A 46,332-nucleotide genomic window follows, 5' to 3' on the forward strand; every position below is an offset into this window, starting at 1 on the left:
CCGCCCGCCGGCGACACGGCGGCCACGGGAGCGGCCGAGGCCGAGGACTCCGACGACGCCGCGTCGGACGGCGGCGCGGACCCCGGGGACGACGGCGACGCCGAAGCCGGAGCCGACGGGGAGGGGGAGGGGGAGACGGAGGGCGACGCCGAGGCCGAGGGCGCGCCCGGCGCACACGTGTCCTCCTGCACGACGACCAGGGGCTGGACGTCGTCGTCCACCAGGTCGCCCGCCTTCACATGGATCCGGAACGTCTCCCCGGCGTACCAGGACTCGGGAACGAAGTCGACGGTGACGCCTCGGGCGGTCGGACGGGCGAGCGTCTTGGTCTCGATGAGCCGCTGGTTGTTGATCGGCTGATTCAGCTGGAGGTACAGGTCGATCCGGGCCGGCGTGCCCGAGGCGTCGTGGTCGGTGACGCGGATGACGCCGTGGCCGTCGGCGTCGCAGACGGCCACGGCGGAGAAGTCACCGATGCTGCACGCGAGCGCCGCGTGCGCGCCGCCGACGGCGAGAGCGGCCGCGGCCGCGAGAGTGCCTATGCCGCGGGCTGCCACGGCGGCGTGGGATGAACGAGACACGCGTGTCCTTCACGATCGATCACGATGCGACGAAGCGGCTCCCTCGGAGCCCCTCTCAAAGGAACATCGCCCCGGTCAAGGCAGCGCGAACAAGTGGTCATGATCAGTCGCTCACCCGGTCAAGAATCAGCAGCGAAAGGTTCGTCGACCCGACCGGCCGGGAGAACACCCTGCCCCGACGGGCCCTCACGAAAGCTCACGGAGACGCGGAACCCTTCAGCCGACCGTCCACAGCGAACTCGAGGGACCGAGGCTCAGGCCCTTGCCCAGATGCTGCGGATCGGGAGGTCGTTCGCACCTTGGCGCGCTCCATCCGGACGCCAGGAACCACGCCCGCTCCACGGCGGGCGGGCCGACGGCGGGCGGGCCGACGGCGGGCGGGGTGGCGGGTGGGGCGAGTGGTGGCAAAGGAAGCGCAGGCTCGGCGTCCGGGCTCCTAGGAGCAGGACCAAGAGAACACCCACTTCGCTGGCCGAGCCCTTCGACAAGGGCTTGCTGCTCCAGGGGGAACCCTCGGACCCCGGCCAAGACGAAGGCCCCCGACCGATTCACCTGGTCAGGGGCCGTTCACGTGCGGTGGGTGTGGGATTTGAACCCACGGTGACATCGCTGCCACGACGGTTTTCAAGACCGTTCCCTTAGGCCGCTCGGGCAACCCACCTGCGCCCCTGCCCACCTGGGGCGGAGCGGGTACAGAGTACCCGGCGCGGGCCCTGCTCGGGGGGCGCGGCCCACACGGGGGCCACTGGCCCCGCTTCCGGATGCCAGTGACGCCGTCCGCGCTCGGCTTCTCCCCTTGCCGTCCCCTTGGATTTGCGTGCTGTGGCTCACATGTTGTTCGAACAGTCGAGCGGGAACCCAGGCAGCCGCCTCCCCATCCTTCTGGTCGCGAGTCCCGCAGCCGCACCGATTCGCGACATGCGGCCAGGACTCATCACAGGGGGAAGGAACCGGATTCTTGCGCAACAAGCTCAGCCGTACGATCACCGGCGCAGCAGTGCTCGCCCTCACCGCCGGCGGCGTCATCACGACAGGGACGGCGAACGCCGTCACGGACGTCCCCGGCGCTTCGGGCGCCGTCGCGGAGACAGCGAGCATCACCACGGAAGCAGCGGAAGCTGCGGAAGCTGCGGAAGCTGCGGAAGCTGCCGACAGCGCTTCCATCGATCTTCCCGACAGCTTTTCCGCGGCTGTTCCCGACGCGGTGTGGACGTCGGGCGGTTGGCCCGCGCCGTCGGCCGATCCGCATCTGCCCGACGCGAACGGCGACATCGCCGCCGACCAGAACGAGGACCCGCAGCCGCTCATCGACGAGAGCGTCTACGGCCCCGACGCCAACCCGGCGTCCGCGGCGGCGGATTCGGCGACCGCGGCCGCAGCCGCCGCGCCGATCAACGGCCATGGAACGGCCAACTGGGCCTACAACAACCTGGACACCAGGTGGGAGTACCGGACCGACTGCGCGAACTTCGTCTCCAAGGCCCTGTACAACGGGGGCGGGATGAAGATGCGCCCCGGCGGTCGCAAGGCGGACAACGCCTGGTGGCAGGGCAGGTACGGGTTCGGCAAGAGCTGGAGTTGGACCAGTGCCGACTACCTCCGTCGGCATGTGTCCAAGTGGCGGAACGCGAAGACGATTCCGCACCAGTACGACGCCAAGGTGGGGGACCTCGTCTTCTTCAAGTGGAAGCGGGAGAGGATCTACAACCACGTGGCGATCGTCTCGGCCATGGTGCAGGGGCGGGCGAGGATCGTGCAGCACGGGCTGAAGAACGAGACCACGCTCAACGAGGTGATCAATCGATACGCTCACACCTCGAACCCGATCGAGAAGGTCACGATCGTCAGGCCCAAGACCCGCGGTTAGCAGGGATGTGAGATGCCCCGGTTGAAGCAGCGCCACAGGGCGGCCGGCTGGTTGGCGGCGGCAGGGCTGCTGACGTCCGGATGTGCTGTCCTCGACAGCGGCACTGCCGACGCCAGAGGGCCGGGGGCGTCCTACGAGCAGGCGTACGCCGACCACGAGCCGTTGCGCGTGGTCGGCTACCCCTCCACCGGCTCTCTGCTGGTGGTGCAACAGCTCGTGTGGGACATCGCCGACGGCAGGACGGACGACCTTCGCGAGCTGGCGACCGGCGACAGCAGCGGGGCGGAGGCCCGCAAGACCGCCGAGAACTGGGCCAAGGCCTTCGGCGCCGGCGCCCGTGGTCGTGTGACAGGCGATTTCTATGACGCCGGCTCGGAGCGCCAAGTCGTGGTCGTGTACTTCCATGACAGCCGTCAGGTCAAGGAGTTCACCGTTCGGCTCGACGGTGACGCGGGCGACGACGGCTGGCGGGTTCTGATGAGGTCGGCCGATTTCAAGGACGCGACCCGTGCTCCCGCGTGGGCGCCGAAGGAGCCGGGCGGAACCGGCTCCACGATGAAGAACGTCGGCTGACCTCAGGTCCCGGGGGCAGCGGTAACGATCACGAGCCGCACGCGCGCGTGAGGGGCGGCGTCGGAGCCGGGTGTCACGCGCGCGTGCGGCCGGCGGCCTGGCCGCGAACGATCAGTTGTCGCCCTTGCGGGAACCGAGGGTCAGGTCGACGGTGTGGGACTTGCCGTCCCGCTCGTAGGTGATCGTGACCTTGTCGCCGGGCTGGTGGGTCCAGATCTCGCCGATGAGCGTCGGACCGCTGTCGATCACCATGTCGTCGAGCTTGGTGATGACGTCGCCGGGCTTCAGTCCGGCCTTGGCCGCCGGACCGCCCGCCTCGACCGCGGACGCGCCGCCCGCGGCCGTGTCCGTGATCTTCGCGCCGCCCGAGGAGTCCTGCAGGGAGACCGACGCCCCGATCTTGGCGTAGACGGGCTCGCCGGTCTTGATCAGCTGCTGGGCGACATACCTGGCCTGGTTGATCGGGATGGCGAAGCCGAGGCCGATCGAGCCGGACTGGGTGGTGCCGCCGAGGCCGCCGCCGCCGGTGGACTGGATCGCGGAGTTGATGCCGATGACGTTGCCCGAGGCGTCCAGCAGCGGGCCGCCCGAGTTGCCCGGGTTGATGGAGGCGTCCGTCTGCAGGGCGCTCATGTAGGAGGCCGAGCTGCCGGTGCTGTCGCTGGAGGCCACGGGGCGGTTCTTCGCGCTGATGATGCCGGTGGTGACCGTGTTGGACAGGCCGAAGGGCGCGCCGATCGCGATCGTCGAGTCGCCGACCGCCACCTTGTCGGAGTTGCCGAGAGTGAGCGGCTTCAGGTCCGAGGGGGCGTTCTTGAGCTTGATGACGGCGACGTCGTAGCCCTGGGCGTGCCCCACGACCTCGGCGTTGTACTTCTTCCCGTTCGGGAAGGTGGCCGTCACCTTGCCGCCGTCGACCGCTTCGGCGACCACGTGGTTGTTGGTGACGATGTGGCCCTGGGTGTCGAACACGAAGCCGGTGCCGGTGCCGCCCTCGCCGCTGCTGGACTCGGCCTGGATGGTCACCGTGCTGGGCAGGGCCTTCGCGGCGACGCCGGCGACGGTGCCGGGGTCGCGCTTGACCTCGCCGCCGTTGGTGGAGGAGGAGACGGTGGTCGAGCCGGTGTCGTCGTCGTTCTTGGCGAGCGTGTAGCCGAGGCCGCCGCCGAGGCCGCCCGCCACCAGCGCGGCGACCAGGATCGCGGCGACGAGCCCGCCGCGTCCCCGGCCCGACTTCGGCGCGGGCTGCTGGTAGGACGCGCCCCAGACGGTCCCACTCCCACCGGCGTCACCGGCGCCGCCGATCCCGCCGGCGGCCGCGGAGGCGCCGTCCCCGTACGCGTGCGTGCCCGTGCCGCCGTCGCCGTACGCGTGCGTGCCCGCGTCGGCGTACACCGGCGCGGCCGGGGCGTGGGCCGGCCAGTCGCCTTCGGAGGCGGCCGGAGAGCCGTGCGGGGCGGCGGCCGGGTGCGCCGACGACGGGGCCGGCGGCGGCCAGTCGCCGTCCGTCGGGGCGGGTGCGCCCTGCGGTGCGGCGGGCGGCGGCCAGTCGGCCTCGGGAGCGCTCGCCGCGTGGGCCGGCGCCTCCGGCGCCTGTACGGACGTCGCCGGGAGCTCGGTGGTGGTCGCGCCCGCGTCCGGCCCGGGCTGCTGCGCGGAGGCCGAGGGAGAATCCACCGGCACGGGGGGTGCGGACGGGGCCGGGGGTACCTGGGTGCCCTCGTTCTTGCCCTCGTTCTCGGTGCTCACAGCTCTTCTCCTCGATCCACGGCTGTTGTCGTCGGTCGTACTCAGGTCACGCTCGTCGCGCGCTGAAGCGGTACAGGTGTTCCTGTGTACGTCTCAGCTTTTCCCACGGGCCGTCAGAGCACCATAAGCGGTGGCTGTGGGTCCTTGGCCATTCTTTATAAGGGGTATTACGCACAATAAGCGCGCATCATCGAAACATCTCAGAGGGTTCTCAGACGGCTGCGTCCCGGTGGCACGATGACGCGGTGACTCACGCACGGCAGCACCACATTCAAGTCGTCGCTCACCGAGGCGCTTCCGAGGAGGCCCCCGAGCACACCCTGGCCGCGTACAGGAAGGCGATCGAGGACGGCGCGGACGCCCTCGAGTGCGACGTACGGTTGACCGCGGACGGTCATCTCGTCTGCGTGCACGACCGTCGCGTCAACCGTACGTCCAACGGCCGCGGCGCGGTCTCCGCCCTGGAGCTCGCCGATCTCGCGGCGCTGGACTTCGGCTCCTGGAAGACGAAGGAGGCCCGTGACGCCTGGCAGGCGCGCGAGGAGGACCCGGACTGGGAGGTGCGGCCCGAGGACCGCGAGGAGACCTCCGTCCTGACCCTCGAACGGCTGCTGGAGCTCGTCTCCGACGCGGGACGCCGGGTGGAACTGGCCATCGAGACCAAGCATCCGACACGGTGGGCCGGACAGGTGGAGGAGCGGCTGCTGACGCTCCTCAAGACGTTCGGCCTGGACGCCCCGTCGTCGGCGGTCGAGTCCCCGGTGCGGATCATGAGCTTCTCGGCCCGCTCGCTGCACCGGGTGCGCGCCGCCGCTCCCACGATGCCGACCGTGTACCTGATGCAGTTCGTCTCGCCCCGGCTGCGCGACGGACGACTGCCCGCGGGCGTCGGGATCGCCGGCCCGTCGATGCGGATCGTGCGCAGCCACCCCGCCTACGTCCAGCGGCTGAAGCGGGCCGGGCACCAGGTGCACGTGTGGACGGTGAACGAGCCCGACGACGTCGACCTCTGCGTCGAACTGGGCGTCGACGCCATCATCACCAACCGCCCGCGCGCGGTGCTCGGACGACTGGGCCGCTGATCCCGAGCCCGGGGCCGCGGGCCCCGCCCCTCAGCTCGCACACCCCGGCTCCGGGGTGAGAACGGGCCGATGTCCATTCGGAGAAAGTCACAGAAGTCCCACAAGCCCCATCCACACCTCTTGACCACACAGCACGCCTACAGCATTCTCCGTTCCAGCCATACCGTCCAAATTCAGCCACGCACTGAACAGGCGCTCACAGGGAGTGCTCCGGCGCGTTCGCTGCGTGTTCGGCCGTTCCGAATGCGTCGCCGGACCTGCATTGGCCGGTTTCCGGTACAGGCCAATGGGGCATCCACTCCGTGGCGTGGGGCGAAGGAGGTCTCGGGGGTGGCGTTGGTGGTGGCACAGGAGGTGCCCGCGTCGTCGAGCATGGCCGTATCCCATGGCCCTGCGGGCGTGGGAAACGCGAGACACCGCATGCGCGATCAGCTGCGCAGGGGCGGGGTGTCGGAATCGGTCATCGACGACGCCGTACTGATCCTTTCCGAGCTCCTGAGCAATGCCTGCAAGCACGGCAGACCGCTGGGCGACGACCTGGCCGGGGACGGCGACGTCCGGGCCGCGTGGCGGGTCGATCCGGGCGGCCGGCTGGTCGTCGAGGTGACCGACGGCGGCGGCCCGACCCGGCCCGCGCCGGCCACCCCGTCCGTCACCGCCCACGGCGGCCGCGGGCTCAACATCATCACGGCGCTGTCCGACGACTGGGGCGTCCGCGACGACGCCCGCGGCGAGGTGACGGTGTGGGCCGTCGTCCACGCGGACGTGTACGACCCGGACGCCGGCTGCCGGCGCGACGACTTCGCGAGCCGGATCGCCGCCCCGCCGGTGGCCTCGATCCCCGGCCTCGACTTCGCGGACGCCTTCGACGACCTGGACTGACGACCCGCTCCGGGTCGCCGTGCGGTCCCGGACCGCGGCGCGGGGCGTCGCGCACGACTGCCGCGTCGCCCACAGGTTCCCGTGACGGAGCGTACGAACGGCTAGGCTCCCGCCGTACCAGACGAGCCGTAACCGGGAGACACCCAGATGGCCAAGAAGCGACCCCAGACGACGGCCAAGCGGCCGCAGCCCACCGACGCGGACATCCCGGTCGTCGGCGCGCGGGAGCCCTGCCCGTGCGGCAGCGGCCGCCGCTACAAGGCCTGCCACGGCCGGGCCGCCGCGCACGCGGTGACCGAGCTGGTACAGCGTCCGTTCGAGGGCCTGCCGGGCGAGTGCGACTGGGTGGCGCTGCGCGAGCTGGTGCCGGCCGCCACGGTGGAGCTGACGCTGAAGGGCGGCCTGCCCGAGGGCGTCCCGTCCGTCACGCTCGCCACCGTCCTGCCGATGGCCTGGCCCGCGCTGCGCCGCGACGACGGATCGGTGCTGCTCGGCCTGCAGAACGACACGTCGTCGGGCGACCTCAGCCGTGACTTGGCGGACACCCTGCAGCGGGCGCTCGAGGCGGACCCCGGCACTCCCGTGCAGGCGCGCCGCGCCCCGGCGGACGGCCCGCGGATGCAGGATCTCCTCGATGCCGAAGGCGCGTTCGAGCCAGTTGTGCACAGCGGCTTCGAGTTCTGGGTCCCGGACCCGGAGAACGCCGTGCCGGACGTGGCCGCCTCCCTGGAGCGCGCCAACGCCGCGGCGATCCCGACCGTGAAGCTGACCGGCGTCGACGCCGCGTACTGGTGCGAGACGCCGGACAAGAACCACCTGCGCTGGGTCATGCCGCACCCGGAGGAGCAGCTTTTGGACGCCCTTGCGCGGCTGCACGCGGCGGGCGGCTCCGGCCTCGGCGAGGGCACGCGGCTGGTGGGCTCGTTCCGGGCGCACGGCGTGCTGGTGCCGGTCTGGGACCTGCCGAGCTCGGTCACCGCGGACGACGTGGAGAAGCCGGCCGCCGAGTTCGCCGAGCGCCTCGCCGGGGCGCTGGCCGCGGACGCGCCGCTCACCGCCGACGAGCGCCGCGCCCGCGGCGGGCTGACCAACCGACAGGTGACGCTCAGCTGACGCACAGGCGCGAAAGACGGCCGCGCTGACCGGCCGGTCAGCGGCCGGGACATCGGGGGCCGGCGTGAGCCCGCTCACAACTGCCCCCGAAAAAAGGCGAGTCGAGGCCTCGGACGGGGATTCGCCGGTGTCCGGAAAGCCGATGAAAACAAGAGATCGAATTTGCGTAGCGCCGTTCTCTTGTTACCGTTCGAGTAGCCCGGTTGCTGGTGCATCCCCCGTCGCCAGCAACCGGGTTCTTCTGTTTCCGGTTTCGCTCACGCACCGACGCCGCACGTCAACTGCCTGTATCCGTACGGAAGTTGCTCCCGGAGCGCAGCAGCAGCGGACCGTCCCCGATCGCTTCGGCGAATTCCGTGACCGCCGTGTACGCGGCCGGCTTTCCACGGCTCGGCTCGTGGGGCGTCTCACAGGACTCCGGCTCGTCCTCGGCGGCCACCGCGCACCTCGTCTGCACGGTGCGGCCCGCGGGGCCCATGAGGCTCAGGAAGGCCTCCAGAGCTCGCCCTGTGGCGTTGCGGTAGTACGTGCGCGCCCAGGTGTCCTCGCCCTGGGAGAGCACACAGGTCTGCGCCTCCACGCCCTCGGGGGAGGTCAGCTCGGGGCCGCAGCGGGCGGCGGTGGCCAGGCCGAGCCCCAGCGTCAGCGGCGACCCGGAGGGCGCGGCGGACGGCGTCTCGGGGGCCTCGCCGATCGCGCGCAGATGGCCGGCCGCACCGGTGCCGACGGCGCCGACGACGGAGCCCGTGCGCCGGTCCGCCTCGCCTTCGGCCCGCCCGCCGGCCGCGTCGGACAGGGGCCTGCCGTCCGCGTGCACGCCGGCCCGGTGGTCCGCGCGTCCGCCTTCGCCGGCCGGCCCCGCGGACGCCATGGCCAGGGGCAGGGCGATCGCGCAGGCCACGGCGCCCCCGAGGGCGAGCAGACGAAGGTTCATGTAGCGGAAGATAGAGGGCGAACGCGGACGTCCCGGTCGGCGCGCGCCCGACACCCCTACAACTCGGGGGCGCTCACACCCGTACGAGTGAGGGCGTCCACGACGGCGTCCACCACGGCTTCGACGTCGGGCACCCAGGGCGAGGCCGAGCCGGGCAGCGGAGCCCGCTCCCAGCGGATGTCCCCGCCGCCCGTCACCGACGGGGGCAGGGCCAGGTAGCCGCCCTCGCCGTGGAAGCGCAGGGAGCCCGGCACGAAGTCCTTGGCGTAGAGCAGCTCGCCCAGCTGCTCCATCGAGTACGGCCGGACGAGGACGGACCAGCGCGTGGGCGAGGCGACGACCGGCCCGAGGCGCATGCCCTGCTGGTCGAGCGCCACGAGCGCGCGCGACGCCGCGAGGGCGGGGAGGCTGACCGCGCAGGGGGCGGCGCCCCCGGTGGCCAGGATGATCGGCGCCGCCGGCCGGTTGCCCCACCACCAGCGCACCATGCGCGCGTCGCAGGTGGCCGCGAGGAGGCCGGGGTCGAAGGGGTGAGCACCGGGGACCGTGCACTCCGGGTCGGGGCAGGTGCAGCGGGAGGTGCTCCGCTGGTCGGCCGCCGCTCCCGGGAGGACGGGCCACTGCCAGTCCGTCGCGAACGTCAGGGCCGAGTCGATCAACTCAGGTCCCGCGTCGCCGGACTGGGACAGGAGCCTGCGTCGCTTTCCGAGGATCTCGCGCATGAGCGCTCGTTCCTTTCCGTTGCACCGCTGGCAACACCGTGGGCCACATCACACCATGTGTCGATCACTTCACTGTGCGTACCTGTTGGCGCATCACACCCCTGTGCGGAACAAGGGGAACCCCTCGGGGTCGAGCGGTGGCTGCTCGCGCGGCCACTCGGTCCGACTCGCGTCCATCTAAATGCCTGGGCGTGGCGTGGGGTGGCGAAGTCTGGCGTTTAACGTCGCGCGTATTTCTCTCCGCCTCCGCCGCGGGAGGATGGGGCACGGTCGTCGATGGCTATGACGCCCGGCGCGGTCACCAGGTTCCGGAGGCTCCCCACGAGCTCCCGACGACCCCTGGCCCTTACCGAGTACGTACCCATCACGACCGCTGTGACGCTCCGTGGAACAAGGCCAGTCGACCGCAATCAACCGTTACCCGAGGCAGTTTTAAGCCAATCTTGCAATTTCGCAAGGGAGCCGGAAGAACCGTGCGCGATTCTCCCAAAGACCCCGTGGACACCAGCGAGCCCGGCAGGACAATGCTGGACATCCCCTCACGAGTGCGTGTACATGTGGAGACACCGCTAGCGGCGCAGAATGACATGGGGGTTTGCGATGCTTTTGAGCAATACGCTCCGGTCCGAGAGCCGGACGCCATGAACGCCCCTCACCCTCCGAAAGTGGCCGGAATCGATCCAACGGTTCCCTCGCCCGCACACACTGTCCCGCCCGCGCCCGCCGTCCCGGGCGGTTCAGCCGTCCCGGCCGCCGCCTCCGTCTCCGCGGACCCGTCGTCCGGCCCGCCCGGCATGTCGGGCCCCGGGGCGCTGCTGACGGACCGGCTGGCCGGCTGGGTCTCGGACCTCACCACCCTGCACGAGCTCACCGAACGCCTGGCCCGCACGGTCGTGCTGCAGGACGCCCTCCGGGAACTGCTGCACGCCGGAGCCGCCCTCGTGGGCGCCCGCCGCGGCCTCGTCGTCCTCGAACCGGCCGACGGACTGGGCCCCGACACCACCATCGGACTGGGCCTCGGCCGCGCCGACCTCGGCCACATCGAGACCGTCCCGCGCAGCGCCCTGTCCTACGGCCGCATCCTCGACGGGCTGCCCGGCGGCGAAGGGGAGATCACCGAGCCCGACCTCCTCTCCGGCGACGGCCTGGACCCCCGCCACCGCGAGGTGGCCGCCCGCCTCGGCTACGCCGCCAGCTACGCGCTGCCGCTGGAGCCGGACGGCGCGTCGGGCCGGCTGGGCGCGGCCGTGTGGCTGTACGACGAGCCCGCCGAGCCGGGCGAGCGCCAGCGCCACCTGATCGGCCTGTACGTCCGCTACGCCGCCGAGCACCTGGCGCGGCTCGTGGAGCTCGAGCGCACCCGCACGTGCATGAGGACGATGTCCGAGGAGCTGCTGCCGTCCCGGCTGCCGCGCGTGCCCGGCGTCCAGCTCGCCGCGCGGCACCGCACCGGCCCCCGCGGCGGCGGTGACTGGTACGACGCGCTGCCGCTGCCGGACGCCGCCCTGGGTCTGGCCGTCGGGGCCGTCACCGGGTCCGGGCCGAGCGCCGTCGCCGCGATGGGCCGGCTGCGCGCCTCCCTGCGGGCGTACGCGGTGATGGAGGGCGAGGACCCCGTCGCCGTCCTGTCCGACCTGGAGCTGCTGCTGCGGCTGACCGAGCCCGCGCGGTCCGCCACCGCGCTGTTCGCGTACTGCGAACCGGCCCTGCGCAAGATCACCCTGGCCGGCGCGGGACACTGCCCGCCGCTGCTCGTCGGGGAGCGGCGCACGGAGTTCGTGGAGACCTCCGTCTCCGCGCCCCTGGGCATGCTGGCCTGCTGGGAGGCGCCCAGCGTCGAGCTGGAGGCCGAGCCCGGCGAGACGGTGCTGCTCTACACCGACGGACTGCTGCACCGCACCGGCGACCCCGCCGACCGCGCCTTCGCCCGGCTGCACGCGGCGGCCGCCGGGGTGCCGAAGGCGCTGCGTCAGGATCCCGGGGCGGTCGCCGATCACGTACTGCGCACGATGCTGCCGGACGGCCTGTACGAGCAGGACAGCGACGAGGACGTGGTGCTGCTGGCGGCCCGTTTCGAGGAGGGCGGCGGCCACCGCGGGTAAGAGGTCATTCGGGCCTGGGCCCCCTTCCGTACGACCGTACGATGGAGGGGGTCCAGTGCCGTATCTAGGAGGATGACCATGGCCGACGAGCCCACCCCGGCTGTGCCGGATGACGCTGCCACCGCAGCGGGCCCGGAGACTGAGCCCGAGGAGCCCGTCAAGCAGCGGAAGAACGGCCTGTACCCGGGCGTCTCCGACGAGCTGGCCGAGAACATGAAGGCCGGCTGGGCGGACACCGAGCTGCGCGACCTGGAGCCGATCGCCCAGGCCGGCGAGACCGCCGCCCGCCGGGCCGCGCTCTCCGCGCGTTTCCCGGGCGAGCGGCTGGTGATCCCGGCGGGCAACCTGAAGACCCGCTCCAACGACACCGAGTACGCCTTCCGCGCCTCCGTCGAGTACGCGTACCTCACCGGCAACCAGACCGAGGACGGCGTCCTGGTGCTGGAGCCCGTCGACGACGGTCACCAGGCCACGATCTACCTGCTGCCGCGCTCCGACCGCGAGAACGGCGAGTTCTGGCTGTCCGGCCACGGCGAGCTGTGGGTCGGCCGCCGGCACTCGCTCGCCGAGGCGGCGAAGCTGTACGGCATCCCGGCCTCCGACGTGCGCGAGCTGGCCGACCGGCTGCGCGAGGCGACCGGTCCGGTGCGCGTCGTGCGCGGTCACGACGCGAGCGTCGAGGCGGCCCTGACCGACAAGGTCACCGCCGAACGCGACGAGGAGCTGCGCGTCTTCCTCTCCGAGGCCCGGCTGGTCAAGGACGACTTCGAGATCGGCGAACTGCAGAAGGCCGTCGACTCCACGGTCCGCGGCTTCGAGGACGTCGTGAAGGTCCTCGACTCCGCCCGGGCCACGAGCGAGCGCTACATCGAGGGCACGTTCTTCCTCCGCGCGCGCGTGGAGGGCAACGACGTCGGTTACGGCACCATCGCCGCGGCCGGCCCGCACGCCTGCACCCTGCACTGGGTGCGCAACGACGGACCCGTGCGCTCCGGCGACCTGCTGCTGCTCGACGCGGGCGTCGAGACGCACACGTACTACACCGCCGACGTCACGCGCACGCTGCCCGTCGACGGCCGGTTCACCGAGATCCAGAAGCAGGTCTACGACGCGGTGTACGAGGCCCAGGAGGCCGGCATCGAGGCCGTCCGGCCGGGTGCCAAGTACCGCGACTTCCACGACGCCGCGCAGCGCGTGCTCACCGCGAAGCTCGTCGAGTGGGGCCTCGTCGAGGGCCCGGTGGAGCGCGTCCTCGAGCTCGGCCTGCAGCGGCGCTGGACGCTGCACGGCACCGGTCACATGCTCGGCATGGACGTCCACGACTGCGCCGCCGCGCGCGTGGAGTCGTACGTCGACGGCACGCTGGAGCCCGGCATGGTGCTCACGGTCGAGCCCGGCCTGTACTTCCAGGCCGACGACCTGACGGTGCCCGAGGAGTACCGGGGAATCGGCGTCCGCATCGAGGACGACATCCTCGTCACGCACGACGGCAACCGGAACCTGTCGGACGGTCTGCCGCGCCGCTCCGACGAGGTCGAGGTCTGGATGGCTTCGCTGAAGGGCTGACGGTCCGCACGACGGCCGGGTACGGGGCCGGGTACTGGTGAGTGCCCGGCCCTTCCCGTGCCCGGCTCCACCCGGGTCCGGCCTTTCCCGGGTCCGGCTCTACCCGGGTCGGGGCGACCGCGCCGTCCGGGGGTTTTCATGTCCAGGGGGGACTTGGTGAACGATTTCTGGTCCGGGGTGGGCGTCGATCTGCATCTCGAGCCCGACAGCGGCGAGGGGCGGCGGGCGGGGCTGGAACGGGCGCTGCGGGACGCCGTGCGGGAGGGGCGGCTGGCGCCGGGAAGCCGGCTGCCCGCCACCCGGCGGCTCGCCGCCGAGACCGGCATCTCCCGCAACACCGTGAAGGCCGCCTACGACCAGCTGGTCGCCGAGGGCTACCTGACGGCACGGCAGGGCTCGGGCACCCGGGTCGCCGTCCTGCCGCCCGCCGCGGCCGATCCGCTGGGCGCCGCCACGCGCGCGCGTGAGCCGCGTTTCGACCTGCGTCCCGGCAGCCCCGACGTCGGGACGTTCCCCGCGGCGGCCTGGCTGCGCGCGCTGCGCCGCGCCATCGCGACGGCGCCCTCGCTCGCGTACGACTACGGCGACCCGCGCGGCCGCGTCGAGCTGCGCACCGCGCTGTCGGAGTACCTGGGGCGGGCGCGGGGCGTCATCGCACCGCCCGAGCGGATCGTGGTCACCTCCGGGTACGTGCAGGGCCTCGCGCTCCTCACGCGCGTGCTGGACGGCGGCCGGGTCGCGATGGAGGACCCGGGGCTGCCCTTCCACCGCGAGGTCGTACGGCGCAACGGCGGGACCGTGACGCCGGCGCCGGTCGACGAGCAGGGGGTGCGCGTCGCCGACCTGGGCGACGCGCGCGCCGTGGTCGTCACGCCCGCCCACCAGTACCCCACGGGCGTGACGCTGGCGCCGGGCCGGCGGCGCGCCCTGACCGAGTGGGCACGCGCGCGTGACGCGCTGATCGTCGAGGACGACTACGACGGGGAGTTCCGCTACGACCGGCAGCCGGTGGGCGCGCTCCAGGGCATGGCGCCCGGGCAGGTCGCCTACCTGGGCACCGCCTCCAAGACCCTCGGTCCCGCGCTGCGGCTCGGCTGGATGGTGCTGCCGCCGCAGCTGGTCGACGCGGTCGCGGACGCCAAGCTGCACAGCGACCACCACACCGAGTCGATCGGCCAGCTGGCGCTCACCGAGCTGATCGACAGCCACGCCTACGACCGGCACGTCCGCGCGTCCCGGCTGCGCTACCGGCGCCGCCGGGACCTGCTGCTGGAACGGCTGGGAAGGCGCCGGGACGTACGCGGGATCGCGGCCGGACTGCACGCGCTGGTGGACGTCCGCGACGAGGAGGCGACGATCGCACGGGCGGAGGCCGAAGGGCTGGCGGTGGGCCGGCTCGGCGACCACTGGCACACACCGGGCGCCGCAACCGCGCAAGGCCTGGTCGTCGGGTACGGCACCCCCAGGGAACGGCTGTATCCGCAGGCGCTGGACGTGCTGGCGAAGGTGCTGGACGGAGAGTGATTGGACCAGTTCCACGGGCCCGGATTGGTGCTGTCGACAGGCCCACCCGGGTTCTAGCGTCGGGGGTATGCCGAAGACTCTCGACCAGCGGACCCGCCCTCAGCGCCTCCTCGCACTCGCCCAGCTGAGCAACTCGGTCGGGGACGGGGCGTACTACACCACGTCGGCCCTGTACTTCACGCAGGTGATCGGTCTCGCCCCCGCGCGCGTGGGGCTCGGCCTCACCCTCGGGTGGGCGGTCGGCTCGCTGGCCGGGGTGCCCCTGGGCCGACTCGCCGACCGGCACGGGGCCCGTGGGACGGCGGTGCTGCTGGCGGTGGCGACGGGGCTCGCGGTGGCGTCCTTCACCCTCGTGCGCGGGTTCGTGCCGTTCGTCCTCGTGGCGTGCGGCTACGCGGCCGCGCAGTCGGGGCTGGCGGCGGCCCGGCAGGCCCTTCTGGCCGGACTGACGCCGGCCGACGAGCGGACGGGGCTGCTGGCGCGCCTGCAGGCGACGCTGAACGCGGGGCTGGCCGTGGGCGCCGGGCTCGGCGGGCTCGCGCTGCACGCCGGCACCCGGGCGGCCTACCTCGGCGTGTTCGCCGTCGACGCGGCGAGCTTCCTGGTGTGCGCGCTGCTGCTCGCCGCGCTGCCCCGGGTCGCGCCGCGGGCGCTCCACCCGGGCGGAAGCGGCCTCGGGGTGCTCCGGGACCGTCCCTATGCGCTGGTGGCGCTCCTCAACACCGTGCTGCTGCTGCGGATGCCGTTGCTGAGCCTCGTGCTGCCGCTGTGGATCACCGAGCGGACGGGGGCGCCGGCCTGGCTGGTGTCCGCGCTGTTCGTCCTCAACACGGCCGCGGTGACGGTGTTCCAGGTGCGGGCGGCGCGCGGGGTGACCGGGCCGGCGAGCGCCATGCGCGCGGTGCGCCGCGCGGGCTGGGTGATGTGCGCCGCCTGCGCGGTGTTCGCCCTGTCCGCGGGGGCGTCCCCGTGGGTGGCGGCGGGCGTCCTGGTGCTGGGGTCGGTGCTGCAGGCGGCCGCCGAGATGGGGCAGTCCGCGGGTTCCTGGCAGCTCTCCTTCGACCTGGCCCCGGCCGACCGCGTCGGCGAGTACCAGGGCCTGTTCGGCACCGGCGTCACCGTGGCCCGCACCCTCGGCCCGCTGGTCCTGACGTGGCTGCTGGTCGAGTGGGGCACGCCGGGCTGGCTGCTGCTGGGCGCGGCGATGGTGGCGGCGTCCTACGCCATGGGCCCGGCGGCCCGGTGGGCGGCGGGGGGACGGGACGCGGAGAAGGCCGGGGCGTCGGCGGCAGCGGGGGCGGGGGCGCCGACGGCGACTGCCCCGGCGACGGGTGCGGTACCGGCACCTTCGACGGCACCGGCACCGGCTACCGGGTGAGGCGGTGGCCGGGTGACGGGGTGAGGCGGTGGCCGGGTGGGGCGGTGGCGGGGTGGCCGGGTGGGGCGGTGGCGGGGTGGCCGCGTGGCGGGACCTGCTGTGGCCGTGTCGCCCGGCTGCCGTCCATGCAACTCCCGTCCATGCAACTCCCGTCCATGCAACTCCCGTCCATGCAACTCCCGTCCATGCAACTCCCGTCCGCACGCATCCCGTCCGCACGCATCCCGTCCGCACGCATCCCGTCCGGGCGCATCCCGTCCGGGCGCATCGCGTCCGCGCACATCCCGCTCGGGCGCATCACGTCCGGGCGCGTGTCGTGGGTGCAGCGGTGGGGAGGGAGTCGACGAAGAGGGCGCCCGCCAGGAGGCCCGCGCTGCCGCGGGGGCTCCACGCGCGCGTGTGGAGGTCCGCGTCGAAGGCGTCCAGGGCCTTCGCGCCGGGTTCCGTCGACGTGCCGCCTGCTTCGAGGACCGCGCGGGCGCCCGCCTGCACGTGACGCAGCCCCAAGGGCCCGGCCGTGTGCAGGAGTTCGGTGTCCTGGAGGGTCGACATCACGGTGAGCAGGCCGTCGAGGCGGGCCTCCGCCTCCCCGGCGCCCGCCGTGCGCGCCCGCGCCAGGGCGTCCAACGCCCTGCGCACATGCGGGAATCCGGCGCGGGCCTCACCGCGGGCGCCGGCCGCGCCGTACTTCGCCGAGACCGTCGCGCCCCGCGAGGGGCGGCGCGGGGCCGCCCGGTCGGGGTGGGCGGCGATCCGCTTGGCGGTCGCGGTGACCTCGACGCCCCGCGCACAGGGGTCGAGGGCGGCCGCCGCCACCAGCAGGCCGAGCGTCCACAGGGCGCCCCGGTGCCCGCCGCCGGCGAGGCCCACCGAGTGCTCGGCGCACCGTCCGATCGCGCCCAGCTCCGCGCGGAGCCCGGGCGTGGGCTCGCCGGTGCGGCGGGCGGCTGCGGCCATCGCCGCGAGTCCGGGCGCGAGCGCCCTGGCCGACCAGCGCAGCGCGCAGTGGTCCCTGCGGGTGACCCGGGCGGCCCGGTCGCGGGGATCGGGCAGGCCGGGTTTGGGGGCCAGCGCCAGCTGGCCCGTCAGCGCGGCCACCGCGGCCTGCGCGAGCTCCTCGTCCTCACGACCGGGCATGAGCTGCCTCAGGAGGACGCGGACGCCGTCGGGGCGTCGCTCGGCGGGGCGCCCGTCGGGGCGTCGCCCGGGGGCGTGCCGCCCGTGCCGCCGCCTCCGCCGCCACCGCCCGCGCCGGTGTTCTCGGCGTCGGGGTCGACGCCGAGGACGAGGGACCCCTTGTAGCCCTTGGACGGGTCGGCCCTGTGGACCGCCTTCAGCGTCAGCAGCCCGCTCGACGCGCCGCCGCCGTCGTAGACCATGTCGTCGGCGAGCACGGTGTAGCTGCCGGTGTGCCGGGCGTAGGGCTCCAGGGCGAAGATCTCCTCGGCGACGTCGTCGGGGAGGAACAACTGGCCGGTGTGGTTGACCTTGCCGCCCTCGTAGGAGCCGTCCTCCTTCTGGCCGCCGGTGTGCACCTTGAGGTGGATGTGGCAGGTGCGGGGCGTGTACCAGCCCGGGAAGATCGTCTCGAACTTGACCACGCCGTTGGCGTTGGCGATCTGGTAGCCGCGCAGGTAGGCGCCGTCGTTCGCGGTGGAGCCGTCCTCGCTCTCGGCCGGGGCGGAACCGCCGGGGTTGGCGGTGGTGTAGCCGGAGTAGTAGCCCCAGGCGTCGCAGTGCCAGATCTCCACGGCGGCGCCCGCGACCGGGGTGCAGCCGTCCGTGGCGTCGACGACGGTGAGCCGCAGGGTCAGCGGCACTCCGCTCTTGCCCTCGGTGATGTCCTTGCGCACCAGGGCGCCGTCGAGGTAGTAGGGCCCCTCCGTGACGCTGGTCATCAGGGTCATGCACGCGCCGGCGGTGGAATCGGCGGAGGCCGACGCGCCGGCCGCGGTCCCGCTGTCGGTCCCGCTCTCGGTGCTGCTGTCGGCGCCGCTCTCGGCGTCGGCGAACGCCGTCTGGTACCCGGCGAGGGCGAGTCCGCCGGCGGCGACCGTGCCGCCCGCGACCAGGAGGGCGCGGCGCCGGGGGAGGGAGGTGTCCTTGTGGTGTCCCGTCATGGACAGCAAGGTAGGAACACCGCCCATCAGCGGGCTGGACGGCCGCTGAGACCTGCCTGTGAGTGCGGGTGAGGAGGAACTCCCCCTCCCCGAGCGAGGACTGACGGCCCGGCAGGTCCGACGGGCGTCACACGGCCATCAGCGGGGCGTCCTCGCGCCACTTGAGGATCTTGTCGAAGCTCACGACCGCCCCGCCGCGTCCCGGCGTGTTGCCGATGTGGACGTGGTCGGCGAGCTCCTGGATGAGGAACAGGCCCCGGCCCTGCTCGGCGTCGGCGTCGGCGTTGGTGCGCACCGGCGCGGGGGCGGGGCGCTCGCCGGCGAATCCCGGGCCGGAGTCGGCGACCTCGATGCGGCACGTCCGACCGTCGAGGTAGGCCGTCACCCGGTACGCCTCGGAACCGCCGCCGATCCCCGCGTCCCCGCCGTGCTCGACGGCGTTGGCGCAGGCCTCGCTCAGGGCGACGGAGAGGTCGTAGCTGACGTCGGGATCGACGCCCGCCGTCTCCATCGTGCCGAGCAGCAGGCGGCGGGCGAGCGGCACGCTCGCGGCTTCGCGCCGCAGATGGAGTGACCACCAGATGCTCATGCTCCAGCCTCCTGGCTGCGGCTCGACATACCGATACGTATTGCCGCCCGCAGCCGTATGTAAGCGTGAAATCCGCGTGATGCCGCCCATATGGGGGATGCCCGCAGGCAGGAAATCGGTGTATGTGGGACGCAGGAGTATCAGTCACACCGCTGACCACAGAAGACGATCTTCCGGATCGTGCGGACCATGCGGATGCCGTGCGGGCGGCGCGGACCTGCCGTGCGGGCCGCGCGGACCTGCCGTAGGGCGGCGGCGGGGCCAGTGCGATGATGAGCCCGCCATGACTGCCCCCTCCAGCGAGCGCTCCGGTCGCGATCTCCGGCTGCTGCGGGCCGCGGTGTTCGCCGCGGTCTGCGTCGTGCTGGCCGCGGTCGGGCACACGGCCGCCTCCTGCACGGCCGTTCCGCTGTGGACCCTGGGCGTCGGCTTCCTCTCGGTGGTCGCGGTGGCGGCGCCGCTCGCGGGACGCGCGCGTTCCGCGCCGGGCATCGCCGCGCTTCTCGCGGTCGGACAGACCGTGCTGCACACCCTGTTCGGACTCGGGCAGCACACCGCGTCCGTCTCGGCCGCCGCGTCGACGTCCGTTTCGCATTCGGTTTCCTCTGCTTCCGCCTCCGCCGCGCTGTCGGCGTCCGACGCCTCGCTCGTCGAACGGGCGGCCCGGCTGGTGTGCGGGGCCGCGGCGGCGCCGATCAGTCCTGCCCAGGCCCGGAAGATACTCGTCGACGCGCGGCTGTACTCCCCCGGCGACGGGGCGAGCGGCGGCATGGGCGGCAGCGGCGCCGACATGAGCGGCATGACCGGGATGAGTGCGATGCAGCATCCCGCGGACGCCGTCGGCGGCGCAGGCGACGGCATCGGCTCGACGATGTCGCTGCTGCCGTCCCTGCCCATGCTGCTCGGTCACGTCCTCGCTGCCGTCGCCGCCGGGTGGCTGCTGCGGCGCGGCGACACGGCTCTGCTGCGTCTGCTGGCTCTGTCCGCCCAGGGTGTCGCCGAGGGGGCGCTCGTACGGTCCCTGCGCGGAGCGCTCGCGCTGGTGCGCGCCCTGCTCGCGGGGCTGCCCACCGCGCCGGGCACGGGGGTGCGCGTCCCGCGCACGGCACTTCTCACGCTGGAGTCGCCCGGCGCCACCGCGCTCCAGCACTCGGTGATCAGACGAGGTCCGCCGGTCGCATCGGTTCTCGTCCTCGCTGCCTGACGCGACACGACCTGCACTCCCTCCGGGGGCGGCCGCCGTCGCGCGGCTGCTGCGCGTGCGCACCGACGTGCCCGCGTCTCACCCTCACCCTCGGAATTCACTCAGAGTGGAGTGCTCGCTTTCATGAAGGCCTCACGTATCGCTTCCCGCACCGCCTGCCGGGTCGCCGCCGCTGCCGCTGCCGCCGGCTGCGCCGTGCTCGTCCTGTCCTCGCCCGCCTTCGCTCACGTCAGCGTCGCCGCCGAGGGCTCGGCCGCGAAGGGCGGCTACGCGGTCGTCGACTTCAAGGTCCCCAACGAGCGGGACAACGCCTCGACCACCAAGCTCGAGGTCGCCTTCCCGACCGACCACCCGCTGGCCTCCGCGATGCCGGAGCCGATCAACGGCTGGACGATCGAGGTCACGAAGGCCAAGCTCGCCAAGCCCATCGAGCTGCACGGCAAGCAGATCTCCGAGGCGGTCTCCAAGATCACCTGGACCGCCTCGGGCGACGGTGTGAAGCCGGGCTTCTTCCAGAAGTTCCCGGTCTCCGTGGGCGCGCTGCCCGAGGACGCCGACGAACTGGTCTTCAAGGCGATCCAGACGTACTCCAACAAGGAGGTCGTGCGCTGGATCGAGGTCCAGGCCGACGGCGCGGAGGAGCCCGAGAACCCGGCCCCGGTGCTCGCCCTGACCGCCGCCTCCGAGAAGGGCCACCACGGCGCGGCCGCCGCGAACGCCGCTGAGAAGTCGGACGACGCCGAGGCCGCCGCCAAGACGACCGAGGCCGCCGCCGACGTGGACGGCAGCGACACCACCGCCCGCGTCCTCGGCGTGGTCGGCATCGTCGTCGGCGTCGCCGGTGTGGCCTACGGCGTGCTCGCCGGCCGCCGCCGGACCACGACCGAGGCCTGAGCCCCTGGCCGGCGCGGGCGGCCGCCATCGCCCGCGCCGGCTCCTCGACGGCGTGCAACCGGGGTGCTCGGCTCATCGCGCTCCCGCCCGGCCCACTCGCCACGCGCCCCGGAGCCCGCCCGAATTCACATATCTGGGACATTTCTCTATGCGCAAGAAGACGTTCGCCCTGGCCGCGCTGTTCGCCGCCGCCTCTCTCACCCTCTCCGCCTGCAGCAGCGACGACGGCACGAGCCCCGTGGCCGTGGTGTCCGAAGAGGGCAAGCAGCAGGCCGCGACCGTGCTCGACCAGCCCTTCACCAAGCCCGCCCTGGTCCTCACCGACACCCGGGGCGCCTCGTACGACCTCCGCAAGGAGACGGACGGCCACCCGACGCTGGTCTACTTCGGCTACACCAACTGCCCCGACGTCTGCCCGCTGACGATGAGCAACATCGCCGTCGCCAAGAAGCAGCTGCCCAAGGCGGAGCAGGACGAGCTGCGCGTCGTCTTCGTCACCACGGACCCAGGCCGCGACACCCCGGCCGCCCTCGGGGCCTGGCTCAAGGGCATCGACCCCCAGGTCGTCGGCCTGACCGGGAAGTTCGCGACGATCCAGGCCGCCGCCCGCTCGCTCGGCATCTCCGTCGAGGCGCCGCACAAGGACAAGAACGGCAAGATCGTCTCCACCCACGGCACCCAGGTCGTCGCCTTCTCCCCGAAGACGAACGGCGGATACCTCCTGTACGGCGAGAACGCCAAGGTCGACGACTACATCAAGGACCTGCCCAAGATCATCGAGGGTGAGAATCCGTGAGCGCGGCACGCCCGGGCGCGGCACTGCCGGGCAGGAAGAGGTCCGGCCGGACGGGGCGAGGGCGGTTGCCGGCCGCGTCCTGCGCCCTCGTCACGGGGGCGCTGCTGCTGGCGGCGTGCGGATCCGACGCAGACGGCCGGGCGGAGCTGTCCGTCCGTGACGCCTACATCCCGCAGCCCGTCTCCGACACCATGGCCGCCGGATTCCTGACCGTCGTCAACAAGGGCGGCGCACAGGACGAGCTGACCTCCGTCACCAGCGCCGCGGCGGGCAGCGTCACACTCCACAGGACCGTCGGGTCGTCGATGGAGGAGGTCACCGCCCTCGACGTCCCCGCCCACGGTCAACTCGTGTTCAAGAGCGGCGGAAACCACCTGATGTTCGAGAAGCTGAAGAGCAAGCCGGTACAGGGCGGGACGGTGACCGTCGAACTCCACTTCGCCTCGTCCGACCCGCTCCAGGTCGAGATACCGGTGAAGTCCGCCACGTACGACCCGACGACCGGCCACTGAGGGAGGGACCACCTTGATGCAGACCACCATCGCCCCGCGCGTCCGGATGCTCGTGCTGCTGTTCCTGGCAGTCGCCGGCGTGCTCCTCGCCGGCGCCGGGCCCGCCTCCGCGCACGCCGCGCTGACCGGCAGCGACCCCGCTCAGGGGGTGGTGGTCGACAAGGCTCCCACGCAGGTGACGCTGACCTTCTCCGAGACCGTCTCGATGAACGACGACTCGCTGCGCGTCCTCGACCCCAAGGGCGCCCGCGTCGACGACGGCAAGCCTTCCGAGGTCAGCGGCACCAGCTACGCCGTCCAGCTGCACGCTGGGCTGCCCGACGGCACGTACACCGTGACGTACCAGGTGGTGTCCGCCGACAGCCATCCCGTCGCCGGCGCCTACACCTTCTCGATCGGCTCCCCGTCCGAGACCAGCGTCTCGGTGTCCGACCAGGACGCCGGCGGCGGGGTCGTCGGCTGGCTGTACGGCTTCGGCCGGTACGTGTCGTACGCCGGGTTCATCGTGATGGTCGGCGGGGGCGCCTTCGTGCTGGCCTGCTGGCAGCGCGGCACCGGAGTGCGGTCCCTGCAGCGGCTCGTCGTCTCCGGCTGGCTCGCGATGACCGCGGCCACCCTGTTCCTGCTGCTCCTGCGCGGCTCCTACAGCCGCTCCGGCACGCTCGGCGACGTCTTCGACCTGAACCTCCTGGGCGAGGCCCTGCAGACCAAGACCGGCGCGGCCCTGGTCTCCCGGCTGCTGCTGCTCGCCGCGGCCGCCCTGTTCATCGCCGTGCTGTTCGGCGCCTACGACAAGCGCGACGACGACGAGAAGCGGGACCTGACCTTCGGGCTCGCCATCGGCGGAACCGTCGTGGCAGCGGGGCTCGCGGCGAGCTGGGCCATGGCCGAGCACGCCTCGACCGGACTGCAGCCGGGCATCGCGATGCCGGTCGACGTGCTGCACCTGCTGGCGGTCGCGACCTGGCTCGGCGGGCTCGCCGCACTGCTCGTCGCGCTGTACCGCGCGCCCGCCGACCGTCCCGTCGACGCCCCCGCCGTCCGGCGTTTCTCGCAGGTCGCCTTCGGCAGCGTCCTCGTCGTGGTCGCCACCGGCGTCTACCAGTCCTGGCGTCAGCTCGGCTCCTGGTCCGCGTTCACCGACACCCGCTACGGGCAGCTGCTGCTCGTCAAGATCGGGCTCGTGGCGCTGCTCGTCGGCATCGCCTGGATCTCCCGTCGGTGGACGGCACGGCTGGCGGTTCCGACGGCCGTCGGGACGGCGGTTCAGGCGTCCGCCTCCACGGCGGCGGCCGCGGGGAAGTCCGCCGTCGGGAAGTCGGCGAGCGGACAGTCGGCCAGCGGGAAGTCGGCGTCCGGGAAGCAGCGTGTTCCGGCGACGGCTGCCGGGAGCGTCGACACGGCCGAGGCGGAGGCCCCCGACGACACCGGGAGCGTCGAGAGCCCCAAGCCCGTCGGCCCCAAGCCCGCCAAGAACGCTCAGGGCGCCAAGCGCACCACCCAGAACTCCGAGGGCGAAGACAAGGACGGCTCCGGGGGCGCCCGGACCGCCGCGTCCGAAGGCGGCGAGCGGGCCGCACAGCTCGCCCGGCAGCAGGCGGCCGTGGACGCCGCACGGCAGAAGCGGCTGCGGAACGCGGACGGCGAGCGCTTCGGCCTGCGCCGCTCGGTGCTCGCCGAGACCGGGGTCGCCGTCGTCCTGCTCGCCGTCACCACCGTCCTGACCTCGACCGAGCCGGGACGCACGGAGCAGGACGCCGCCCGGGCCAGCCGGTCCTCCTCGGCTGCCGCGGCGGACTCCCCCTCGGGCGCCCTGACCCTGGACATGCCGTTCGACACCGGCGGCGCCGACGGCAAGGGCGTGGTGAGCGTGGACCTCGATCCCGCACGCGCCGGCGCCAACGAGATGCACGTCTACGTGACGCGGCCCAACGGCCGCGCCTTCGACGTGCCCGAGGTGAAGGTCGCCTTCACCCTCGAGGCCAAGAGCATCGGGCCGCTGCCCGTCGCCCCCGACCACCTCACCACCGGCCACTGGTCGGCGAACGGCGTGCAGATTCCCATGGCCGGCGAATGGAAGATCGCCGTGACCGTGCGGACCTCCGACATCGACCAGGTGACCGTCTCCAAGAACGCGCAGATCGGCTGACACCTCACATGCCCGACCAGTCCCTCCCCGAGGCCCCCACTCCCGAGGCCGGAACTCCCGACGCCGCCACTGCCGTGACGCGCTCCACCAAGGCCCGCGCCCCGAAGACGCCAGCCCCGAAGACCCCTGCCCCGGCCGGCGAGAGCTCCCGGCAGCCCGCCTCGGCGGACTCCCCCGCCAAGGACCTGACACGACGCCGGCTGCTCGGCGCCTCCGGCCTAGTCCTCGGCACGGCAGGCGCGGCCGCGGGATATGCGGCGGCGCCCGCCCAGGCGACGCCGTTGTCGTCGGTCGGGGCGGGACAGGCGATGTTCCACGTGAAACATCAGCCCGGCATCACCCAGGGCCTCCAGGCCCGCGGTCATCTGGTCGCCTTCGACCTCGCGGCCGGCGCAGGGCGCAAGGAGGCCGCCGCACTGCTGCGCCGCTGGTCGGAGACGGCCCGGCGGCTGATGGCGGGTGAGGCTGCCGCACACGACGACACGGATGTGGCCCGGGACGCGGGGCCGTCCTCGCTGACGGTCACCTTCGGTTTCGGCAGCAGCTTCTTCACCCGCACCGGACTGGAGAAGCAGCGCCCGGTCGCGCTGGATCCGCTTCCCGCCTTCTCCTCCGACCACCTCGACGCGACCCGCAGCAACGGCGACCTCTGGGTGCAGATCGGTGCGGACGACGCCCTGGTCGCCTTCCACGCCCTCCGGGCGATCCAGAAGGACGCGGGCAGCGCGGCGAAGGTCCGCTGGCAGATGAACGGCTTCAACCGGACGCCAGGCGCGACGGCCCACCCGATGACGGCCCGCAACCTGATGGGTCAGATGGACGGGACCCGCAACCCCAAGCCGGACGAGTCCGACTTCGACCAGCGCATCTTCGTTCCGGCGGACAGCGGGAAGGACCCGGCGTGGATGGCGAACGGCTCCTACGCCGTCGTCCGCCGGATCAGGATGCTCCTCGACGACTGGGAGAAGCTGTCGCTCAAAGCGCAGGAGCAGGTCATCGGGCGCCGGAAGGCAGACGGAGCGGCCCTTTCGGGGGGCACGGAGACGACGGAGATGGACCTGGAGAAGACCGACGCCAACGGCGATCTGGTCGTCCCGATCAACGCGCACGCCCGTATCACCCGCCCCGACCAGAACGGCGGCGCGGCGATGCTGCGACGTCCCTTCTCGTACCACGACGGCATCGACCCGGACGGCACTCCGGACGCGGGCCTGCTGTTCGTCTGCTGGCAGGCGGACCCGCTGCGCGGCTTCGTCACCGTGCAGCGCAAGCTGGACCGCGGGGACGCCCTGTCGCAGTACATCCGCCACGAGTCGAGCGGACTGTTCGCGGTGCCGGGCGGGGCGGCCGAGGGCGAGTACGTGGGGCAGCGACTGCTGGAGGCGTGACACAGCCCAGCCCGACCCCGACCCTGACACCGGCCCCGACACCGGCCCGATCCCGACTCGGCACGGCACGGCTGGACGCGGGCGGCGCGGGCGGCGCGGGCGGCGCGGGCGGCGCGGGCGGCGCGGGCGGCGGGAGGTTACGCCTTTGGCTGCGGATTCATTCCTGCGAGGGGGAGTCGTGAGACGCGTGCGCCCCGGTACGCAAGGGCCATTAGGGTGAGGTCATGCCAGCGAGCTATGCGTATCTCGGCCCCGAGGGCACCTTCACGGAGGTCGCTCTGCGCACGCTTCCGGAGGCGGCCACCCGGCAGCTGATCCCTTATGTGTCGGTGCAGTCCGCGCTCGACGCGGTGCGCACCGGCGAGGCCGAGGCCGCGTTCGTGCCCATCGAGAACTCCGTCGAGGGCGGGATCACCACCACGCTGGACGCGCTGGTCGCGGGCACGCCGCTGATGATCTACCGCGAGGTGCTGCTGTCGATCACCTTCGCGCTGCTCGCCAGGCCCGGCACGGAACTGTCGGACATCAAGACGGTCTCCGCCCACCCGGCGGCGCAGCCGCAGGTGCGGAACTGGCTGAAGGCGAACCTGCCGGACGTCGTCTGGGAGTCGGCCGCCTCGAACGCGGACGCCGCCCGACTGGTGCAGGAGGGCCGTTACGACGCCGCCTTCGCCGGAGAGTTCGCTGCGGCCCGGTACGGGCTCACCGCCCTGGAGACGGGGATCCACGACGCCGAGAACGCGCAGACCCGGTTCGTGCTGGTGGGCCGGCCCGCCCGGCCCGCCGCGCCGACGGGTGCGGACAAGACGTCCGTGGTGCTGTGGCAGCGTGACGACCATCCCGGCGGTCTGCGCGACCTGCTGGGCGAGTTCGCCACCCGGGGCGTCAACCTCATGGTGCTGCAGTCCCGGCCGACGGGCGCAGGCATCGGCAACTACTGCTTCTGCATCGACGCCGAGGGCCACATCGCCGACCGCAGGATGGCCGAGGCCCTCATGGGGCTGAAGCGGATCTGCCGCGAGGTGCGCTTCCTCGGCTCGTACCCGCGTGCGGAGGTGAGCGCGGCGGACGTCCCGTCGCCGCTGCCGGGGACCTCGGACGGGGAGTTCGTCGCGGCCTCGGACTGGGTGGCACGCTGCCAGGACGGGCGTTTCTAGCCAGTCCTACCTGCATATCTTCGTTATCCACAGAAGTTATCCACAGGCCCGCTTCTCGACCTGGGGACAAGTCGACAACGAAGTGCCACGCAGTCGACAAATCGGCCTGTGTCGCCTCAAGGCGACTCGCAACCCGCACGTCACCCTTCGTCCACCTGTTTCCTTCGATCAATCCCTTGGGGCGACGCAATTCCACCCGAAAGTGGCTGCGGACGGCCTTCGACCCAGGAATTCGACCCAGGGCGGACAGGGTTCGGAATGATCAATTCCGATGTCCACAGAGCTTTCGCACACCCTGTGGATAACTTGCACGAGGCGCGGATTCCTGTGGACAACTCGGCACCCAAATCCCGTGCGCCGCAAGGAAATCGAGTCAATGAGACGCCCGTCACATAGTCCGTCCCAGGGAGTGAGACGCCCTTTATTGACACGCTGGGCAATTCCCCCATAACGCAACGTAAGTCGCGATTCGGAAGGGCGGGGCGGCGGTTCGGAATGGGAGTCGTGAGCGCCGACCCCGCACGGGTAGCCTTGGCCGCGTGATTGACCTTCGCCTGCTCCGTGAGGACCCCGACCGTGCGCGCGCCTCCCAGCGCGCCCGTGGAGAGGACGTCGCGCTCGTCGACTCCCTCCTGTCTGCCGACGAGCGGCGCAGGTCGTCCGGCGTCCGCTTCGACGAGCTGCGCGCCGAGCAGCGATCGCTCGGCAAGCTCATTCCCAAGGCCTCCGCGGACGAGAAGGCCGAGCTGCTGAAGAAGGCGAGTCAGCTCGCCGCCGACGTCAAGGCCGCCGACGCCGAGCGCGATGCGGCAGTCGCCGAGACCCAGGAGTTGCTCCAGCGGCTCGGCAACCTCGTGCACCCCGACGTGCCCGTGGGCGGCGAGGAGGACTTCGTCACCCTCGAGACGCACGGCACGATCCGCGACTTCGGCGCCGAGGGCTTCGAGCCCAAGGACCACCTGGAGCTCGGCCAGATCCTCGGCGCGATCGACGTCGAACGCGGCGCCAAGGTCTCCGGCTCCCGCTTCTACTTCCTCACCGGCGTCGGCGCCCTGCTGGAGCTGGCCCTGGTGAACGCGGCGATCGCGCAGGCCACGGCGGCCGGCTTCACGCCGATGCTCACCCCCGCGCTGGTGCGCCCGCAGTCGATGGCCGGTACCGGCTTCCTCGGCCAGGCGGCCCAGGACGTCTACCACCTCGACAAGGACGACCTCTACCTGGTCGGCACCTCCGAGGTCCCGCTCGCCGCGTACCACATGGACGAGATCATCGACGCGGACCGGCTGCCGCTGCGGTACGCGGGCTTCTCGCCGTGCTTCCGCCGCGAGGCGGGGTCGCACGGCAAGGACACCAAGGGCATCTTCCGCGTCCACCAGTTCGACAAGGTGGAGATGTTCTCGTACGTGACGCCCGAGGACTCGCAGGCCGAGCACCAGCGCCTGCTGGCGTGGGAGAAGCAGTGGCTGTCCGCGCTGGAGCTGCCGTTCCGCGTCATCGACGTCGCGTCCGGCGACCTCGGTTCCTCGGCCGCCCGCAAGTTCGACTGCGAGGCCTGGATCCCGACCCAGGGCAAGTACCGCGAGCTGACCTCGACGTCGGACTGCACCGAGTTCCAGTCCCGCCGTCTGTCGATCCGCGTCCGCGAAGGCAAGCAGGTCCGCCCGCTGGCCACGCTGAACGGCACGCTGTGCGCCGTCCCCCGCACGATCGTCGCCATCCTCGAGAACCACCAGCAGTCCGACGGCTCCGTGTACGTGCCCGAGGTGCTGCGCCCATACCTCGGCGGCCGGGAGGTCCTGGAGCCGGTCGCCAAGTGAGCGCCGAGCCTGCTTCCGGACGTTTCCCGCACCGTCTGATCGCGACCGACCTCGACGGGACGCTCCTGCGCTCCGACGACACGGTCTCGCAGCGCACCCGGGACGCCCTCGCCGCGGCCACCGCGGCGGGGGCCGTGCACATCGTCGTGACCGGCCGCGCGGTCCCGTGGACCCGGCACATCCTCGACGACCTCGGCTACGACGGACTCGCGGTCTGCGGACAGGGCGCCCAGGTGTACCACGCGGGCGAGCACCGTCTGCTGACGTCGGTGACGCTGGACCGGCAGCTGGCCGGCGTGGCGCTCGCCAAGATCGAGGCGGAGGTCGGCCCGCTGCACCTGGCGGCCAGCCGGGGCGGTCTGGACGGCGAAGTACTGGTGGGACCCGGCTACGCGCTCAGCGGCGCCCTGCAGTCCACGCCGCTGACGGACGCGTCGGATCTGTGGTCGGCGCCGCTGAACAAGATCTTCATCCAGCATCCGGAGCTCTCGGACGACGCGCTGGCCGAGGCGGCCCGCAAGGCCGCGGGAGGCTTCGTCACGGTCGCGGTGGCCGGTGCGGGCATCGTGGAGCTGCTGCCCCTCGGCCTCTCCAAGGCCACGGGCCTGTCGCTGGCGGCCCGCCGCCTGGGGCTCAAGGCGGCCGACACGATCGCCTTCGGCGACATGCCCAACGACATCCCGATGTTCGCCTGGTCCGCCCACGGCGTGGCCATGGCCAACGCCCACGCGGAACTGAAGTCGGTGGCGAACGAGATCACCGCCTCCAACGACGCCGACGGCATCGCCACCACCCTGGAACCCCTCCTCCCCTGACCGACAAGCGCCCAGCGGCGCGGGCACCCAGGGGCGCAGGCATTCAGGGGCATGGGGGACTGCCCGGGCATTCAGGGCCGCGGGGAACGGCGCAGGCGATCGGGGGCGCGGGCAATGGGGGCGCGGGGAACGGCGCGACCAGCCCCCACCGACCCGCACCCGAACCAGACGCCCGCCGCCCGCGGCTGTCGGCGCCCTTCAAGGGCGCCCGAGCTGATCAAAGGGGCGCGGGGAACGGCGCAAGAATCGCCGCAGGCGATCAGGGGCGCGGGGAACGGCGCGACCAGCCCCCACCGACCCGCACCCGAAGCCGAACCCCGCCGGCCCACTGCCGACTGCCGTCGGCGCGAGCGCCTCAACGCCGCCGGCGTTGAACCCTCGCCCAGTCCCAGTGACAAACGTCCCGCGGAGGATGCACGGATCGAACGTGCGCGGGGTCGCCCCCGACCACGGCTTAGCAAGCCGGTGCCTTGCCTCTCGGCCAATCCTCCGGGTGGGCGGCCCACGCGAGAGCGACATCGCGTGCTCGAAGCGGCCGCCCCGGGCAGTCTCTGTGCGGGCGGTTCCTCGGAGGGGTAACTACTCCGGAACCCGAACCCGCCGCCGGCTGCCCTGAAGGGAGTGCGACGCTCTGCCGTGCATGGGCATCGTCGAACTCCTCTCCCGGTCTGATGACGCCGGATCACCTCCGGCCGTCCGCGCCCCCCGTGGTCGCCTGGCGCGTACAACCACTCTGCCCGGGCGGCGAGTCGGACGCCACCGAATAAAACAGCCGTGCGAAAAACGGCTCTGGCCGGGCGCTTACCGGCGACGCCACCTGCGTCGGCGCGCCTTGCTGAAGAACCAGCCCGCGGGCGGCTCGTCCGATCGCCAGGGCTGGGGCTCCGGCGCCTCGGCGCGCCACCGTGCGGCGAGCATCCGGGCCCGGGCGGACGGCTCGGACGTCCCGGCGGACCGTACGAAGTCCTCGTCCAGGACGAGGTCGTCCCAGGCTTCGCCCTCCCCGGGCCGTCCACGGCCGCCGTCCGCCGCTATGTCGTCCGCCATCCCCGTCCTCCCAGATCTTTCGGGCCGTGCCGTGTCGAGCGGCGCCGAGGGGCGGCCGCCCGGCCCAGTGTGCGCGGACGCCGGTCAAAGCACCGTCAGGAACGCTCCGGGCGCCCGGCCGGGCGGGGGCCGCTCACTCCTCCCCCGCGAGCGTCAGCGTCCGCAGCTTCTGGCCGGCGTACCAGGTGGCCAGCACCGTCACCGCGACCAGCAGCACCGTGGCCGTGGTCAGTCCGACGTCCGAGGTGACCAGCTCCCCTCCGGCCACCTTGTGGGCGACGGCCAGCGACCACTGCTGGACGCTGAGCGTGCGGGCTCCCGGCACCAGGGAGCCGAACAGGGCCTCCCAGACGAGGGCGTAGACCAGGCCGAAGACCACCGCGTGCCGGGACACCGTGCCCAGCAGCAGGAACAGGGCGGCGTAGGCGATGGACGAGACCAGTGCGGCCACCGTGTAGGCCACGGCGATCTGCTGGCCGTTGCCGTTGAGGATGAAGCCTGAGATCAGCGTCGGCAGGGCCGAGAAGACCATCGTGACCGCGATCGCCACGATCAGCTTGGTGAAGATGATCGTGGGCCGCTTGATCGGCTTGGACAGCAGATAGACCACGGAGCCGTCGTCGATCTCCGGCCCGATCGCGCCCGTGCCCGCGATGACGCCGACGATCGGGACCATCGTGGCGAGCGCGAGCCCGCCGAGCAGGTCCGACGCCGTCTGGTCGTCGGCTCCGGCCAGGGCGCGCACGACCACGGAGATCGCGACGAGCAACAGGGGCAGGGCGCCCAGGATGAGGGCCCGGCGCCGGCCGAGCAGGGCCCGGTACGTGAGCCGGGCGACTGTGGGGTCGTACATCTCCAAGGCCTCCTACGCCGCGACCAGGTACGAGAACACGGACTCGAGGGACTCGTCGGACGGCGAGACCGTGAGCAGCCGGATGCCGTGGTCCCTGGCGACCTTCGGCAGCAGCGTGGTGAAGCGGCCGAAGTCGACGGCCTGGACGCGCAGCGCGCCCTCCGCCAGGTCGACCTCGATGCCGGAGGTCGACGGATCGGCGATCAGCGCGGCCGCGAGGGCGCGGTCGTCGCTGGAGCGCACCAGGTAGCGGTGCGGCCGGTCGGTCATCAGGCGGCGGATCTTGCGGAAGTCGCCGCTCGCCGCGTGCCGGCCCGCGACGACCACCTCGATGTGCCAGGCGAGTTGCTCGACCTCTTCGAGGATGTGCGACGAGAACAGCACGGTGCGGCCTTCGTCGCCCATGCGCCGCAGCAGGTCCATCAGCTGCATGCGCTGGCGCGGGTCCATGCCGTTGAACGGTTCGTCGAGCAGCAGCAGCGCCGGGTCGTGGACGAGGGCGCTCGCCATCTTCACGCGCTGGCGCATGCCCTTGGAGTACGTGGCGATCTTGCGGTCCTGCGCGTACTCCATCTCGACCGTGGCCAGCGCCTTCTGGGCGGCCTTGGCTCCGAGGCCGTGCAGTTCGGCGTTGGCGACCACGAACTCGCGGCCGGTGAGGAAGTCGTACATCGCCTCGCGCTCGGGGACGACGCCGATGTGCCGGTAGATGTCCTCGTTGCGCCAGACGGGCTGTCCGTCGAGGGTGACCGTGCCGGTGGAGGGCGCCAGGAAGCCGCCCATCATGTTGATGAGGGTGGACTTGCCTGCGCCGTTCGGTCCGAGCAGGCCGGTGACGCCGGGACCGATCGTCATGGTGACGTCGTTGACCGCGACGACGTTGCCGAACCAACGGGAGACGTGGTCGATGCTGAGCGTGGTCACAGGCCCACCTTCCGGTAGCGGCGGATCAGGAGGCCGTAGCTCGCGGCGATCAGGCCGAGGAGGACGAGGACGTAGACCACGCCCTCTCCGTGCGTGGGACCGACCCCGCCCGGGAAGGCGGACGCGGCGCCGAGGAAGGCCGACTGCACGCCGTCGATCAGCGTGACCGGCGAGAAGAGGCCGATCCAGGCGATGGCGCCGGTGCTGTTCTGGGCCTCGGCGATGGCCTGGAGGGTGGAGACGGCGCCGTAGGAGATGGTCAGGACGGCGATGACGGCGGCGATGCCGAAGCCGCGTCGCGGCGTGGCCGAGGCGATGACCAGGCCGATGCCGGCGAACAGCAGGGAGAGCAGTGCCACGGAGACCAGTCCCTGACCGAATCCCTCGGTCTGGTCGGCGAAGTCGAGCTTGGCCAGCAGGGCGCCGACGTAGAGCACGAGCAGCGGGGCGGCGGTGAGGACGAACAGCGCCGAGGCCAGTGCGGCGAACTTGGCGCGCACGTAGTCCGCGGTCTCGATGGGCCGCGAGAAGTACAGCGGCACGGTCTTGAAGCGCAGATCGCGGGAGACGGACTGGGGCGCCTGCGAGGCGACGTACAGGCTGATGACGGCCTGCATGATGATCGCGTACCGCGTGTAGTCGACCGGCAGCTCCTTGGCCTTGGTGGCGACGGCCACGGCGACCATGATGGCCGCGGGCACGCAGATCACCACGAACAGCAGCATCGGCAGCACCTTGGACTTCACCGAGCGGCCGAGGCCGTACGCGCCGCGCAGGGACTGCGAGTACAGGGAGCGGCGGGCGTAGGCGCGGCCGAGGCGGGGGCCGTCGTAGCTGCGGTAGCCGATGTTGTGGATACGGGTCTGGTCGCCCGAGGGGGCGGCGACCGGGTGCTCAACTGCCATGGCCGACGGCCTCCTTCCGCTGCCGGTCCCGCTGCTGGTCGGGCTGCTCGTCGCTGCTCGCGTCGCTGTCCTTGAAGACCTCGGAGATGTGGTGCCTGCGCTGCTCCATGCGCACCAGCCCGAGCCCGAGGTCGGCGACCGTGTCGCGGACGACGTCGTAGGTCTCCTCGCCCTGTGCGGTCAGCAGCAGGATGTGGCCGGCGCCCGGCAGGCCGCTACCGGCCTCGGCGACCTCGACCCCGCGCGCGTGGAGCGCCTCGCGGATCGCGCGGGTGCCGTCCGGGTGCTCGTCGGTGTCGGTGACCTCGATGGCGAGGGTCGTGGTGGTCTGGGTGAAGTCGGTGGTGGAGCTGGAGCGCAGGAGCTTGCCGCCGTCGACGACGACGACGTGGTCGCAGGTGCGCTCGAGTTCGCCCAGCAGGTGGGAGGTGACGAGGACCGAGATGCCGAAGTCGGTGTGGATGCGCCGGATCAGGCCCAGCATCTCGTCGCGGCCGACCGGGTCGAGGCCGTTGGTCGGCTCGTCGAGGAAGACCAGCTGCGGGTCGTGGACGAGGGCCTGGGCGAGCTTCACGCGCTGCTTCATGCCGGTCGAGTAGCCGCCGATGGGGCGGTAGCGCTCCTCGTACAGACCGACGTGGCGCAGGGTGTCCGCGGTGCGCTCGCGCGCGGCGGTGGGCGGCAGGCCGGACATCCGCGCCATGTGCACGACGAACTCGGTGGCCGAGACGTCGGGCGGCAGGCAGTCGTGCTCCGGCATGTAGCCGACCCGCTCGCGGATGTCGGCGCCCCTGGTGGCGACGTCGAGGCCGAGCACCTCGGCGCGGCCCTCCGTGGCGGGCGACAGGCCCAGCAGGATCTTGATCAGTGTGGACTTGCCGGCCCCGTTGGCTCCGACGAGCCCGGTCACACCGGGCCCGACGTCCACGGAGAGCCGGTCAAGAGCGGTCACCCGGGGGAACCGCTTGCTCAGGCTTTCGGTCGCGATCACAGTCACGTCCATAAAATTAGTGACGCACGCCACGAATTTCGTCAGACCTCAGAGCCGTCTTCGCCTCAGACCTCAGATGTACGGGCCCGTAGGGGATCCCATGCCTGAGAGCTACGGAGCGACGCTCGCCGCGGCGCGAACCCACCCTGTTGACGACCTCTCTAACAAGTGCCAGATTCACCCTGGTCGGGTCAGGGACGCGCACAGCGGTCGGCGTCGGCCGGGGCGGAGGAGAAGTGACGTTGCTGGAGGGCGGGCGCGAGCGCCGGGTGCGAACCGGCGGGATCGAGCTGTGCGTCGTCGAACTCGGCGACCCGCGGCGGCCGACGGTGGTGCTGGTGCACGGCTACCCGGACAGCAAGGAAGTGTGGTCCGAGGTCGCGTCCCGGCTGGCCGACCGCTTCCACGTGGTGCTGTACGACGTCCGGGGCCACGGCCGGTCCGAGGCGCCGAAGCCGCTGCGGGGCGGTTTCACCCTGGAGAAGCTGACGGACGACTTCCTCGCGGTCGCGGACGCGGTCAGCCCGGACGGGCCGGTGCACCTGGTGGGGCACGACTGGGGTTCGGTGCAGGCCTGGGAGTTCGTGACCGTCCGGCGCACCGAGGGCCGCGTCCGATCCTTCACCTCCTTGTCCGGGCCGTCCCTGGACCACTTCGGCCACTGGATCGCGTCGCGCGTGAACCGGCCGACCCCGCGCCGGGTCGGTCAGCTCCTCGGCCAGGGAGCCAAGTCCTGGTACGTGTACCTGCTGCACACCCCCGCCCTGCCCGAACTCGCCTGGCGGGGGCCCCTCGGCAAGCGCTGGCCGGGCATCCTGCGACGGGTGGAGAAGGTCCCCGCCGACGCCTATCCGACGCCGTCGCTGCCGTCGGACGCGGCCAACGGCGCCTGGCTGTACCGGGACAACGTCCGGCCCCGGCTGCGCCGTCCGCGCGCCGACGCGCACGCGCACGTGCCCGTGCAGCTCATCACGCCCCTCGGCGACCGGTTCCTGTCGGAGCGGCTGTACGACGAACTCGATGACTGGGCGCCTCGGTTGACGCGACGCACCCTGCCGGCGGGGCATTGGATCCCGCGCACCCGCCCCGACCGACTCGCGTCCTGGATCGACGACTTCGTCACGTCGGTCGAGACCGAGGGGAAGGGAAGCGGCGGGGGAAGCGCCCCCGGGACACCGCACGACGCGGTCCGCACGACCGCCGGCGACGCAGGGGCGCTCGAGGCGGTCGGCCCGGGTGGAGGAATCGGGAGGAAAAGGAGTAACGGAAGGAACGGGAAGAAGGAAAGGAACGGCGGCCGGCCGGGGCGCAGGCGTGCGGCCGAGCTCTACGCCGAGCGTCTCGCCGGGCAGTTGGTGCTCGTCACCGGTGCGGGCAGCGGCATCGGACGGGCCACGGCGCTCGCGTTCGCCGAGACGGGCGCGCGCGTCATCGCCGTCGACCGGGATGCGGACAGCGCGGCCCGCACCGCCGAGCTGTCCCGCCGGGTCGGCGCACCGGACGCCTGGGCGGAGGCAGTTGACGTCTCCGACGAGCGGGCGATGGAGAAACTCGCCGCGAAGGTGCACGCCGACCACGGAGTGCTGGACGTACTCGTGAACAACGCCGGCATCGGCCTGTCCGGGTCCTTCTTCGACACGACGTCCGACGACTGGCGCCGGGTGCTCGACGTCAACCTGTGGGGCGTCATTCACGGTTGCCGTCTTCTCGGCCGGCCGATGGCCGAGCGCGGGCAGGGCGGTCACATCGTCAACGTCGCGTCGGCGGCCGCCTTCCTGCCCTCCCGGGCGCTGCCGGCCTACAGCACTTCCAAGGCCGCGGTGCTGATGCTGAGCGAGTGCCTGCGCGCCGAACTGGCGGACCGGGACATCGGGGTGACCGCGATCTGCCCCGGCCTGGTGAACACCGCGATCACGTCCACGGCGACGTTCGTGGGGGTCGACGCGGAGGAGGAGCGGCGTCGGCAGAAGCGCGCCGCGCGCCTGTACGGGATACGCAACTACCCGCCGGAGAAGGTCGCGAGGGCGATCCTGCGCGCGGTCGTGCACGACGAGGCGATGGTCGCGGTCGCTCCGGAGGCCAAGACCGCGCACGCGCTCTCCCGTTTCTTCCCAGGGTTGTTGAGGGCGCTGGCACGGGTCGGACCGCCGCTGTAGAGGCCCGTGCGGCGAACGGGCTGTTTCCGCCGGGGTGTTGACTGTGTGCACTCTAGTGACGGTCCGTCACCGGTGAGTTGGAGAAGTCCCTTGCGGGGCAGTCCGGTTGTCCACAGAATCGCCAAATAGCCTGTGGATAACTGCAGTTGCTTGTGGACCAAACCTCGGCGTCAAAACAGAATGCGTGATGCGCGTCTCTCCCGTCATGCTGAGCGGATGAACGAAAAGGACGGACCCGGGCACGGCAGGGACGACAGACGCACCGTGAAGGTGTCGAAGTACCTCTCGAAGCACCTGCGTCACCAGCCCGAGCGCATCGGGCTCACCCTCGACGAGGCCGGCTGGGTCGAGATCGACGAGCTCATCGCGGCGTGCGCCGCCCACGGCTTCCGTTTCACCCGTGACGAGCTGGACCACGTCGTCGCGGCCAACGACAAGAAGCGGTTCGCGATCGACGGCACCCGGATCCGCGCCAGCCAGGGCCACAGCGTCGAGGTCGACCTCGGGCTGGACCCGGCCGTGCCGCCGTCGTACCTCTACCACGGGACCGTGGCCCGCTCACTGGACGCCATCCGGGCCGAGGGGCTGCGGCCGATGAACCGGCACGACGTGCACCTCTCGGCCGACCGCGAGACCGCGACCAGGGTCGGCGCCCGCCGGGGCCGCCCCGTGGTGCTCTCCGTCGACGCGGGCGCCATGCACCGGGACGGTCATGTCTTCCATCTCAGCGCCAACGGCGTGTGGCTGACGAAGTCCGTGCCCCCGCGGTACCTGCGGTTCCCCGAGCACCACTGAGCAGTTCCCCGTCACCGAGCTGCTTCCCGCCACTGAGCGGTTTCCCGGGCGCCGATCAGCGCCGTCCGGCCGCCGCGCCGGACGGTCCTTGGCATGATCACAGGTATGGACCACTTGCCCAGCACCGAGGCGGCCGTCACCGTCCTTCGTGCCCTCGCCGCCGAGTACGCGCTGGAGATCGAGGTCACCCATGACATCGGCGCCGACCAGACGTCCCGCCGCACCGCCGCCGGCGTGGGCGTCACCGCCGATCCGGACGGATCGCTGCCGCACGAGGCCTACGTCGAGCTGGGTGGGCGGCCGAGCGTGAGCGTGCGGCTCTATCCCGACGACGACGCCCTGATCACCGTCGACGGCGTCGAGTGCCCCGACGTGGACCGCGACGACGTCCCCGCCTTCCTTCGCGCCCTCTACGACGGTCACGCCTGGGTGAAGATCCGGCGCTTTCCCCCGGCCCACTTCCTGATGGTGCCGCTGCCGCGGGACCGCGTGCACAAGGAGTTCATCCTGGTCGGGCTCAGCCCGTGGCTCGGTGGGCGCGCACGCTGAAGGTTTCACGTGAAACCAGGCGTGAGCATGGGCGTGAGCGTGCGTCAGCCGTCGGTCAGCCGCCACCCCTGAAGGCCCGGCCGGGACAGGATGTCGGCGGCCATCCGAGTGGCCTCGGACGTGGTGGTTCCGGGCGGGGCGGTGATCCGGAGGCGGGCGAGGTCGCCCTGGAACTCGCCGACCTCGGCGTGCCAGCCCTCCGGGAGGAGGGCCACGAAACGGATCACGGCGGTCTCTGGCGGCGCCCCGGACGGACCGGTGATCGACACCTGATGGGAGAAGCTCATGGACGGGCTCCGCATGACGAAGTGAAGGGAGGGGTGGGCAGGCTGCCGCCGCCCACCCCCGGGGTCCGTGCGCCGACCGTGGTCCGGGGTCGGCCGTCTGAGTACGGCCGGCCCCGGACGAGGAGTCGAGTCATCGGTCAGGCGGACGAGCCGCCCTTGGCGAGCCGGCCGACCAGCACGAGGATCCCGACGGCGAGTGCCGCGCCGACGCCGTAACGGACGCCGTCGGAGGTGTCGCTGCTCATCAGCACGACCTCCACGCAGGCGAGCACGGCCAGGAGCGCGGCGAGGGCGTTGCGGGAAGAGGAGGCGGTCATCGGAGTTCCTTCCGGTTGAGGGGGTGTCTCGCATGTACAGCAGGTCTGAGCGGGTGCTGCGGGTGGTGCGATGGTGCGGTGATACGGGTGACCGTTGCGCCGGTGCTGCGTGGCGCTGAAGGTGCTGCGGTGACGTGGAGGGCCGGGCGGTCAGTCCGTCAGCTTCATGGCCTGGCGGAACGAGAGCTTGCGGTCGGTCTGAAGCAGCGCACGGCGGTACACCCGGCTGCTCACCCCGACGATGAGCACCGCGGCGGCGATCGACAGACCGAGCGCGGCGGCCGGCTCCCACCATGCGGTCTCCCCCGCCAGGACGCGGGCCGGCATGGTGACGGTCGAGGTCAGCGGGATGAAGGAGAGGATCTCGCGCACGTTGCCGGTCACGGTGACGCCGACGATGAACACCAGCGCGGTGATCGCGTTCACCGGGGTCGTGGTGGACTGGATGTCCTCGCTCCGGGTGGCGAGCGCGCCCGCGGCGGCGAACAGGCAGGCCAGGACGGCGATGCCCACGACGTAGAAGACGAGGAACCAGCCCAGTCCCGAGCTGATGTCGGCCAGGAAGTCCTGCTCGCCGGTGGCCACCAGACCGCCGATGCCGACCAGGCAGAACAGCGCCATCTGGGCGAGCGCCAGCAGCGTGGAACCGACGATCTTGCCGACGAGCAGCGACCGCAGCGGCACCGAGGAGGCGATGAGCTCGACGATGCGGTTCTGCTTCTCCTCCACGACGCTGGTCGCCAGCGCCGCGCCGAGCAGGACCGCGGCCAGGTAGAAGAGGAAGCCGAAGAAGTACGTCGTCATCCGGACCGCGCCCTCGGGCGTCTTGTCGGCCGACAGCAGGACGTGCTTGACCTCCGCCCCCTTGCTGAGGGCCGTCAGGCTGGTGCCGGCGGCCTGCGCGTTCTCGGCGAGGGCGTTCGACTGCACGGCGGCGCCGATCCAGGTGGCGGCGATGTCGTTCTGACCGGTGTCGCCGAGCAGGACCCAGCGGCCGCCCTCGAGGAGGAGTCCGGCCTCGGCGTCGCCGGACCGGACCGCCTCGCGGACCTGGTCGGCGGACGACTCCTGTTGGACCGTGATCTCGACGTCCTGGTCCGCCCTGACGGCCAACTGCTCGGCCTGGCCGGCTATCCGGCCCGCCTGCTGGTCGGCCACCGCGACGGTGATCTTCCCCATCGAGTCCGCCAGATAGAGCTGCAGTCCGATCGCGCCCACGATCAGGGCGAGGGTGACCAGCGTCGACAGCAGGAAGCCGCGGTTGGTGAGCTTCACCGAGATCTCGCGGGCGGCGACGATCCGCCAGGCGGCCGCGGTGGCCGTGCGGGGCGCGGTACCGGAAGCCGCGGGCGTGCCCTGCGGATCGGGCGACGTCTCGGACCGGTGCGCGGGGTTCGAGGTCACGGTGCTCATGCGGAGGTCATCTCCCGGTAGACGTCGGCGATGCTGGGAACGACGGGGGTGAAGGCGTGCACGGGTCCGCGGCGCAGGGCCTCCGTCAGGAGCGCGCCGGGGTCGGCGTCGGCGGCGAGCTCGACGTGCGCTCCGTCGGGCAGCTCTTCGACGTCGCTCACGCCGAGGACGTCGCGGGCCCAGCCGGCCGGCGCACCGGTGACCAGGCGGTACCGGGGCTTGTCGCGGTGCCGGAGCTCGTCCGCGGTGCCCTTGCCGACGACGTGACCGGTGGCCATGATCACCAGGTCGTCGCAGAGCCGCTCGACCAGATCGAGCTGGTGGGAGGAGAACAGCACCGGGATGCCCGCGGCGGCGTACTCGCGCAGCAGCTCGGCCATCGTGTCGACGGCGTGCGGGTCCAGCCCGGAGAAGGGCTCGTCGAGGACGAGCAGCTTGGGGGAGCCCAGCAGGGCGGCCGCGATCTGCACCCGCTGCTGGTTCCCCAGGGACAGGGACTCCAGCCGTGCCTGGCTCTTCTCCGCGAGACCGAGACGCTCGAGCAGCTCGAGCATGTGGCGGCGGGCGTCGGCGGCGTCCTGGCCCCGGAGGCGGGCCAGGTAGACGAGCTGGCTGAGCACCGTCTGCTTCGGGTAGAGGCCGCGCTCCTCCGGCATGTAGCCGAAGTCCCTGCGGTCGGCGGCCGTGACGGGCGCGCCGTCCCAGCGGATCTCGCCGCCGTTCGCGGCCAGAACGCCCATGATCATGCGCATGGTGGTGGTCTTGCCCGCGCCGTTTCCGCCGACGAATCCGGTCAACCGGCCTCGGGACACCCGGAAGGAGACCCGGTCGACGGCGCGATGATCGCCGAAGTCTCGGACGAGTTCTTCCAGTTCCAACATCTGTGTCTTCTCTCAGCTCGGTTGATCGGTTGCTCTGGTGGGGGGAATCGAGCGGCGGCGGACCGCCGTCACGGTCAGGGCAGCGGGTGCGGAGCCGCTTCGCGTGGATCGTCCAGGCCGGCGGCGCAGCCGGTGCGCTCGGGCGCCGACGCCAGCCGGGGCAGGTGCCAGCTCCACAGGTGCGTCTCGTCCATCCGCAGGCTCTGGTAGCCGGGCGCCAGCACCTTGACGACGTGCCAGCCCATGGCGGCGACCGCCGACGGGAGGCGCGGCGTGAGGTCCACGGCGAGGAGACCCGCGCCGTCGGCGGTCAGGGCCCGCCGGATCTCCTCCGCCTCCAGGGCCCGCCCAGGCGAGGGAGCGGGCAGCGGGTCCGGCTCCCGGAAGCCCGCGACCCAGTCGCGCACGCTCTCGTACGCGGGGCGGGTCAGCATGTGGCAGAGCCGGTCGTGCTCCGTCACGATCGGGGCGAGCCGCCCGGTCTCGCCCTGGCCGCGCAGCGCCCGCAGCGCGGCCCGTACCTGCCACGCCTCCTGGAACGCCTTGACGGCGGCCTCGGCCGGCCGGGTCGACGCCTTCATGCCGACGGCGGCCACGGCGCCCGGCCCCTCCGGGTCGATCAGGAAGCCGGTCATGCACCACAGCCCGGGCACGGCGGTGGGGATCCGGGCGAGCACGGGGGTCAGCCCCTCCGCGCGTGCCCGCCGCCACATCGCCGAGAGCCCGGCGTCGGCGGGCGAGGGGACGTACGTCGGCAGACTCAGCCGGCGGCCCCAGGCGACGGTGAGGGCGTCCCGTTCCGTGACCTCGATCATCGCGGCGGCGAGGGCGGTCTCGTGGCTCGTGCCGGCCGCCGCACCGGACGGGCTCGGATCGAACAGGTCGGCCCTGCGTGCGGGCCAGTCCACGAGGTCCGCGGGGACCAGGACGGGGACATCGGTGTCCAGGTCGCGGGCCTCGTACCAGGACAGGGCGGCCGTCGCGGCGTCCGGGTGCGACAGGGCGTGGTCCGGGTGGTGCGCGTACAGCGTCGTGGCGGCCAGGCCGGCCGCGGGGCCGAAGCGTGCGGGGTGCGCCGCCGAGGGGTGCAGGGCACGCCGTTCGACGGCCTCGCCCGCTCCGCGCAGCAGGGCGTCGATCCGGGAGGAGCCGCTGGCCCCGGCGAACCGGGCGGACAGCGGGAGGTCGCCGACGTCGGCGCCGGGCCCGGCCGGGGCCGAGGCAGCGGCCCCCGCACGCACCGCCCCCGCGCCCCCCGAGCCCGTGGGGGCCTGGGCGCCGACGATGCCCTCGAACCCGTCCACCGGCTGGAGTTCGACGGCGCTGCTCCACAGCGGATCGTCGTCGTGGGGCGGTGTGACCGCGTACCGCAGGGCGATGCCCGAGGCCGGGTCGAGGGTGGCCGGGATGTCGATCACCGTCGCGCCCCGGCGGCCGAGGGGGCGAGGAAGGACAGGGCCGGGGCGCCGTCGCGCAGGGCGGCGAGGGCCAGGAGGACTCCGGCCGAACCGGTGCCCACGTCGGTGGAGAGGCGGTAGCCGTAGTTGCCGAGGAAGTCGACGCGTCCGGGCTCGGCGGCTATCGCCTCCCAGCCGAGGGCGTCCAGGTGGAAGCGCAGCACGTCCCGCTCGATCTCGCTGCCGCCGTCGGCGAGGGCGAGGAGCTCACCGCTGCGGCCGTGCAGAAGACCGCACGACGTGGCGAAGCCGCCGCGCCGCAAGGTCCGCAGCCGGTCCACGGCGGCACGTATCCGCACGTCGTCGGGGGTGTGCCGCAGCGCGGCGCGCAGCGCGATCAGGATGCCCGCGGAGCCCTCGAGTCCGGCGCTGAGGAAGCGGTCGTCGAAGTCGTCGCCCCCGATGCGCTCGAGCTCGGCGTGGAGTTCGGCCAGCGCCCGCTCCAACAGGTCGGTGCGGCCGGTGTGTTCGTACAGGCGCAGCAGCAGCAGGGCGCGGCCGCAGCGACCGTGCAGCAGTCCCACGCGCTGGGGCGCCGGGGTGTCGGGCAGCCGGTCGGCGAGTTCGAGGGCCTGGCGCAGGCGGCGGTCGTCGCCGCGCCGGGCGGCCAGGTGCAGCGCGGTCAGGCCGAGGCCGGAGAGACCGGTCGCCAGGGTGGACCCCACGTTGGCGTCGCACCCGGCGAAGGCACGGTCCATGACCGCGTCGGCGGCGTCGGGATGACCGAGTTCCTCCAGGGTGTACGCGACGCCGGCGAGGCCGGTGAGGAAACCGGGGCCGTCGCCGGCGACCTGCTCGGACCGGTCGAGGAGCCACTGGACGTGTTCGGCGGGAGCCTCGGCGCCGGCGCGGTGCAGCGCCCACAGCACGCCCGCGGCCCCGTACGCGAAGGTCACGCCGCCGTCGTCGACCATGAACTGCGAGACGTCGCCCGGGTAGAGGCGGTCGGTGCGCTCGGGGGTGGCCGCCTCGACGATGGAGCGGGCGATGTCCGCGATCAGGCTCCCGGTCTCCTCCCCGGCGGCGGGCCAGCGCACGCCGTACTCCGTCCGCGCGCCCAGGACGTCGTCGCCGAGGCCGCGCTCGATCCGGCGGACGAAGGACTCGGGGAGGGGGAAGTCGCGGGCGGCCACGTCGATGAGCGTGCGGATCTTCTCGGTGCCCCACGGCACGACGTGCGGCATGGGGACGAACATGGTCAGCCGGAGCACGTCGAGCGCGAACAGGTCGACGTCGGGGCCCCGGAGGTGGTCGGGGGCGCGGAAGCCGAGGGAGCCCATGGCCTGCGCGCGCATCTCCTCGGCGGGCGTGGCGGTCTCCATGTCGATGAAGGCGACGGTGTCGTCGGGGCGCACGAGGACGTTGCCCGGGTGCAGGTCGCCGAAGACGACACCGCGCTCGTGCATGGCGGCCACGCCCTCGGCGACCTGGTCCAGGATGTGCAGCGTCCAGGCCGTGTACTCCGCGCGGGCCCGCGGCGTGTTGTCGGTGGTGCCGTAGGGGTGTCGCAGACGGACGAGCTCCGTCAGCGGGGTGCCGTCGACGTAGTCGCGGGCCAGGAAGAGGTGTTCGTTGCCCTTGCGCACGTCCCTCAGGGTGGGCACGGACGGGAGACCGGAGAGCCGGGACAGCGCCCAGTGCTCGCGCTCGAGGCGGGTGACGGCGTCGTCGCCGGCCGCGTCGAGACCGGCGAGCGGGCGGGCCTCCTTCAGCAGCACCTCGGTCCCGTCGCGCTTGTCGACGGCGCGGTACACGCCGCCTCCGTTGGAGAAGTGCAGGGCCTTGTAGACGCGGAACGGGAAGTCGGTGAGGGTGCCCCGGCGGCGCTCGTCGGCCGCCTCCTGCAGGAAGGAGGGGAGGGTGACCCATGCCGGGGGACGGAAGCCGGGGCGCCGCTCGTCGGGGACGAGTTCGCCGTCCGGCGCGGTGATCGCGGGTGCCAGGGTGCCATCCTTGAGGCGGGTGGTCTTCAGCACGAAGCCACCGTAACGCACGTACAACGGCCCCTGCTTCCAACGGAGATCGCTCAGCACGGACGGTGCGGGCGTTCCTCCGACGAGGTCGTCGAGGCCGTCCAGGGCGGTGCGCAGAGCCGTCTCGTCGACGGGGTAGACGGTGATGAACTTCCCGCTGGCGGTGCGGTCCCCGTACTTGCTGCCGCGCCGGCCGAGCGTCTCCAGGTCGGAGATGTACTTGAACATCAGCCCGTGCTCGACGCAGTACGGGACCACGGCGTCGAGGAGTTCGGCGGCGTTGTCGGGGGAGGCCGCGACGTGGATCTTCCATCCCTGGTCGGGGATGCGGGAGTCCGGCGGGACGCAGACGGTCCACTCCCGTCCTCGGGTGGCGCTCCAGCCCTCGGGCAGGGTCCGGCCCTCGTGGAAGTCCGCGCCGGTGGATTCGGCGGCGGCGGCGTCGTAGAACAGCGAGTCCGCGCGGCAGAAGTTGATGAACCGGGTGTCGAGCACGGTGTCTCCAGAGTCAGAAGGGCAGGAACGGGAGCACGTAGGTGCGGTGGAGGGACTTCCACAGGGGCACGCTGCCCAGCTCCACCTCGGCGGTGCCGGTGGCCGGCGTCGGGGTGCGGTCGAGGTCCAGCGAGAAGGCCGTCGAGTCCATGCCCACGGCGCTTCCGAGGTCGACGGGGAAGTAGGTGGAGACCGGGACCTCGGTCTGCGCTGCCGGAGCGGATCCCACCCGGGCGGTGGCGACGTCGTCCTGCAGCACCAGGCCGTTCGTCTTCAGCGTCACGCGCTGCCCGGCGTGGACCAGCTCGGCCGAGGAGCCCTGCGGCAGGACGAGCCGGGTGCCGGAGGCGTCGGTGACGTAGGCGGCAGCCGCCGTCTGATGGACGGGCAGGAACAGCGCGGCGCACCCGGCGGCGCCCAGTGCGGCGCAGACGGCGCCGACCCGGGCCCGGCGGACGCCGGCGGCCTTGACCTCGGCGGAGAGCCGCAGCGCGCCGCGGACCAGCATCCACACGATGTACGACAGCCCGGAGGCGGCCAGCAGGAGTCCGACCCAGCCGACCCGCTGGAGCGTGCCGAGCCAGGTCTGCAGGGCGGTGCTCAGGAAGTACACGGGGAAGGCGAGGCAGGCGAAGCCGTACACGACGGTCCACCGGGTGGGCAGTTCGCGCTGGTACGTGCCGCCGAACAGGAAGCGGGCGAGGGCGCGGCGGGCGTCGGCCATGGCGCGGTCGCGCAGGTACGGGACGTCCACGTGGCTCATCAGGGCGATGTAGCCGTCGAGTTTGATGAACGGCGTCAGGTTGAGCAGGGCCGTTCCGTAGCTGGTGACCGCGAAGAACAGCAGGCAGGTCTTGGCGGCGCCGTCCGCGAGGGGCCAGGCGGCGAGGGCCGAGGCGGCCGCCAGGGACGTCTGGACCGCGGGCCCGGCGAGCGCGGTGTGCACCCGCTGCCTGCGGTCGGGGAGCCGCCAGGCGTCCGAGACGTCGCAGAAGAACGCCGGCATCAGGTAGAAGAGCATGACGCCGATGCGCGAGGGCCGGCCCCCGTAGCGGATGAGGACGGCGGCGTGCCCCAGCTCGTGCAGGGAGACGCCGAGCAGCAGCGCGACGAGCACTCCGGTGAACGAGACCGCGGAGAGCGGGCTGTTCAGCGTCACCGCTACGGCGTCGCGCTGGGCGATCAGGGCGCCGGCGCCGAGCAGGACGCAGAGCATCCCGGCCGCCACGATCCCCCGGGAGAAGAGGCGGGCGAACACGGGGCGCAGGGCCTGCATCGTGCGTCCCGGCCGCAGCAGCGTGAGCTGGAGCGTCATCGGGGGGACGATCTGGAAGCGGGGGGCGACGGCGGGCGCCTTGGTCTCGCCGTCGTCGAGCAGTCTGAGGGAGTCGAGCCGGGAGATCGCGCTGCCCACCCGCTCGGTGCTCCAGGAGCCGCCCAGCCGGGCGGCGAGGGTCTCGTGGTCGCGCTCCCCGTCCAGTTCCTGGACGAGATCCGCGACGTGTTCGGTGATCCGCACGTAGCGGGCGCCGTGCTGGAGGACCCAGTCGCCCTGTCCGTCGGCGGGCGAGTGGACCTCGGCGCTCGGGGCGAGGCGGGGACGCCTCGTGTGGGCCGGGACGGTGGGAGGCGGCGGGCTCGTGACAGCGCTCACTGGCGTTTCCTTTGCGGGACGGCGGCGGGAAGGGGGAGAGCGCGCGGCACCCTTTCGGTGGGGGGGGCCCGGCCCGCCCCCCCCGCCCCCCCCCCAAAACAGCGGCCCACCCCCGCGGGTT

At 72.5% G+C, this 46,332-nt stretch carries 40 protein-coding genes and 2 tRNA genes; 21 read left to right on the top strand and 21 right to left on the bottom strand.

Features of this window, described 5'->3' with window-relative positions; translation table 11 throughout:
- Window positions 1-581, bottom strand: a 581-nt coding sequence (locus tag ABT300_RS17220; RefSeq protein ID WP_351676142.1) for a hypothetical protein, incomplete at its 3' end; no start/stop codon positions are given.
- Window positions 582-1,155: 574 nt separating this feature from the next.
- Window positions 1,156-1,242: transfer RNA gene (locus ABT300_RS17225), tRNA-Ser, on the bottom strand.
- A 297-nt stretch (window positions 1,243-1,539) separates the two neighbouring features.
- Here ABT300_RS17225 and ABT300_RS17230 point away from each other — a divergent pair.
- Entirely contained in the window at window positions 1,540-2,448 is a 909-nt protein-coding gene (locus ABT300_RS17230; protein WP_351676145.1) for an amidase domain-containing protein, read from the top strand.
- A 12-nt stretch (window positions 2,449-2,460) separates the two neighbouring features.
- The gene (locus tag ABT300_RS17235) at window positions 2,461-3,021 is read left to right on the top strand and encodes a hypothetical protein (RefSeq protein ID WP_351676148.1); all 561 of its coding nucleotides are present in this window, start codon (window positions 2,461-2,463) and stop codon (window positions 3,019-3,021) included.
- A gap of 111 nt (window positions 3,022-3,132) precedes the next feature.
- On the opposite strand, the gene ABT300_RS17240 is transcribed toward ABT300_RS17235, so the two are convergent.
- Window positions 3,133-4,770 (bottom strand): S1C family serine protease, encoded by a 1,638-nt coding sequence (locus tag ABT300_RS17240; protein ID WP_351676150.1) that lies wholly within the window; start codon window positions 4,768-4,770, stop codon window positions 3,133-3,135.
- A 245-nt stretch (window positions 4,771-5,015) separates the two neighbouring features.
- Here ABT300_RS17240 and ABT300_RS17245 point away from each other — a divergent pair, with 245 nt between their 5' ends.
- The 3 genes from ABT300_RS17245 to ABT300_RS17255 all read left to right on the top strand — a co-directional run bounded on the left by ABT300_RS17245 (window position 5,016) and on the right by ABT300_RS17255 (window position 7,847).
- Entirely contained in the window at window positions 5,016-5,852 is an 837-nt protein-coding gene (locus tag ABT300_RS17245) for a glycerophosphodiester phosphodiesterase (RefSeq protein ID WP_351676152.1), read from the top strand.
- Between the two features lie 243 nt (window positions 5,853-6,095).
- Complete coding sequence (locus tag ABT300_RS17250) at window positions 6,096-6,734, top strand: ATP-binding protein (protein ID WP_351676212.1); 639 nt, start codon at window positions 6,096-6,098, stop codon at window positions 6,732-6,734.
- 147 nt (window positions 6,735-6,881) lie between these two features.
- The gene (locus ABT300_RS17255) at window positions 6,882-7,847 is read left to right on the top strand and encodes a DUF5926 family protein (RefSeq protein WP_351676154.1); all 966 of its coding nucleotides are present in this window, start codon (window positions 6,882-6,884) and stop codon (window positions 7,845-7,847) included.
- 277 nt (window positions 7,848-8,124) lie between these two features.
- On the opposite strand, the gene ABT300_RS17260 is transcribed toward ABT300_RS17255, so the two are convergent.
- Together ABT300_RS17260 and ABT300_RS17265 are read right to left on the bottom strand one after the other, a co-directional pair.
- Window positions 8,125-8,781 carry a hypothetical protein gene (locus ABT300_RS17260; RefSeq protein WP_351676156.1) on the bottom strand — a complete coding sequence of 219 codons (657 nt, stop codon included), beginning with the start codon at window positions 8,779-8,781 and terminating at the stop codon, window positions 8,125-8,127.
- Between the two features lie 56 nt (window positions 8,782-8,837).
- Window positions 8,838-9,503, bottom strand: a complete 666-nt coding sequence (locus tag ABT300_RS17265) for a bifunctional DNA primase/polymerase (RefSeq protein ID WP_351676158.1) — start codon at window positions 9,501-9,503, stop codon at window positions 8,838-8,840.
- Window positions 9,504-10,027: 524 nt separating this feature from the next.
- Between ABT300_RS17265 and ABT300_RS17270 the strand changes: the two genes are divergently transcribed.
- The 4 genes from ABT300_RS17270 (at window position 10,028) to ABT300_RS17285 (ending at window position 16,073) form a co-directional block, all read left to right on the top strand.
- The gene (locus tag ABT300_RS17270) at window positions 10,028-11,605 is read left to right on the top strand and encodes a PP2C family protein-serine/threonine phosphatase (RefSeq protein WP_351676214.1); all 1,578 of its coding nucleotides are present in this window, start codon (window positions 10,028-10,030) and stop codon (window positions 11,603-11,605) included.
- A gap of 72 nt (window positions 11,606-11,677) precedes the next feature.
- Window positions 11,678-13,171 (top strand): aminopeptidase P family protein, encoded by a 1,494-nt coding sequence (locus ABT300_RS17275; RefSeq protein WP_351676160.1) that lies wholly within the window; start codon window positions 11,678-11,680, stop codon window positions 13,169-13,171.
- A 156-nt stretch (window positions 13,172-13,327) separates the two neighbouring features.
- Window positions 13,328-14,695: a MocR-like pyridoxine biosynthesis transcription factor PdxR gene (gene pdxR, locus ABT300_RS17280; protein WP_351676162.1), complete on the top strand. Its 1,368-nt coding sequence runs from the start codon at window positions 13,328-13,330 to the stop codon at window positions 14,693-14,695.
- Between the two features lie 67 nt (window positions 14,696-14,762).
- Window positions 14,763-16,073: an MFS transporter gene (locus ABT300_RS17285; protein ID WP_351676164.1), complete on the top strand. Its 1,311-nt coding sequence runs from the start codon at window positions 14,763-14,765 to the stop codon at window positions 16,071-16,073.
- A 297-nt stretch (window positions 16,074-16,370) separates the two neighbouring features.
- Here the strand turns inward: ABT300_RS17285 and ABT300_RS17290 are convergent, their stop codons facing one another.
- The 3 genes from ABT300_RS17290 to ABT300_RS17300 all read right to left on the bottom strand — a co-directional run bounded on the left by ABT300_RS17290 (window position 16,371) and on the right by ABT300_RS17300 (window position 18,782).
- Window positions 16,371-17,210 carry a triphosphoribosyl-dephospho-CoA synthase gene (locus tag ABT300_RS17290; protein ID WP_351676166.1) on the bottom strand — a complete coding sequence of 280 codons (840 nt, stop codon included), beginning with the start codon at window positions 17,208-17,210 and terminating at the stop codon, window positions 16,371-16,373.
- Between the two features lie 8 nt (window positions 17,211-17,218).
- Window positions 17,219-18,193: an intradiol ring-cleavage dioxygenase gene (locus ABT300_RS17295; protein ID WP_351676168.1), complete on the bottom strand. Its 975-nt coding sequence runs from the start codon at window positions 18,191-18,193 to the stop codon at window positions 17,219-17,221.
- 127 nt (window positions 18,194-18,320) lie between these two features.
- Window positions 18,321-18,782, bottom strand: coding sequence for an ATP-binding protein (locus ABT300_RS17300; RefSeq protein ID WP_351676169.1), 462 nt, complete (start codon window positions 18,780-18,782; stop codon window positions 18,321-18,323).
- Between the two features lie 283 nt (window positions 18,783-19,065).
- Between ABT300_RS17300 and ABT300_RS17305 the strand changes: the two genes are divergently transcribed.
- The 9 genes from ABT300_RS17305 (at window position 19,066) to ABT300_RS17345 (ending at window position 29,514) form a co-directional block, all read left to right on the top strand.
- The gene (locus tag ABT300_RS17305) at window positions 19,066-19,986 is read left to right on the top strand and encodes a hypothetical protein (protein ID WP_351676171.1); all 921 of its coding nucleotides are present in this window, start codon (window positions 19,066-19,068) and stop codon (window positions 19,984-19,986) included.
- A 123-nt stretch (window positions 19,987-20,109) separates the two neighbouring features.
- A complete protein-coding gene (locus tag ABT300_RS17310; protein WP_351676173.1) occupies window positions 20,110-20,880 on the top strand; it encodes a YcnI family copper-binding membrane protein in 771 nt (256 codons plus the stop codon).
- 148 nt (window positions 20,881-21,028) lie between these two features.
- Window positions 21,029-21,676: an SCO family protein gene (locus tag ABT300_RS17315; RefSeq protein ID WP_351676174.1), complete on the top strand. Its 648-nt coding sequence runs from the start codon at window positions 21,029-21,031 to the stop codon at window positions 21,674-21,676.
- Window positions 21,677-21,741: 65 nt separating this feature from the next.
- Window positions 21,742-22,188 (top strand): copper chaperone PCu(A)C, encoded by a 447-nt coding sequence (locus tag ABT300_RS17320; RefSeq protein ID WP_502977952.1) that lies wholly within the window; start codon window positions 21,742-21,744, stop codon window positions 22,186-22,188.
- A 16-nt stretch (window positions 22,189-22,204) separates the two neighbouring features.
- Complete coding sequence (locus tag ABT300_RS17325; protein WP_351676176.1) at window positions 22,205-24,337, top strand: copper resistance CopC/CopD family protein; 2,133 nt, start codon at window positions 22,205-22,207, stop codon at window positions 24,335-24,337.
- Between the two features lie 8 nt (window positions 24,338-24,345).
- On the top strand, window positions 24,346-25,725 hold the full coding sequence (efeB, locus tag ABT300_RS17330; protein WP_351676178.1) for an iron uptake transporter deferrochelatase/peroxidase subunit: 1,380 nt from the start codon (window positions 24,346-24,348) through the stop codon (window positions 25,723-25,725).
- A 224-nt stretch (window positions 25,726-25,949) separates the two neighbouring features.
- Entirely contained in the window at window positions 25,950-26,882 is a 933-nt protein-coding gene (gene pheA / locus ABT300_RS17335) for a prephenate dehydratase (protein WP_351676180.1), read from the top strand.
- Between the two features lie 539 nt (window positions 26,883-27,421).
- Entirely contained in the window at window positions 27,422-28,699 is a 1,278-nt protein-coding gene (gene serS / locus ABT300_RS17340) for a serine--tRNA ligase (RefSeq protein WP_351676182.1), read from the top strand.
- Window positions 28,696-29,514 (top strand): HAD family hydrolase, encoded by an 819-nt coding sequence (locus tag ABT300_RS17345; protein WP_351676184.1) that lies wholly within the window; start codon window positions 28,696-28,698, stop codon window positions 29,512-29,514. The genes serS and ABT300_RS17345 overlap by 4 nt, the downstream gene beginning before the upstream one ends.
- Window positions 29,515-29,920: 406 nt before the next feature.
- Here the strand turns inward: ABT300_RS17345 and ABT300_RS17350 are convergent.
- The 6 genes from ABT300_RS17350 to ABT300_RS17375 form a co-directional block, all read right to left on the bottom strand.
- Window positions 29,921-30,005 (bottom strand) — tRNA-Ser (locus ABT300_RS17350).
- A gap of 310 nt (window positions 30,006-30,315) precedes the next feature.
- Entirely contained in the window at window positions 30,316-30,561 is a 246-nt protein-coding gene (locus ABT300_RS17355; protein ID WP_351676186.1) for an SGM_3592 family protein, read from the bottom strand.
- Window positions 30,562-30,694: 133 nt separating this feature from the next.
- Window positions 30,695-31,414 (bottom strand): ABC transporter permease subunit, encoded by a 720-nt coding sequence (locus tag ABT300_RS17360; RefSeq protein WP_351676188.1) that lies wholly within the window; start codon window positions 31,412-31,414, stop codon window positions 30,695-30,697.
- Window positions 31,415-31,426: 12 nt separating this feature from the next.
- On the bottom strand, window positions 31,427-32,338 hold the full coding sequence (locus ABT300_RS17365; protein WP_351676190.1) for an ABC transporter ATP-binding protein: 912 nt from the start codon (window positions 32,336-32,338) through the stop codon (window positions 31,427-31,429).
- Window positions 32,335-33,243, bottom strand: coding sequence for an ABC transporter permease (locus ABT300_RS17370; protein ID WP_319277026.1), 909 nt, complete (start codon window positions 33,241-33,243; stop codon window positions 32,335-32,337). The genes ABT300_RS17365 and ABT300_RS17370 overlap by 4 nt, the downstream gene beginning before the upstream one ends.
- Window positions 33,233-34,234: an ABC transporter ATP-binding protein gene (locus ABT300_RS17375; RefSeq protein WP_351676218.1), complete on the bottom strand. Its 1,002-nt coding sequence runs from the start codon at window positions 34,232-34,234 to the stop codon at window positions 33,233-33,235. Before ABT300_RS17375 ends, ABT300_RS17370 begins: the two co-directional genes overlap by 11 nt.
- A gap of 236 nt (window positions 34,235-34,470) precedes the next feature.
- On the opposite strand from ABT300_RS17375, the gene ABT300_RS17380 reads away from it, so the two are divergent.
- The 3 genes from ABT300_RS17380 to ABT300_RS17390 all read left to right on the top strand — a co-directional run bounded on the left by ABT300_RS17380 (window position 34,471) and on the right by ABT300_RS17390 (window position 37,734).
- Window positions 34,471-36,390, top strand: coding sequence for an SDR family oxidoreductase (locus ABT300_RS17380; RefSeq protein WP_351676192.1), 1,920 nt, complete (start codon window positions 34,471-34,473; stop codon window positions 36,388-36,390).
- A 216-nt stretch (window positions 36,391-36,606) separates the two neighbouring features.
- Complete coding sequence (locus tag ABT300_RS17385; RefSeq protein WP_351676194.1) at window positions 36,607-37,185, top strand: RNA 2'-phosphotransferase; 579 nt, start codon at window positions 36,607-36,609, stop codon at window positions 37,183-37,185.
- 105 nt (window positions 37,186-37,290) lie between these two features.
- The gene (locus ABT300_RS17390) at window positions 37,291-37,734 is read left to right on the top strand and encodes a hypothetical protein (protein WP_351676196.1); all 444 of its coding nucleotides are present in this window, start codon (window positions 37,291-37,293) and stop codon (window positions 37,732-37,734) included.
- A gap of 44 nt (window positions 37,735-37,778) precedes the next feature.
- Here ABT300_RS17390 and ABT300_RS17395 read toward each other — a convergent pair whose 3' ends face one another.
- From ABT300_RS17395 to mpaP, 7 genes are all read right to left on the bottom strand, one after another.
- Window positions 37,779-38,021 carry a hypothetical protein gene (locus ABT300_RS17395; RefSeq protein WP_351676198.1) on the bottom strand — a complete coding sequence of 81 codons (243 nt, stop codon included), beginning with the start codon at window positions 38,019-38,021 and terminating at the stop codon, window positions 37,779-37,781.
- Window positions 38,022-38,158: 137 nt separating this feature from the next.
- Window positions 38,159-38,338 carry a hypothetical protein gene (locus tag ABT300_RS17400; protein ID WP_351676200.1) on the bottom strand — a complete coding sequence of 60 codons (180 nt, stop codon included), beginning with the start codon at window positions 38,336-38,338 and terminating at the stop codon, window positions 38,159-38,161.
- A 150-nt stretch (window positions 38,339-38,488) separates the two neighbouring features.
- Window positions 38,489-39,751 carry an ABC transporter permease gene (locus ABT300_RS17405; RefSeq protein WP_351676202.1) on the bottom strand — a complete coding sequence of 421 codons (1,263 nt, stop codon included), beginning with the start codon at window positions 39,749-39,751 and terminating at the stop codon, window positions 38,489-38,491.
- Complete coding sequence (locus ABT300_RS17410) at window positions 39,748-40,632, bottom strand: ABC transporter ATP-binding protein (protein WP_351676204.1); 885 nt, start codon at window positions 40,630-40,632, stop codon at window positions 39,748-39,750. The genes ABT300_RS17405 and ABT300_RS17410 overlap by 4 nt, the downstream gene beginning before the upstream one ends.
- Window positions 40,633-40,706: 74 nt before the next feature.
- Window positions 40,707-42,050, bottom strand: coding sequence for a YcaO-like family protein (locus ABT300_RS17415; RefSeq protein ID WP_351676206.1), 1,344 nt, complete (start codon window positions 42,048-42,050; stop codon window positions 40,707-40,709).
- Entirely contained in the window at window positions 42,047-44,557 is a 2,511-nt protein-coding gene (gene lanKC / locus ABT300_RS17420; protein WP_351676208.1) for a class III lanthionine synthetase LanKC, read from the bottom strand. Before lanKC ends, ABT300_RS17415 begins: the two co-directional genes overlap by 4 nt.
- A 13-nt stretch (window positions 44,558-44,570) precedes the next feature.
- Window positions 44,571-46,211, bottom strand: coding sequence for a daptide biosynthesis intramembrane metalloprotease (gene mpaP, locus ABT300_RS17425; RefSeq protein WP_351676210.1), 1,641 nt, complete (start codon window positions 46,209-46,211; stop codon window positions 44,571-44,573).
- Window positions 46,212-46,332 lie beyond the last annotated feature (121 nt).

Origin of the sequence: Streptomyces sp. NPDC001027, assembly GCF_040299045.1 — a bacterium.
Classification (GTDB): domain Bacteria; phylum Actinomycetota; class Actinomycetes; order Streptomycetales; family Streptomycetaceae; genus Streptomyces.

Bases quoted from the DNA above. Each gene is read 5' to 3' on its own strand.
- ABT300_RS17360 (WP_351676188.1), bottom strand. From the start codon at position 31,414: ATGTACGACCCCACAGTCGCCCGGCTCACGTACCGGGCCCTGCTCGGC.
- ABT300_RS17390 (WP_351676196.1), top strand. From the start codon at position 37,291: ATGGACCACTTGCCCAGCACCGAGGCGGCCGTCACCGTCCTTCGTGCC.
- ABT300_RS17295 (WP_351676168.1), bottom strand. From the start codon at position 18,193: ATGACGGGACACCACAAGGACACCTCCCTCCCCCGGCGCCGCGCCCTC.
- ABT300_RS17405 (WP_351676202.1), bottom strand. From the start codon at position 39,751: ATGAGCACCGTGACCTCGAACCCCGCGCACCGGTCCGAGACGTCGCCC.
- ABT300_RS17275 (WP_351676160.1), top strand. From the start codon at position 11,678: ATGACCATGGCCGACGAGCCCACCCCGGCTGTGCCGGATGACGCTGCC.
- ABT300_RS17300 (WP_351676169.1), bottom strand. From the start codon at position 18,782: ATGAGCATCTGGTGGTCACTCCATCTGCGGCGCGAAGCCGCGAGCGTG.
- ABT300_RS17305 (WP_351676171.1), top strand. From the start codon at position 19,066: ATGACTGCCCCCTCCAGCGAGCGCTCCGGTCGCGATCTCCGGCTGCTG.
- ABT300_RS17315 (WP_351676174.1), top strand. From the start codon at position 21,029: ATGCGCAAGAAGACGTTCGCCCTGGCCGCGCTGTTCGCCGCCGCCTCT.
- ABT300_RS17370 (WP_319277026.1), bottom strand. From the start codon at position 33,243: ATGGCAGTTGAGCACCCGGTCGCCGCCCCCTCGGGCGACCAGACCCGT.
- ABT300_RS17385 (WP_351676194.1), top strand. From the start codon at position 36,607: ATGAACGAAAAGGACGGACCCGGGCACGGCAGGGACGACAGACGCACC.
- ABT300_RS17285 (WP_351676164.1), top strand. From the start codon at position 14,763: ATGCCGAAGACTCTCGACCAGCGGACCCGCCCTCAGCGCCTCCTCGCA.
- pheA (WP_351676180.1), top strand. From the start codon at position 25,950: ATGCCAGCGAGCTATGCGTATCTCGGCCCCGAGGGCACCTTCACGGAG.
- ABT300_RS17410 (WP_351676204.1), bottom strand. From the start codon at position 40,632: ATGTTGGAACTGGAAGAACTCGTCCGAGACTTCGGCGATCATCGCGCC.
- ABT300_RS17265 (WP_351676158.1), bottom strand. From the start codon at position 9,503: ATGCGCGAGATCCTCGGAAAGCGACGCAGGCTCCTGTCCCAGTCCGGC.
- ABT300_RS17260 (WP_351676156.1), bottom strand. From the start codon at position 8,781: ATGAACCTTCGTCTGCTCGCCCTCGGGGGCGCCGTGGCCTGCGCGATC.
- ABT300_RS17270 (WP_351676214.1), top strand. From the start codon at position 10,028: ATGCTGGACATCCCCTCACGAGTGCGTGTACATGTGGAGACACCGCTA.
- ABT300_RS17355 (WP_351676186.1), bottom strand. From the start codon at position 30,561: ATGGCGGACGACATAGCGGCGGACGGCGGCCGTGGACGGCCCGGGGAG.
- ABT300_RS17310 (WP_351676173.1), top strand. From the start codon at position 20,110: ATGAAGGCCTCACGTATCGCTTCCCGCACCGCCTGCCGGGTCGCCGCC.
- ABT300_RS17255 (WP_351676154.1), top strand. From the start codon at position 6,882: ATGGCCAAGAAGCGACCCCAGACGACGGCCAAGCGGCCGCAGCCCACC.
- ABT300_RS17290 (WP_351676166.1), bottom strand. From the start codon at position 17,210: ATGCCCGGTCGTGAGGACGAGGAGCTCGCGCAGGCCGCGGTGGCCGCG.
- ABT300_RS17395 (WP_351676198.1), bottom strand. From the start codon at position 38,021: ATGAGCTTCTCCCATCAGGTGTCGATCACCGGTCCGTCCGGGGCGCCG.
- ABT300_RS17400 (WP_351676200.1), bottom strand. From the start codon at position 38,338: ATGACCGCCTCCTCTTCCCGCAACGCCCTCGCCGCGCTCCTGGCCGTG.
- ABT300_RS17235 (WP_351676148.1), top strand. From the start codon at position 2,461: ATGCCCCGGTTGAAGCAGCGCCACAGGGCGGCCGGCTGGTTGGCGGCG.
- efeB (WP_351676178.1), top strand. From the start codon at position 24,346: ATGCCCGACCAGTCCCTCCCCGAGGCCCCCACTCCCGAGGCCGGAACT.
- ABT300_RS17250 (WP_351676212.1), top strand. From the start codon at position 6,096: ATGCGTCGCCGGACCTGCATTGGCCGGTTTCCGGTACAGGCCAATGGG.
- ABT300_RS17325 (WP_351676176.1), top strand. From the start codon at position 22,205: ATGCAGACCACCATCGCCCCGCGCGTCCGGATGCTCGTGCTGCTGTTC.